Genomic DNA, 57,671 nt, shown 5'->3' on the forward strand with positions numbered 1-57,671 from the left:
ACGGAGCCATCAAAAGCAAGGGTCTCTTGAGGGAGCCATTCTAAGATGGCACCATCAGCAACTTTTAAGTTGGTACTCTGACTCCATGCAACACCATTACTGTCAGCTTTATAGAGTTTATTGGCCGCAGGCGTAGTGAGCAAGGTATGAGCATTTTCAGTCACATTGACGTCTATATTAAGCGCATCACCACTGACTAAACCACCAGGTGGGTGCAGAATATAAACATGGCAGCAACCCTCGGGGCCTTCAGGGTAAAATGGTCGTTGCACACGTAAAGGCCCATAGTGTCGAGCGATGTTCATGCGAGTAATGCTTGTATTACTGTTACTATTAGAGTGGGCGCCGAAACCTAACGTTAAAGAAGCTACCCATTGGCGGTTGGCATCAAAGCGATGTCCAGATTCCGCAACAACCTGTTGAAAGACAGGTAAAGAAGAAAAAGTTGTCATGCAAGATAAACACCTATTTTTAAGCCCTGTATGTGGTAGTTAAATCTAAATGCAATATCTAGTTTGAACTGTGGGCTATGGACACGAATATAGCTGTTCAGTCTAGAAAATTCAACTAAAAAAAAATAAAAATTAAGCCACGGCTAAAACTTGTCCATAAAAACTACAACTCGTCAATAAATCATCATTAATAACGAGAATAAACGTTTATTTAGTAAACATTTAAAGGGTTTTTACCTAGTATAGTTAAGTCCTAATGTTTAGCCAGTATGTTGATGAAATTACAAACGATAGTGATGGTGTGAATCTGTTTGATGAGTGTTTAAGGGCATTTTGTTATAGGTTTTATAAATAAATAATTAGCCATAAAAAAACCGCATTAATGCGGTTTTGTAAAGTTTAATAATAGCACCAATGGCCAGTCAATTAATGATCACGGGTGTGATCGTAAGCTCAATGTGGATGTTGTTGTATCATAAATTAATACGCGTTGAAATTCAGGCATTAGGTAACTTTCAGCAGAACTACTAGCAATTACCTCAGACCAAAGCTCAACTTGCGCAGCATTGTATTTACTGTAAGTAAAGCCTAAGGTTGGATCAAAACGATAAAAGTAACTGTTGTCATTGGTATCTGTGGTGGTGTTAAAGGTTTGTACATTGTTATTACCCTGAAGTACGCCATTGTCAGTGTAAGTCGTGCCGTCAAAACTTGCCCATTCACTGTTGCTGTTAGCACTATAAATAGTATTGCCATTATGACTCATGGCAAAGTTTGCCATGCTAGTAAAGGCTGCATTGGCATAGGCAGGTTCATTCATTACTGAAACCGCTTCACTAGTATAAGCGTTATAGCTTATCGTATAGCGCTCAAGAGAGCTTGTTGCTTGTTTGTAGGCCATGAATATATCAGCACTATTTGCTTGAGCAATGCTTGGGGCAAAGTAGACATTTTCTTGGTCCCAATATTGACGGACTAGATCTAAATTTGCCATTTCTAATGCTTGAGTAATGACGACTGCTACCCCAGCAACCATTTTTATCATTACAGGACGAGATATTATAGTGATGTTATCAGCATTAACCTGGCTAAATTGATAGCTGTTTAAGTCAAACTGATAATGGTTAATACGGGTTTGTTCAGCCTCATCATCATCTAAATAAGTCTCGCTATTCGATGCTAGCAACATTGAACCATCAGGGTGAACAACTAAATTTGTTAAGTCGATTTCTGCTAATGGCGATGTTGCTGTATTAATCAATGCGCCAGAAATAACGTGGTAAGTGCTAAGTTTATCGCCTGCTGCGATGTAAACATAAGGACGCATAGGGTCTAGTACTACACCTGAGGTATTAATACTTATATTGGCAATATCTACATCAGCACCGTCACTTGCTGCTTTATTGAAGGTGACATTAATGCTGCCAGATAACGCAGAGCCTTCGACAGCAGGTGATAAGGTGATGACCGCACTATGTAAGCCATCGGTGGCAATGTTAGCCGGTAATCCGGTAATAGTTAATGTGTTGTTGGTGCTATCAGATGACAACGATAACCAGTCAACATCCGTCGTTGCTTGCCAAGCGATATTAGCTTCACTGTTGGTCAAAATGTCCACGGTATGCACTAACGTTTGTTCGGTGACTAAACTATTGAAAGCCAATGATGGGTAGTTACTGCTTAATCTTAAAGCGTCAACAGCAAGTTCAACCGTGATCACTTTTGTCGTACCACTCGTCGGGTCGACAATCGAAATACTTGCAGACATTAAGCCCCAACCAGAAATTAAGCTGCGATCGATATCGACTAATATAGCATCGCTACTTTCATCACTTTGCTGGGTTAATACCAGCCAAGGAGCGCTCCCCGTAGCTTGCCAGGCTTCGCCTATGCTTGATAGTGTCAGTGTTTGTTGTGTTATGGCGCTGTCACCAAAATTTGTTGTAAATACTAATGTTTCTGCTGAACTAGAAAATTGACTTAAATTGATAACACTTATGTTATCAGCATTTGAAGATGTTATTACGGCTCGGCTGTCGCCATTAGCGATTAACATTTTATTTGGTAGATTTGAGGCTAAATTAATACTGCTAACGATGGCTTGTTGCTCATTGTATACATCAACTTTAAAGCCAACCTCAGGGTCAAACCTAACGAAGTGAGGACGATCATTAGTTGTATGAGTAAGCGCTAAGTTAGTTATAGTTTCATCGCTATTTAACACACCATTATCAGTAAATGTTGTACCGTTAAAGCTGATCCATTCACTCGTTGGGCTTATAGCATAAATACTTTGTTCATCTGCGGTTACATAAAAATCACTAATTTGGTCATTTTCACCTAATAGTTCAGGACGGTAACTGTGGCTGATTTTAGTACTAATTGGATTGCGACCAAAATCATTGACTTTAACTTCTATGCGCTTTATCGACATTAAGTCATTGCTAGTACTTATGTCTAATGCGAATAAAGTTTGATTCTTTTCAGCAACATTAAAAGCTCTGGCTAAAAAGGCATTAGGCGCGTCAAAGCCAACAAGCGTTAAATTTTCGTCGGTAAACTCTAAAATTCTTGTTGCCACGAAATAGCGACTATCAATGCGGATAAATTTAACCGGCTCGCTGGTGATATTAATATCGGTTAATTCAACAAAACTCATGTCAGTGAGGTCAATTTTATATCTATGTGTAATAGTTTCGCTGGTGTTTTCATCAATAACTATAGTTTCAACCGCTTTCGCTAACATAATGCTGGCTTCAGGGTGAATAATTAGCTGCTCTAGCTTGGTATCTTCCGGCGCTATAACTGTTGTTGATACTAACTCATTAGTATAAAGGTGGTAGCTTCGAAGCTCATTGCTTGTTGCGACATAATATTGTGGTAGTAAAGGGTTAGTTACGACACCATCAGTGTTAGCGACAATATCGAGCGTATTGTTTTCACTGGCTAAGTCAGACTTATAAAAGCTCACGTGTATAGTTTCTGCCATAGCGGTGGTTTGCTCATCGCCACTTAGGGTTATTTCTGCGATTGTAGTCGTGTTATTAGCCAAAGCGCTACTATCAGCTGTAATGGTTAATTGATTGTTTTCAGCGTTAGGTGTCAGTGTTAACCAAGTTGCTTCAGTGGTAGCCTGCCAGTTCCAAGGTAAAATACTATTCGAATTGATATTAAGGGTCGTTTGACTGTTGTTGATATTACCAGTTTGTGCCAAGGCTACGGTTGCTCTATCAGCAAATAAATGCGTATTGTCTAAGCTTAACTCTACTGGATATTCAGTTGTACCTAGCGGACTCGTAATACTAATTTCTGCCGGATGAAAACCTGGTTCGGTAAAGTCGCTTACATTGGGTGTTGCCGTAATTGTTGTAATGCCATCAAGAAAGACTTTTTCGACGTTGAGCCAAGGTACTGAACTTGTTACAGTTATATCATCTGCACTTGAACTGATATCAATTGTTTTTGCTGCTATCGAGTCAACACCGAAGGTGTCATCAAAGGTAAGAGCCTGCCATAACAATAACGAAACGTTAATATCGGCGTGTGCAAAGTTTGTGGTCGTAGTGTCGCCACTGGATAACCTTAATGTTGTACCGTAAAGGTTAGTATTTAATAAATGAGCATTAACCACATCAATATGAATAGTCGCAGAGGTATCTGTTAGGTTTTCAATGCGATAATTTAACCAGCTTACTGGCTGTGCAGTAGGTGCAAAACCGAGTAATAGCCCATTACCATCGAACGTAACATCAACCGCAATAGTGTGGTTTTCTTGTTGCAGAAACTCATTGGTAAAGGCTACCGATGAAACTGATGAACTGACCGTGAATGTTGGTAATTTTTCACTTGAACCACCACATGCTTGTAAAAATAGTGAGCTAAATAAAATAACCAATATTAAACGCATGTTTTTAATTTGTCCCTTCATACAGGTCCCTGTTTTTATTAATCGCTAGAAAGTAGCTTTTATTGATGACTGAATGTCGCGCTAAATTTGCTAATTCATTATTTCAATTGGTATAAGTTTATTTTGCGCGATTATGCTCATAATGTAAAACTTATCATCATATATAAAAAAACATTTCTCAATGGGTAACTTATTACGTCTCAACGATTATATTTTTTAAGCTGATGAACTCAAATGTATAAAGCTATAAAGCTTGTTTTTAGTTATCTTCTAAATAAAATTATTTGAATTAAGATTACGAAGGTAATTCTGTTCATAGCTACTGAGTAATAAAAATTTTAGCGAGTGTTATATAAAAAATGAGAAAATTGAAAAGGGTATAAAGATAATTTGTACAGAAAATATCAATAAATTCCTAAATAGATTGGTATCTTCAAGCAGAGGTTGCGTATAATAAGCGCTATGGTGCGTCCCTAATAAAGATCAAAAAGATAAAGCCAAAAGAGTGCGCTTTATGCAATAAGGTGGTTTATCAACAGATGAAATCATGACACTATTAAACGCTTAAACAGAATTAATTTTTCGAAAAAGTTGGAAATTCAAATGATTAAAACTAGTGCCCAATTGCGTCAGGCATTTTTAGATTTTTATGCCTCTAAGCAGCACCAAATTGTTCCGAGTAGCTCGCTTATTCCTGGTAACGATGCGACATTATTATTCACCAATGCTGGTATGGTGCCTTTTAAAGATGTTTTTCTTGGCGACGATGTTCGCAGCTATACCCGTGCAACTTCTGCGCAACGCTGTGTCCGCGCGGGCGGTAAGCACAATGATTTAGAAAATGTTGGTTATACAGCCCGTCACCATACTTTTTTCGAAATGCTAGGTAATTTTAGTTTTGGTGATTATTTCAAAGAAGAAGCGATTAATTATGCTTGGGAATTTTTAACCACGGTATTAGCGTTACCAAAAGAAAAGTTACTGGTAACTGTTTATGATAGCGATGATGAAGCTTATAACTATTGGTTAAATGAAATTGGCGTACCAGCAGATAAAATAATACGCATTGGTGATAAGTCAGCCGATAAAAAGTTTGAGTCTGATAACTTTTGGTCGATGGGTGATACCGGCCCATGTGGTCCATGCTCTGAAATCTTTTATGATCACGGAGAAAATATTTTCGGTGGTCCTCCTGGTTCTCCTGATGAAGATGGCGATCGCTTCATCGAAATTTGGAATATAGTTTTCATGCAATATAACCGTCATGCAGACGGTACTATGGAAAACTTACCTAAACCTTCAGTTGATACTGGTATGGGTTTAGAGCGTATTGCCGCTATAACACAAGGCGTTCATAGTAATTACGAAATTGATATTTTCCAAAGCTTAATTCGAGATACCGCTAAGTTACTTGAATGCGACGATTTAGAGCACAAATCTTTACGTGTTATCGCTGATCATATTCGTTCATGTAGCTTCTTAATTACTGATGGTGTTATACCGTCGAATGAAGGGCGTGGATACGTATTACGTCGTATTATTCGTCGCGCTATTCGTCATGGTCATAAACTTGAAGCCCAATCATTTTTCTTTCATAAGTTAGTCGCCTCGCTTGCTGAGCAAATGGGTGATGCATACCCTGAGTTAGTTCAGCAACAAGCGATTATTGAGAAAATTTTACGTATAGAAGAAGAACAGTTTGGTCGAACGTTAGATCGAGGTATGGCGCTATTAGAAGATATTTTAGCTGAGCTTAAAGGCGACACTATCGCTGGCGATGATGTATTTAAGTTATATGACACCTTCGGTTTTCCCGCTGATTTAACCGCTGATATTGCACGCGAGCGTGAGCTAAATATTGACCTTGTAGGTTTTGACGCAGCAATGGCTCAACAACGTACTCGCGCACAAAAAGCGAGTCAGTTCGGCACTGACTATAACGACACTCTTAAATCAGAAAACCGTACATCCTTTAAAGGCTACACACGTGATGAAATGTCTTCTACTGTAGTAGAGCTTTTTAACAGCGAGTCGTCAGTTAATACTTTAGAAGCAGGTGAGGCAGGTGTTGTGATCCTTGATCAAACGCCATTTTATGCTGAATCCGGTGGGCAAGTTGGTGACACGGGTACGCTAAGTTTTGATAACGGTACTTTTGAAGTAACCGATACCATTAAACTAGGACATGCGTTTGCACATAAAGGTATTGCTCATCAAACCATAGCTTTAAACAGTCTTGTAAAAGCGCAAATTAACAGCGAGCGTCGTTCAGCAATTGTTAAAAACCATACGGCTACGCATATTTTGCATGCCACACTTCGTAAAGTGTTGGGCGAGCATGTTACACAAAAAGGTTCATTGTGCGATGCAGATAAACTTCGCTTTGATTTTTCTAACTTTGAAGCGGTAACGCCTGAAGAGTTGAACACAATTGAACGTATGGTTAATGAACAAATTCGCAGTAACTTAGCTCGTGAAACTAATTTGATGCAAATTGATGCAGCAAAAGAAAAAGGCGCCATGGCCTTGTTTGGCGAAAAGTACGATGACGAGGTACGCGTAGTTACTTTAGGTGACTTTTCAACAGAGCTTTGTGGTGGCGTACATGTTAACCGTACTGGTGATATTGGCCTATTCAAAATCACTTCTGAATCAGGCATAGCCGCAGGTGTTCGACGTATTGAGGCGGTAACAGGCCAAGCCGCATTAAATTACTTTGCTGCACAAGAGCATACGCTAAATTCCATTGCAGCATTAGTAAAAACTGAGCCGGCTAATGTAGCAAGTAAAATTGAACAAGTGATATTGCGTAACAAAGAGTTAGAAAAAGAGCTTGCCCAATTTAAACAAAAACTTGCAAGTGCTGCCGGTGCTGACCTAGTAAGCCAAGCTAAAGACTATAATGGTGTCAAAGCACTTATTGCTAATTTAGAAGGTGTAGAGGCTAAATCACTGCGTGGTATGGTTGATGACCTGAAAAATAAAATGGGTTCAGGTATTATTTTGTTAGCTACTGCTAGCGATAATAAAGTGAGCTTAATTGCCGGTGTAACAAAAGATTTAGTTGGCCGAGTTAAATCTGGCGAGTTAGTTAATGTTGCAGCCCAAGAAGTGGGTGGTAAAGGTGGTGGCCGTCCTGATATGGCACAAGCGGGAGGAAGCCAACCAGAAAACATTGAAGCAGCGTTAAACGCAGCGCAAAGTTGGCTGAGTGATAAATTGAGCTAGTTCATATAACAGCAAAAAATTAATGTCATATGTACTAAGGCTAATGCCAGTCAGTTAAGCTGACTGGCATTTTCTTTTTGTGGGGGGACTTAGATAATTTGGAACTCACCCATCGAAGATGTTTTATCTCTTCTCGTCTAGTCGGAAAGTTTAAATAGGAATAGGGTATCGAGTATGTGTTCACAATGGATTGGGATATTTCTTGGTCTCATTATTGATATCGATGTGTAATACCGAACCACACAGCCATGAACTACTAGGAAAACTCAGCTAATTTGGCTAAATACCAGTTGTTTTCACTGCCATCATCATCATTTTTATTAAGTTATAGGCCAGTAATACGCTCAATAGCTTCTGACGAGCCATGTCTGGTCGTTTACTTATACCAATTTGATTAATTAACTTGGTATTATCAAGTGCTATTAAGCATCGTCTGTTTTATCTCTCTAAAGCCAAATTCTAACTCACAACGATGACAGTATAAATCAACCCGTTCATGACCTGGAAAGCACAATATATTTGTCAATGAGTTAATAAACGATAGTTTTCCCTTTATTGCTTTATTGCTTTATTGCTTTATTGATTAAGCTAGCTTTAATTGTTTCAGGAACATCTGGATAATTTTTGTATATGCTTTGTTAATTTTTATTTAATTTTATGGGAATTATTTTGTGGAAACCGGGTCTTATTTTAGGATACTAGCCGTTTGCTGCTAATAAAGCGTGAAATTGGACCAGTTTGAAAAGTATTTTTAAAAAAGTTTGCTATAAATGCAAATAATTATGCATAAAGTGTTTATTGTTTCATTAAGGTTGTTAAAATGAACAGTAATTGCTGCAATTGCATTCTACTATTGTTTTGTAAGTTTTCTATTAAATATAGGAAACTCGATACTGTCGAAGGAATCGTCAATGTTTGATAAGTATTTTAGTTACTTATTGCAATCTTTAGTGCACTTTTGCAAAAATTAGACTAAATTTAATTTGTTACTAGCTTATATATATTTAGTGGATCTCGTTTTTAAACATAAAGGAAATTAAGATGTTAATATTAACTCGCCGAGTTGGTGAAACGTTGATGATCGGAGACGACGTCACAGTGACAGTGTTGGGTGTAAAAGGCAATCAGGTACGAATTGGTGTTAACGCCCCAAAAGAAGTGTCGGTTCATCGAGAAGAAATCTATATGAGAATACAATCTGAAAAAGGTGAGGGTGAAGCCTCAGGGAACGAAAGTTAAATATTTTCTCATAATTAAAGCCGACACTAGTCGGCTTTTTTGATCTAGCAATAAAATTTTCAAGGCGAATTAGGGTTGTTTTTTGTGAGTTAATGTAGGAAAAATGACCGTGTTGTTTGAAATCTCGGCAAACAGTCAAAAAATAAGAATAAAAGCTGAAAAAAGTTTGACTTATTTTTATAATCCCTTATTATTCGCACCCATTGGAGAGGTGGCCGAGTGGCCGAAGGCGCTCCCCTGCTAAGGGAGTATCTGGTTTATCCCGGATCGAGGGTTCGAATCCCTCCCTCTCCGCCATTCTTTTAGATTGGCATCGTAGGAACAACGATATTGAAATAGTTCACTACGAATGTATATAATATTGACTAGGTCGTTTACCTAAGTAAATATTGTCTAGTTCGTTATCTCTTAAACTAGAGATATAAATAACAGGTTTGAATAAGGACGCGTAGCTCAGCTGGATAGAGTACCTGGCTACGAACCAGGCGGTCGCAGGTTCGACTCCTGCCGCGTCCGCCACTTTTTCTTTGAGTGGCTAAATAATAAAGAGTAGCTAATATTAAAGCTAATTAAAAAATAAATATATGACTTATGTTAAGTGGTATTTTATCTAAGTTTATCTTGAATCAAGATATAAAATAACGATTGACCGCGGACGCGTAGCTCAGCTGGATAGAGTACCTGGCTACGAACCAGGCGGTCGCAGGTTCGACTCCTGCCGCGTCCGCCACATTGAAAAAACCAGTCTAACGACTGGTTTTTTTTTCGCTTCAATATTTTGCCATTATTGAAGCGAAGCATTGAAAGAGCGCTGTGAATGCTCATTATGAGCAACATTCACTATCTCCTAAGCATGAGATATAAAAAAACAGTTTATTGCGGACGCGTAGCTCAGCTGGATAGAGTACCTGGCTACGAACCAGGCGGTCGCAGGTTCGACTCCTGCCGCGTCCGCCACATTGAAAAAACCAGTCTAACGACTGGTTTTTTTTCGCTTCAATATTTTGCCATTATTGAAGCGAAGCATTGAAAGAGCGCTGTGAATGCTCATTATGAGCAACATTCACTATCTCCTAAGCATGAGATATAAAAAAACAGTTTATTGCGGACGCGTAGCTCAGCTGGATAGAGTACCTGGCTACGAACCAGGCGGTCGCAGGTTCGACTCCTGCCGCGTCCGCCACATTGAAAAAACCAGTCTAACGACTGGTTTTTTTTTCGCTTCAATATTTTGCCATTATTGAAGCGAAGCATTGAAAGAGCGCTGTGAATGCTCATTATGAGCAACATTCACTATCTCCTAAGCATGAGATATAAAAAAACAGTTTATTGCGGACGCGTAGCTCAGCTGGATAGAGTACCTGGCTACGAACCAGGCGGTCGCAGGTTCGACTCCTGCCGCGTCCGCCACATTGAAAAAACCAGTCTAACGACTGGTTTTTTTTCGCCTAAAATACCTTCACAATACTTTCAACTTCAACTTCAACTTCAACTTCAACTTCAACTTCAACTTCAACTCATAGCCCAAATACATACCTTATCAAAATTTCATCCATTAGATGGTCTACTTCATACGTAGGGAAAATGGCCCAATGTATAGCGTTTATTTTAGTCACTAATAGTTAAAATTATTAAAATAAAAAAAGAGAAAATTTTTATGCTTTGACCCGTAAAAAAAACAAATAATTGATCTTAATACAACGGGTGACTATTCTTTTGGAATCATTCAATTTTCCGATGGTATATATTGACTGTTTTATTGATGTTGTCATTGAGAAAAAACACCATTAGCGTATTAAGGATGAAATTTAATCGAACACTTGCGTAATTCAATGGGTTCAATTATTAAATTACGTATTAGATTTATAAACTAAGCTTCGCAAAAAATTCTTTAGTCCAATTGGTATATGTTGCTTTATAGATTTCTCTATAAAGTGAAGGTGTTTATTACCTATTAAATGTGGTTTTATTGAACAGCGTGAGTTGAATTATTAGTTTTATTTTATATATTGCATATTGTATATTATCTTTGTTTTTTTATTTCTAATGGCCGTTATTCATGAGGTTGATATTGTATACAATCTTGTTTTTATATCACATTGTATAAAATAATAATGAAATGTTATTAAATTTAGCTTGTTTTTTGAACTATTATGGCTTGACATCGTTTTTTTTTATCAATTTGTAAGAATTTGTTTGCTTTTTACACATTGGAGTGATTATTCTAATTATATAAAAATTTCTTGAGAGTAAAATAATGGAAAATCTTCAGCAGTTATTTATTGAAGCAGGCACTTTAATGCTAGCCGGAATGGTCTTTGTTTTTTCCTTTTTAGGTTTGTTGATTGTTTTTATCAACATTGTGCTGGTTAAGTTAGCAAAAAAATATCCTGACGCCATTGTAGAGAGTAGAGCCTCAAGTAAAAAAAATAATAAAACACAAAACGGCAAAGGTGTTTCACCTGCAGTCGTCGCAGCAATATCTTCTGCTGTTACTCAATATCGTAAACAACATTCTGCACAGAAATAGGAAATGACCATGACCAAGCCCCTAGGAATTACTGAAGTCGTATTACGCGACGGCCATCAATCATTGCTCGCTACACGTTTGCGATTGGAAGATATGCTGCCCATTGCGGCTAAAATGGATGAAATTGGATATTGGTCAATAGAGTCCTGGGGTGGTGCCACCTTTGACTCTTGTATTCGTTATTTAGGCGAAGATCCTTGGGAGCGTATTCGTGCGCTGAAAAAGGCTATGCCGAAAACAAAACAGCAAATGTTATTTCGTGGTCAAAATATTTTAGGCTACCGCCATTACGCTGATGATGTAGTAGAAAAATTTGTCGAGCGCGCACATGTAAATGGTATTGACGTTTTTAGAATTTTTGATGCGATGAACGATGTACGTAATTTACAAACATCGATTAAAGCGGCAGTAAAGGTTGGCGCACATGCGCAAGGCACATTAAGTTATACCGAAAGCCCAGTTCACAACCTTGAAGGTTGGTTAACTATGGCTAAGCAACTCGAAGATATGGGCGCGCACTCGTTGTGTATCAAAGATATGGCAGGTTTATTAAAGCCTTACGATGCAGCTGAGCTGATTGGCCGTTTAAAAGAAACCGTATCTTTGCCTATCGCATTACATTGTCATGCAACAACGGGATTAAGTGTTGCGACACACATGAAAGCGATTGATGCAGATATTGACGTCATTGATACCGCTATTTCATCAATGAGTATGACTTACGGGCATTCACCAACAGAAACGATTGTCTCTATTGTTGAAGGCACACAGCGCGATACTGGTTTAGATATGGTTAAGTTAGCCGAAGTCGCGACTTACTTTCGTGATGTGCGTGAAAAATATGCTCAGTTTGAAGGCAGTTTGCGTGGTATCGATGCTCGTATCTTACTAGCTCAAGTACCTGGTGGCATGCTAACTAACATGGAAAGCCAATTAAAAGAACAAGGTGCTGCTGATAAACTTGATGAAGTACTGACTGAAATTCCAAAAGTACGTAAAGATCTTGGCTATATTCCTTTAGTAACACCTACCTCGCAAATTGTTGGTACTCAGTCGGTATTAAATGTATTAACTGGTGAGCGCTACAAGTCAATTACCAAAGAAACAGCAGGTGTATTAAAAGGTGAATATGGTAAAACTGCAGCACCAGTTAATGCCGAATTACAAGCAAGAGTACTTGACGGTAAAGAAGCGATAACTTGTCGTCCTGCAGATTTACTTGATCCAGAAATGGATAAATTATCGGTTGAATTACAACAAATTGCCGGTGAGAAAAACATTACTTTAGCTGAAGATACTATCGATGATGTTTTAACTTATGCTCTATTTCCACAAATTGGTTTAAAGTTTTTAGAAAACCGTAATAACCCAGATGCTTTTGAGCCAGCACCAACCAAAGCCAATGCTAAAAGTGCTTCTGCATCTGCTACGAGCTCTGCAAGCACCGATCCTGAAAGTTACGCTGTCAGTGTAGACGGTAAAGTTTATGACGTTGTAGTAGCCCCTGGTGGTTCTATAGATACTATTCAAGCAGCTAGTAAAGCACCTGCTGCAAGTTTAACAGGCGGAGAAGCTTTAAAAGCACCTTTAGCAGGTAATATATTTAAAGTATTAGTGAATGAAGGTGACGAAGTCGAAGAAGGCGAAGTGGTTATCATTATGGAAGCAATGAAAATGGAAACTGAAATCAGGGCGACAAAAGCCGGAGAAATTTCGGTTGTTCACACCAGAGAAGGTGATTCAGTCGCCGTTGGTGATATCTTGTTAAGCTTGGTGTAGGAAAGTCCATGGAATCTTTAAAATTATTGTGGATGTCCACAGGCTTAGCAAACTTTGAGCTAGGCCAAGTGATCATGATGCTAGTAGGTTGTGGCTTACTTTACCTTGCGATTGCCCGAAATTTTGAGCCACTATTATTAGTGCCTATGGGGTTTGGTGCTATTTTAACTAATATCCCAGTCGCTGGCTTTTCTGAAGTGGGTGGTTTGTTACATTTCATTTACTACGCAGGAATCGATACCGGCATATTCCCATTACTCATTTTTATGGGGGTTGGTGCCATGACTGATTTTGGTGCGTTAATTGCGAACCCTAAAACATTACTTTTAGGTGCAGCCGCTCAGTTTGGTATTTTCGCTACGCTGTTTGGTGCTATTGCGTTAAATTTTGTCGGTCTAGATTTCTCTATGAAAGATGCGTCTGCAATCGCCATCATTGGTGGGGCAGATGGACCAACAGCAATATTCTTAGCATCAAAACTTGCCCCTGATTTACTTGGTGCGATTGCTGTTGCAGCCTACTCTTATATGGCGTTAGTACCGATTATTCAGCCACCAATAATGCGTGCACTAACTACAGAAGATGAACGTAAAATTGAGATGGCACAATTACGTCATGTTACTAAGGTTGAGAAAATTATTTTCCCGCTTGGTGTCTTAATGATGACGATATTCTTTTTACCTGCGGCCACGCCATTGGTAGGGATGTTTTGTTTAGGTAATTTGATGCGCGAGTGTGGCGTTGTAGACCGCTTAAGCTCTACAGCACAGAATGAGCTAATCAATATTGTTACGATCTTCCTAGGTTTAGGTGTAGGGTCAAAGTTAAGCGCAGACCAATTTTTGAACGCGAAAACCTTAGGCATATTAGCATTAGGTGCGGTAGCATTTTCAATCGGTACAGCTGCTGGCGTACTTATGGCGAAGTTAATGAACAAACTGTCAAAAGAAAAAGTTAACCCACTTATTGGTGCTGCAGGTGTATCGGCGGTGCCAATGGCAGCTCGAGTCGCCAACAAGGTCGGCTTAGAGTCCAATCCGCATAACTTTTTACTTATGCATGCTATGGGGCCAAATGTTGCGGGTGTGCTTGGTTCAGCTGTTGCTGCCGGTATATTATTAGCGTTAGTTGGTTAATATACTTGATTATCACCATGCGCTAGATAAGTCTTTATTTTGAGCTAGGCTCAACACATTAAAAAAGGGAAGCATTGCTTCCCTTTTTTTATAATCAAACGATAACAATTAATCAATATTCTATGGTTGCAGTTTAAAGTTATCCCAACCTGTAGCATTTCTTTCAAAACAAACACGGTCATGTAAGCGGCTTGTACGACCTTGCCAAAATTCAATATAGTTAGGTTTAATTCGCCAGCCCCCCCAAAACTCTGGTAATGGGACTTCTTTTCCCGCAAATTTCTTCGTGTAGAAAGCAACACTGTCAGCAAGCTCAGTCTCAGTTTGAATTTTACTACTTTGTTTGGATGCCCAAGCGCCAATTTGGCTACCGCGATCTCGGCTATGAAAATATTTTGCTGATTGCTCAGCGCTAACTTTTTCAACACAACCTTCAATGCGAATTTGACGTTGCAACACATTCCAATGAAATAACAAGGCTATCTTGTCATTATCACTGAGTTCTTGGCTCTTTCGGCTCGCGTAATTGGTATAAAAGATAAAGCCATCTTGGCTAAATTCTTTCAGTAGTACCATTCGACAACTTGGTTGCCCGTCTTGGTTTACACTACTCACGGACATGGCTTCAGGTAGCAAAATACCTGACTTATTAGCCTCATCAAACCAAATTTCAAAAAGTGAGAAGGGGTCAGCGTTTATGTCAATTGCAGGTAAAGGCAAAGCAACGCCTTGACCAAAGGTCAATAGGCAGCGAATTTTTTCAAATAAAGTCATAATTAGGTAATTAAGTCGCGTAAATATTAGGTTAATAATAGCAGTTTTAGATAAGAAACAAATCGTTACCGATAAAATATTAATGTTAATATTTTATCGTTGGCAGTAGGTGTTTAAGTGTTAGCAGCGTCAGTGATTAGAAATCCCAGTCGTCAGCGTCGTCTAGTAACGCTTTTAGACGTTTTTTTTCTAGCAAATCGTCAATGCGTTTTCTAACGTCGACATTATGAGAAGTCTTATTGCCTTTAGGTAAGTCTTTGTCATAACTGTCTTGTTCTACGTCTGGGGTAGAGTCATCTGTTAAATCGTCATTCATTTTTTATACCTACGGCTTTTACAATATTTGCTGCAATTACAATAAATATCGGCATCAATATAAAAATTATAGCCGAGTCTTTAATTTAATAAATATTCACTACCATCATGCAAAATATTTTTAATTTGCGATATCTTAAAAATGACTAGTTTATAATCATAGTGAATATGACGAAAATTTATAGCTGTTCTACTTTTCGAAGCCAGACTGTGACTTAAAGAAAAGCGAGTATAATTTGAACTTAGGCAACTAATGACGGATTTTCAACTAATTATTTTTTTCATTTCAATATAATATAGCGGTTACAGTGCAAATGACTGATATTCCAAGCTGATTTACTCGTTCGCCGTTATTTAGCTTTGATTAGTGCTCTGATAGACTTATACCTCTTGGTGTTAGCCAAGATAATTTTAAGGTTGAAGTTGATGTTGAAAGATAAATTTGGACGCTGGTGTTTACAGTTACAGCAATTAACGAAAGCTAAGCGTTGGCGTAGTTTAGTTGTTTTGGTTGGTGATGAACCTTGGACAGTTCAACAGCTCGACACAAGTTTAGCCTTGTTTTTATCAGCCGAAATATCTAATGATACATCTAAAAAGCAAGGGCTTGCTTATGCTGATATTGCCAATATTAGTGATCCACATCAGCTTATTTCAGTAAATAAAAAAAACTATAGCCAATATTTAGGTACTGAACAAAACGTAATTGTATTTTCCGCAGATAATATGCCTGAGAATAATTCAGGTGATTTTACCAGTGATTTTGATATTGATGCTTTCGCTGCACTTTCAGGTGCTTTGGTCGCGGGTGGGGTTTTCTTACTTTTACTAAAACCATGGCAGGTTGAGCAGCTAAAGCAGTCGCAATCGCAAGACTATTTTCTCCAACGTTTTATTCGGCAATTAGTCGCTGAACAATGCTATTTAATTAATGAAGAAACCATTGAGTTTCCTTCCTTATTGCCTTTGAATGAAAGTGTAATAACGCCGGTAAATACTAATCATCATGTGCAATTAACGACCAATAGTCAGGTAATGAAATTACCATACGGTTGTGTGACTCAAGAACAAGTTTTGGCGGTCGAGGCTATGCTGAAAGTATTGTCGGGTCATAGAGACAGGCCTTTGGTACTCACGGCAGATCGAGGTCGTGGTAAATCGACAGCACTAGCACTTGCGGCGTGTCAGATGCTGGAAAATGCTAAACAACCAATCAAAATTATTATTACCGCGGCAAGTAAACAGGCCCTAATAATATTTTTTCAGCAGGTTGAACAACACTTATCTAGTGCTAAGGTACTAACAACTCATGTTGAACACCCTAATGGTCTAATTGTTTACTATCCTATTGATGTGCTGTTAAAAGAGCAACCCGAAGCTAGTATTGTGATGGTGGATGAAGCGGCCGCGATTCCGGTTTACCTTTTACAGCAGTTACTCGCTCATTATCATCGCTTAATATTTGCCAGCACCATTCATGGTTATGAAGGTGCAGGGCGCGGCTTTAGTATTAAGTTTCGCCAAGTTTTACAGCGATTGATGCCGCATTGGCGCAACATGCACATTAATGAACCTATTCGCTGGGCTAGTAATGACCCACTCGAGAAATTTGTTTTCGCGAGTTGTTTATTGAACGCTAAATTGCCAAGTTATGACAACAATACTCAGGCAATAACTCAGGCAATAACTCAGGCAATAACTCAGACAATAAATCAAACTGATACAACGACAGTAGAGCTTGTTAGCGCCGAACAACTTCTTGAAAACGAAATGCTTTTACAACAAACCTTTGCTGTGTTGGTAACTGCTCACTATCAAACTTCACCAAGCGATTTGAAAATACTGTTGAATAATAAAGCAGTGTCATTGTTTGTGCTCAGAATAGGGGCTAATGTTTTAGGTGTTGCCATGCTCATGCGTGAGGGCCATGTAGATGAAAAGCTTGTCGAGTTGGTTAATGGTAATCAGCGCCGATTGCGTGATCAATTTTTGCCACAATCTTTACTGGTGCATTGTGGTATCAAAGACAGTTTTAATTATAGTTACCAAAGAGTGATGCGTATTGCCATTCACCCTCAATACCAAGGGCAAGGGCTAGGACGTGATTTTTTATATCAAATTGAACAGTCTATTGCTAAGCAAGGTATCGACTTTATTGGCGCTAGTTTTGCTGGCAACGCAACATTAGTTAATTTTTGGCAGTGTTCTGGCTTTAGCGTAGCCCGAGTTGGGTTTAGTAAAGATAAAGCGAGTGGCGAACATTCCTGTTTGGTAACTAAAGCATTAACTCCTAAAGCCGGCGCTTTACAGCCTGTTATTACTCAACAGTTCTATCGGCAATTTGACTATTGGTTAACCGATGAGTTTAAGCATATGTCAGCCACCTTAATTTGGCAGTTGCTTCATGGAAATATTGCCTTGAAAACGTTAACACTCGATAGTGAAATTATGCAAAGTGTTAATGACTTTTCTACTGGCCAGCGACAATTTAGTAGCTGTGTTTATGCTTTACACCAATGGCTATTAAAGCATTGTACTGACCCGTTTAACGTTGGAGTATTACCCTTGCTTGCAAGGATTTTACAAAAACACAGCATAGAGCAAGTTTGTCAACAATATGGTTTTACCGGTAAAAAAGCATTAAACCAGCACTTGATAAATTACATCAAACTTCAGCAAAGTTAATTAATAATAAATCATTGATGACTTTTTATTAATTAACACATAATTTCAATAAAGACTGCCATAAAGTTTTCCGCGCATTGTTGTCAAGGCATCTGCAATCGTTGCCCGTTATCACACCAGAGGAAATTAACTGAGCTAATAAAACTGTTGATATTTCAACTTGAGCTTTCCCTGCACACCCTTCATTGACTTGTTTGAATCCCATTATTATTCCTTGCGCTGCTTACTAACATAACATTGTTAAAACAATAGTAGAAAACCACAATCAATGCAAATGATAATTATTATCATTTGTGGGTAGGTATTCTGGTATTAATATTTTGAATCAGCCGTTAGAATACAGCATGGGTATTATTGAGGTGTGTCATGCAAGAAGTTATTCGTGTTGAAAATTTAACCAAGCGTTATAAAGATGTTATTGCAGTAGACAATGTTAACTTTGCTATTCAAAAAGGTCATTGCTTTGGGCTGCTAGGGCCCAATGGTGCTGGAAAAACTACCACGATAGAAATAATGGAAGGCATTATTAAAGCAACCAAAGGCCAAGTGTTTTATTACGGTAAGCCTATTGATGAGTCGATGTCACAACAAATAGGTATTCAATTTCAGCACACAGCTTTGCAAGATTTTCTCACCGTTAAAGAAACCTTAAATCTTTTTACTTCGTTTTATCAACATACAGTGTCACATGAAAAATTAATTGAATTATGTGATTTACGTGAGTTTTTAAACCGAGACAATCGCCTTTTGTCTGGTGGGCAACGTCAGCGATTATTACTGGCGTTAGCATTAATTAATGACCCTGACATTGTTTTTCTTGACGAACCAACTACTGGATTAGATCCTCAAGCGAGACGAAATTTTTGGCAGTTGATAAAAAATATTAAAGCACAAAATAAAACCGTAGTGTTAACTACGCATTATATGGACGAAGCCCAACAATTATGTGATGACGTGTTAATTATGGATCATGGGCAGGTGATCGCTCGTGGCACACCAAGACAGTTGTTGAACCAGCATTTTAATGAAGTGTTTATATATCTACCGGTAGAACAGGTGCCAGATGAACTTTGTCAGCAATCAAATTGGCAAGTTAACGAACAACAGGTAGAAATTACTACCTCCGATGTGGAAGCAACTATCGCCTTATTATTAGCAAAAAATGTTTCACTTTCAGGGTTGCATGTTAAATCTCCTAATTTGGATGATTTATTTTTGAAATTGACTGGCCACTCACTAAGGGATTAATAACATGAATTTTTCACGTTTCTTTGCCGTGTTCAAGGCGCGCAACATTGAATTTTTTCGAGATCGGTCGTCACTGGGCTGGAATTTGATTTTCCCTGTATTAATGTTGGTGGGATTGTCATTTGTGTTTTCCGGGGACGGTCGCGCAGTCTATAAAGTTGGCGTATTGAATTTAGCGCAAAGTCAGTCAAATTTTCTAGCAACTAAATATATTGGTTTTATTGATTATCAAGAAATCGCATTAGCGAAAGTTAAACTAGAGCAGCATAGTATTGATTTGCTAGTTGACTTTAATGCTCAGCAATATTGGGTTAATCAAGGGGCACCTAACAGTTACTTAGTTGAAAAAATATTCTTAAATGAACACGAAAACTATCAGCGTTTTGAAACTCAAGGCAAACAAATTCGTTATATTGATTGGGTGCTACCTGGTATTTTAGGGATGAATATAATGTTTAGCTGCTTATTCGGGGTTGGCTATGTCATTGTGCGTTATCGTAAAAATGCGGTGTTAAAACGATTAAAAGCCACACCATTGTCAGCGTTAGAGTTTGTCTCTGCGCAGCTGTTTTCGCGACTATTTATTGTCATGTTCTTATCGTCAGTGGTTTATATTGGCTGTAACCTATTTTTTGATTTCTATATGTTAGGTAGTTATTTTGACTTAATCATTATCGCCATATTAGGTGCATTTAGCTTGATCACCTTAGGTTTGTTAGTTGCAAGCCGCAGTAAAAGTGAAGAATTAATTGGTGGTTTGCTAAATTTAAGTTCATGGCCGATGATGCTGTTATCAGGGGTTTGGTTTAGCTTGGAAGGTGCGCCCAATGCGGTGAAAATATTTGCTGAATTATTACCTTTAACGCACTTGGTTGCCGGCGCCCGTAAAATAATTACGGAAGGGGCAACGTTAGCAGATATCAGTTATCACGTCTCAATTTTAGTGGCAATGAGTACACTGTTTTTAAGCTTAGGTGCATATTTATTCAGTTGGAATACTGAGCGGTAGATTTATATATTGGATTATCGTTTAGCCAACGTACACCGATAATTGAATACGCTAAATAATGCATGCAATAGTCACGATAAATTCAGTTTTTAATTTTGACCATTGAAAATGAACAGATAATTAATTAACTTGGTAAAAGTAAGAGGGCACAAAGCGATAAAATACATTATGCTTAGGTATCAACCGTAAAAGATAGTTATTTACGATGAAAAGTAATCGTTTATTAGCAGTCAGCATTATATTAAATTTACTCATCTTCTTTAACTTCCATGTTTTTGCAGAGTCGTTAAGGGTGAGTATTCCTCGAATGCCTGTTCATGCAGAAAGTGACGGCAAAGGTATTCTAGTGGACTTTGCTAAAGTGCTGGCGAAAAAGCTAAAACGCGATATTGATATTCAAATTGTACCGTTTTCACGCTCTATTTATTACGTCAATAACAATAAGGTCGATTTTCATTTACCTTTCATCAAAGCCAATATTAAAGCTCAAGCAAATAAAAAACCTCTCGGCCATCTAAAGTCAGCCGTACGCCATCAATATAAAAAACAACAGAATAGTAACTTTATATATTCAGACGAAACTATTTTTCATGTCAATTTTGTTCTTTTTTCGCATAAAGGTGTGACTATAGATATTAATAATCTCCAAGATTATAAAATTGAAACTGATACCTCACATATACCCTATTTGGAAGGTGTAGAAATGGGCTCTGATTGTATTTTGTGTAGTTTAAAGAAAATACAATATAAAATGACCGACGGATATATTTTTGCAGACTCATCCACAGACCCGCTATTACGATATAATAGCAAGTTGCTACCTTCAATTAAGCGAGAACTTTACCAAAGGTTTGAAGTAAAAGTGCTATTTCCCAATACTGAAAAAGGGCGTCATCTGAATAAAGAGGTAAGTGCTATTATTACTGAAATGCGAACAACAGGGGAGTTAACGAAATTATTATCTTCGGTTGATTTACCTTATGACGATTGGCAACTGCCAGCTAATAATTAACTAGCATCTATTGGCACAAGAACAAAAGCTAGATCATCAATAAGTAGATCATCAATAATTTGAGAGTGCATAGGCTGTTATATGTTGTTAAAAATAACCGGGATTTTTTTTGTTGTCTTAGCATTTATAGGGGCTTTTTTACCTTTATTGCCAACCACGCCATTTTTATTAGTGGCCGCAACATGTTTTGCTAAGTCTTCGCCGCGCTTGCATAAAATGTTATTAGCTAATAAAGTTTTTGGGCCGATGATTTATCATTGGCAGCAAACGCGCAGTATTCCAAAGCGGGCGAAAATTATTGCTTTAGTTTCCATGGTGCTTGCCGTTGCGTGGTCTAGTTATATTTTACCTTCAGTTTGGTTGAAGGCTTTAGTTGTTGGCTTAGTTGCGTGGCCCTTTGTTTTTCTTTGGCGTTTACCACTTGCTGAAGACAATGTTGCGGTTTTATCGACCAATAAAGCGACTAAAGATAGTGCCTAAGATACAATCTAAAACTAAAAAACCGAAAGCTATATAAGCTATATAAGAAGGTTTCGGTTCACTTTAAGCGTAAAGCACCGAAAGCTATATAAGAAGGTTTCGGTTCACTTTAAGCGTAAAGCACTAAGCTAATGCTTTACCGACAAGTTTAGCTAAGTGTGGCGGTAACGTTAAGCTCAAGGCTATCTCATGGCCCTGGTCTGACATTTTTCGCCACGTTAATTGCACTATACGAATAATTTTTTCTTCTTTATGCTTAGCCGCAAAATCATCAAAGTAATATTGCAAAAATACTAAACAGGCCACGTCTTCTAATGTTTGGCTTTCACTGTTTGATTTTAAGTCTTCTTTGCGAATAATAGCCGCGGTTGTTTCTGCAGCTACTTCACTGTATCCATGGTCTAACATTAAAGACTTAGCCGTAGCAGCATGGAAAATACCTAATTCTTTACGCCAAGTTAAATACCCTTTTTTACCGTCAGCGAAGTCTGCACGTTTCAAGTGCCAGCGTTTTACGTGTTGTGCGCGTACGGCAATTTGTAAATGCTCGCTGGCATTCGGCCAATACTTTTCCAAACAAGCTGACATATATTGACCGTACAATAACTCTTTCGGGTGGCTTATTCCGTCAACAAGGGTGGTGTTGATATCTGCCGTATTAATGGTGTCGATAGCGAGTAATACGTTTTGTAATTGAGTCATAGGGAATAATTTTTCTTTATTATGAAAAAGTAAAACATTAGTTTACCCCGTTTTTCGAGAGTTACAATAACGCTTTAGAGTAAATATTCACAATTTTAGTGAAAATTTGTGCAACTAGATGCATTGATCATATTGTCGTACACATGGCTTTTCAGTATAATGCTTTCCCGTCCTACTAAATTCATTTGTTTGCCAAAAACCAAATCAATTTAGTGCAAAATTTCTGTTTTTCCTGACTCTGGGTATCGCATGACAACTAGATATATTTTTGTTACTGGCGGCGTTGTATCGTCTCTTGGTAAAGGTATTGCTGCAGCATCATTAGCGGCAATTCTCGAAGCACGTGGTTTAAAAGTTACCATGCTTAAGCTTGACCCTTATATTAATGTTGATCCGGGCACGATGAGCCCCATTCAGCATGGTGAAGTATTTGTTACTGAAGATGGTGCAGAGACAGATCTAGATTTAGGTCACTACGAACGTTTCATTCGTACCAAAATGACCAAACGTAATAACTTCACTACGGGTCGTATCTATCAAGATATTCTAGCGCGCGAGCGTAAAGGTGAGTTTTTAGGTGCTACCATTCAAGTTATTCCTCATATTACTAACGATATTAAACGTCGTGTAATTGAAGGTGCTGAAGGCTACGATATTGCTATGGTTGAAATTGGCGGCACGGTGGGTGATATTGAATCACAACCGTTCTTAGAAGCTATTCGCCAGTTAGGCGTTGAGCTAGGCCGTGAACGTGCAATGTTTATGCACTTAACCTTAGTACCTTATATTGCCGCCGCGGGTGAAATTAAAACTAAGCCAACGCAACATTCTGTTAAAGAATTACGCTCAATTGGTATTTTCCCTGATATTTTAGTTTGTCGAAGTGAACGTGCTATTCCGGCCAATGAACGCGCGAAAATATCACTGTTTACTAACGTTGAAGCAAAAGCGGTTATTTCACTACGTGATGTTGACTCTATTTATAAAGTACCGGCTTTACTTAAAGCGCAAGGCGCTGACGAGTTAGTCGTTAAGCGTTTTGGACTTGATGTACCAGAAGCTGATTTATCTGACTGGGAACAAGTACTGTATAAAGAAGCTAACCCATCGGGTGAAGTCGTGATTGGTATGGTGGGTAAATACACCGAATTACCAGATGCTTATAAATCAGTAAACGAAGCGTTAAAGCACGCCGGTATTAAAAACCAAGTAAAAGTAAAAATTCAATATATAGATTCACAAGATGTTGAATCTAAAGGTGTTGAAGTTTTTAAAGACTTAGATGCTATTTTGGTGCCTGGTGGTTTTGGCGAACGTGGTGTGGAAGGTAAAATTTTAACAGCACAATACGCTCGTGAAAACAAAATCCCATATTTGGGTATATGTTTAGGTATGCAAGTCGCATTAATTGACTACGCCCGCAACGTTGCTGGTTTAACTGACGCACACAGTACTGAATTTTATGCCGAAACACCTCACCCAGTGGTTGGTTTAATCAACGAATGGTTAGATGAAGAAGGCCGAGTAGAATACCGTAATGCTGAATCAGACTTAGGCGGAACTATGCGCTTAGGCTCACAATTGTGTCACATTGTGAAAGGTACCAAGGCATATGACGTATATGGTAGTGAAACAATTTATGAGAGACACCGTCATCGTTTTGAGGTAAATAATAACTACCGAGAACAATTAAGCAAAGCTGGTTTAGTGTTCTCGGGTTTATCTACGGATAAAACCTTAGTTGAGGTGATTGAGAATCCTAATCACCCTTGGTTTATTGCTGGGCAGTTCCATCCTGAGTTTACGTCAACTCCACGCGATGGGCACCCACTATTTACCGGCTTTATTGCTGCCGCTTATCAACATCAAAAGCAGCAATCAAGTTAAACCGAACTAATGAAAACCGTAGCTTATTGTTGCGGTTTTTTTTTAATATAATTATGTATTAACGTACTAAAAATTTAAAATTTCATTTAACGTTTATAACCTGCCATGCGCAGCTAGTAAGGAATAGGGAAAATAATGTCGAATATTAGCAAAATCATCGCCCGCGAAATCATGGATTCTCGTGGTAACCCAACTGTTGAAGCAGACGTTTATCTAGAATCTGGTGCATGGGGTCGAGCTGCAGCTCCTTCTGGCGCATCAACAGGCTCTCGTGAAGCACTTGAGTTACGTGACGGAGACAAAGCACGTTACTTAGGCAAAGGTGTTTTAAAAGCCGTTGCTGCTGTCAACAATGACATTGCTAACGCGCTTAAAGGCAAAAGTGCTTTAGATCAAGCAAACATCGATCAAATCATGATTGATTTAGACGGTACAGAAAACAAAGAAGTTTTCGGTGCAAATGCCATTCTTGCTGTTTCATTAGCGAACGCGAAAGCCGCCGCAATGGAAAAGAAAGTCCAATTATTCGAGCATATTGCTGATCTTAACGGCACACCGGGCCAATATTCACTTCCATTACCGATGATGAACATCATCAATGGTGGAGAACATGCCGATAACAACGTTGATATTCAAGAATTCATGGTGCAACCTGTTGGCGCGAAAAGCTTTAAAGAAGCACTACGCATGGGCGCTGAAATTTTCCACGCGCTAAAAAAAGTATTGTCGGCAAAAGGTTTGAATACTGCCGTTGGCGATGAAGGTGGATTTGCACCTGATTTAGCTTCAAATGCTGATGCTTTAGCGGTAATCAAAGAAGCTGTTGCGGCGGCGGGTTACGAATTAGGTAAAGACGTAACATTAGCAATGGATTGTGCTGCTTCTGAGTTTTATGATGCAGATAAAGGTATTTACGATCTTAAAGGCGAAGGTAAGCAATTCACTGCTAACGAATTCTCTGATTTCTTAGCAACACTTTGTGAAGAGTACCCAATAATTTCAATTGAAGACGGCTTAGACGAGTCAGATTGGGACGGATTTGCCTACCAAACTAAATTACTCGGCGATAAAGTTCAAATCGTTGGAGATGATTTATTCGTCACCAACACTAAAATTCTAGCGCGTGGTATTGAAAACGGTATTGGTAACTCTATCTTAATCAAGTTCAACCAAATCGGAACATTAACTGAAACGTTAGCGGCGATTAAAATGGCGAAAGATGCTGGTTTTACGGCAGTAATTTCTCATCGCTCAGGTGAAACTGAAGATGCGACTATCGCTGATTTAGCGGTAGGAACAGCGGCAGGTCAAATTAAAACCGGTTCTTTATGTCGTTCTGACCGTGTTGCTAAGTACAACCAATTGTTACGTATTGAAGAATTCCTAGGCGATAAAGCTATATTTAATGGTTTATCTGAAGTTAAAGGCCAATAACGTTAAATTTATTGCGTGTTGTCACTATGACGGCGTCAGCTGTACTTAACGACACTTGTCAGCTCCGTGCAGCTTCCTTGTCGTAGCACCTCACGCTGCTAATTTAAGCGTTATTATTCGCGAGTTAAAACCACTCATTTGAGTGGTTTTTTTATCTTGAGTTACTCCGTCAACCAAGCAACTTATCTGGTTAATCGAAAAATTATAACGTCGCGTGTGGGCCAAACACTTCGTAGTGAATATTGCTTTCTCCCACCCCTAGCTTTAATAGTTGCTGTTTAGCAAATTGCATAAAAGCGATTGGGCCACATAAGTAGAAGTTGCCTTTTTCAGTCGGTAAATCAACAGATGTTAAGTCCATCATACCTTTGCTGACATGGCTTTGTTGGACATCTTCATTTCTATACCAAATATTTTGTTGCCAGTTATTATTGCTGACTAACTCATGAGTACGCTGTGAAAATGAATGTTGTGTACTGTCTTCACAAGCATGCAGAAAATGAACTGATTGGTTATGTTTACGCTCAGCTAATGTTTCTAACATGCCTTGCATTGGCGTAATGCCGACACCGGCAGAAATAAGTACTGTTGGTGTTTCACGATCAATGAAGAAAAAGTCTCCCGCTGGCGCATAAAGCTTTACTTCGTCACCGACCTTAATCGCATCGTGTAAATAGTTAGACACTTTACCCGGCACACCTTGCTGTTCACGTTTTACGGAAATACGGTAACTTTTGCCATTGGGCTTGTCTGACAATGAATATTGGCGAATTTCTTTGTAATCATTACCTGTCGGTTGAACTTCAAGGCCTAAATATTGGCCTGGTGTAAAATCGATAACCGCTTGTTGGTCAACAGGGGCAAAAATAAAGCTTTTAACAAGAGCCGACTCGATCACAGTGTCAATAACTTTAAAGGCTCTGGCGCCTTGCCAACCGCCAAGCTCTGCTGAACGTTGCTGGTATAACTCTGCTTCTCGATTAATAAATATTCCCGCTAAAAATTGATATGCATTTGTCCAAGCAGCTTCTACATCTGGGGTAAATGCTTCTGTGGCCAATTCGCGTAGCGTTTCAATTAAGTGGTGCCCGACAATAGCGTAATGATCTGCTTGTATATTAAAGCTGGTATGCTTTTGTGCGATACGTTCAACTGCTGTAGTTAATGCGCTTAAGTTTTCAATATTTTTTGCATAAGCCGCTATTGCTTCAAACAAGGCAACTTGCTGTCTACCCGTTTTTTGATTTGACATATTAAAAATATCTTGTAACTCCGGATTATGAGTGAACAAGCGTTGGTAAAAATGTGACGTTAATGCCGAACCGGCATTCTCTAATAATGGGATCGTACTTTTAATTATTTCGATGTGTTGATCAGTTAGCATTATTGCTCCTAAATTAACTGAATATAATAGATGTTAATGAGATTTTTATAAAACCTCATAAGGCGATTCAATGTTGCTTTCGTTGTTTAAACTCGATATTTCATATTTACTAGGCTAAAAATTTTTGTTACCAAAACCGTGTAAGGCGACGCAGCGCAATACATAACCAAGCTTTAACGCACCAGCAAAAACAATGGTGGCGATATGGGCAAAAATTTGCACCGACATAGCGACGTAATTATCAAATACAAAAGTAACGGTAATACTGAGCGTAATTACAATGAAAGAGAGCAGCATCATACTGTTACCTAAAATTAAGCATTTTTGATAATTTAGCGCGTCTTTAACTTCGGGTAATTGCTCGGCGATGGAAAATTGTGCGTACATCATTAACTCCTATAAATATCACTATGTAGCAATATAAATTTGTCCTGACGAAAGAGCTTAACTTTTATTACTATGCGAATACCTAGAGATATAGCAAGGTAAGTGCCAATGTATATAGTTGTTTATTATTAGAAGCTTATGAAGTTACTGTGTTTTATGTTGTCATAATGACTATCCTTATTTGTGGTCTAAAAGACTCTTACGTGTTATTTTTATTTGTGTTTTAAGTGGGAGCTTATTTATGAGTCAAATATCATCTACAGCGATTATCGAATTAGCGTTAGATTTAGCCAGTAGCCTTAACAGCAAAGATAGGTTTGATCGCTTGCTAGATACCGTGCGTAAAACCATCAATTGTGATGCTGTTGCTTTATTATCGTTTCATGGCGATATTCTCACGCCTATCGCGCTGCAAGGATTAAGCAGAGACACCATTGGCCGGCGTTTTATTGTCACAGAACACCCTAGGTTCAATGTACTTTGTCAATCTAAACAACCGATTCGTTTTGCTGCAGACTCACCATTACCAGACCCTTACGACGGTTTACTTATCGATCGTGAAGATGACTTACCTGTGCATTCATGCATGGGGTTGCCTTTATACTATGAAGACAAGTTGTTAGGCTTATTAACCATAGATAGCCTAACACCACATCAATTTGAAGATATTTCTGAGCGCACGTTAATCGTGATCTCTGCTATAGCTGCGGCAACATTAAATACGGCATTTTTGATCGAACAATTAGAATCTCGTGCAGATCACTCGCAGCGTGTGGTAGCAGAATTAACGGAAGAAGCTTGGCGGCGTGATGGTGGCGAGCTCATCGGTGAAAGCCAAATTATGCAACAACTTAAAGAAGAATTAACGATTGTCGCTAATTCAGACTTTAACATTTTAATTTATGGTGAAACTGGCGTAGGGAAAGAGTTGGTCGCTAGAACTCTGCACCATAAATCACCTCGTCAACATGGCCCATTAGTCTATGTTAATTGTGCTGCGTTACCGGAAAACTTAATTGAAAGTGAATTGTTTGGTCATGTTAAAGGTGCCTTCACCGGTGCGGATAAAGATCGCGCGGGTAAGTTTGTATTAGCTAATGGCGGTACTTTATTTTTAGATGAAATTGGTGAGCTACCATTGGCGGCGCAAAGTAAAATATTACGTGCTATTCAAAGCAATGAAATTCAGCCAGTAGGGCAAGATAAAGTAGAGCAAGTTGATGTTCGGATTATTGCTGCCACTAACAGAGATTTAAAAGCTGAAGCTGAAAGCGGGCGCTTTCGTGCCGACTTGTATCATAGATTAAGTGTCTACCCTATTCGAGTGCCAAAACTACAAGAGCGGGTCGGTGATGTGCAAATATTAAGTGGTTATTTTGTCGAAAAAACCAAACGAAAACTCGGTGTAGTACAACTAAAAATAACGGCTGAAGCGATCAAACACCTTGAACAATATAATTGGCCAGGCAATGTTCGAGAGTTAGAGCATGTGGTTAGTCGAGCAGCATTAAAAGCTCGCGCAAGGCAAAAAGGCAAAGCTATTATAGCGATAGAAAAACAAGATTGTGGGGCGTTAATAAATCTCCAATCAGCGCAGCAAGAAGAGGGAAAAACAACAGTCAAAGCCGTTACTAATATTAGCTCAGTGCAAGCTGATATTAATCTGCGTGCTGAAACTGAGCAATTTCAGCGTCAGTTGATTAAGCACGTGCTCTTGCAAGAAAATGGCAATTGGGCGGCAACCGCAAGAAGGTTATCAATTGATCGAGCTAATTTAAATCGTATTGCTAAAAGGTTAAATATTAAAGTGATTAAAAGTATTATTTAGCTCAACAAATAAGCCATAAATAGACTGAAAAATGCACAGGTTCAAACGAGAGTTAGACTTTTTAATTGATACTTTTAGTTTTAACGCTAAGGCCCTTATCTTACTTTGTGTCTCGGTAGACTTTTAAGTCAAAGTTTCATCGATGACCATAATGTTAAATCACAGGCTTTTTTCTGCGTTTGTTATTCACTAATATTATGACTATATTGTTGTTAAGTCTAAAATTTGTATTGATGTTAACTTTGTTACAAATTTAACAAAAAATAGTGTAAGTTGACGTATAAAAGTTATTATTAATTTAATTATAAAGTCAGTTGGAATGATGATATCACTCAGTTCCAGTTAATATCGAAGTCCATATAAACAGTACTTTGACGAGTGTAAACAAAACACAAAGAACAAAGAACAAGTTTTATAATTTTATAAACATGTATTGTGATAAAGCGAATAAAAAGTTGTCCACAGTAGCTTCCGTATTGAAGGCGACTTTAAATCAATACTAGGTTATTAATGAAATAGACTTTTACAGAGAGACGAATGAATAAAATAATTAAAAATTTTGTATTACTCATATCAACCGCAATGTTTTCTCTGCACGCTGAAGATAAGGTTTTATTTGTCTACCAAGATGCCGATCTCTCTAATCATATAGAGTCTTCACTGGCTATACAAAAGGGTATTGAGGTTGCTTTTAGCGAAATTAATAATGAAATAGCGGGTTATAAAATTGCTTTTAAATATTTAGATCATCGCGGCAATGTCATTAGAAGTAAGCGCAATTATCAGAAGTTTTTGGCCGACCCTAAAGCGCTAGTTATCTACTCGGGTATTCATTCACCACCTTTAATTAAAAACCGCACATTTATCAATGAAAATAAAGCCCTTACGCTTATTCCGTGGGCCGCAGCTGGCTACATAACGCGCTATCCATCAAAAGAAAACTGGCTGTTCAGATTGTCGGTTGACGATAGCCGAGCTGGCGCAGTAATTATTGATTACGCCATGGAGCAACAGCAGTGTAAAAATCCACATTTATTACTTGAAAAAACGCCTTGGGGCGATGCAAATTTAACAACCATGTCTAATGCACTAAAAAGTCATGGTATTAATAGGCATAAAACAACGCGTTTTAGCTGGAGTATAAAAGCGAAAGGTGCGGCTATAGTACTCGATGAAATTGTCAGTGCGGGTAGTGATTGTATTGTGTTGGTCAGTAATGCCGTTGAAGGTGCGGTGATAGTCAATGAAATGCTTAAACTTCCCAAAGAACAACGTTTACCCATTGTTAGTCACTGGGGACTTACCAGTGGTAATTTTCATGAAATAATTCCTTATGAAAACCGAAAAGAACTGGCATTAAATTTTATCCAGTCTTGTTTTTCCTTTACTGATGCGCAACAAAGCCAATTTTCTGAAAAGGTATTTGCCCAATTAGTGGCTCAATCGAAAGGTACGATAACTAAGCCAGCTGATTTAAAATCAGCCGTTGGTTTTATCCATGCTTACGACCTCACTAAGTTATTGATTCAAGCAATAAAGCAAATCGTACTTACTGGCGATATTGGTAAGGACAGAAATGCCATACGCTTAGCGTTAGAGAATATAGATGTTCCTATTCAAGGGCTCGTTAAGACTTATAGAAAGCCATTTTCTGAATTTAATCCACTAACTAATATTAATGCTCATGAAGCGTTGAACCCTGAGAATTATTGTATGGCTAAATTTGGTGAAAATGACGAAATTTTAATTTTGAATGAATAAATAATGAAACTAATTAGTCAATTTACTCAAAAGAATTCAGCACTTAAAAATTTTACGATCTTTGCGGTCAGTTTGTTTTTATTAATCATGTTTATTAGTGCCTTTTTTATTGTGCCTAAATTCAATTACTTATTGGATAATCAACATCAACAAGATGTTCAAAATGAGCTGGCACTAGAAGCTGCATTGTTTACCCGATTTGTCGTTAGTCAGCAAACGACTGTGCAAGATTTAGCTGCGTATCCGATATTAGCAGCTGCTGTTATGTTAGGAGAGGTAAACGATCTTGCCATAATTGATTTATTTGAGAACTCTGTTATTAGCGGTGAAAAAAGTCGACTTGTATTGCAAGATATTGCTGGCGATATTGTTATTAAAACAGATAATAAACTCTATGGTGATTACTCAAATAATCAGCAGTGGTTAGAGCAATTGTTGCAGGGTGCAACTGCTTATCACTTTCAGTTATTGCGACAAAATAACGCAGCGTTAACTTTTAGAATATCCGTTCCTGTACTTTATAACAGTTATATTGAAGGGGTATTGAGCAGTGAAATTACTGTGCCGTTAAAAGACATATTTGTTACGCAAAATTTTAAGGAAAACGTAGCATTTAGACTAACTCAAGACTCAGTAAGGATTAATACTAGCACTGAGAATATTGAAATTTATCGTGAAAACTCATTAACATTACCAGATACAAATATTCTTTTTACTTATATTACCGATGATAGCTTAATTTACAATGGTAAACGTGAGCTACAAAATACCATATTATTAGTTTTATTGATTAGTTTTACGCTTTCGTTTTTATTGTTTGCTGGACTAAATTACAGAGGTTTAACTCGAAGTGAAGGGAATGCTAAAGTTAAATTAGCTGGCTGGAAAGTCTACAGTATTCCAATTTTTGTTGGTGTTATTGGTGTCGCAGCTAGCATCTCTGCTTTTATGATCGAATCAAACCTCAACAGATCTGCTATTGAAAAAGATCTCATTTTCAAAAGCAAAGAAAAAGTTAAAACCATTAGTAAAAGTATTGATTTAAATTTACAAATATTAGATGCCGTTAAAGCATTCTATAACGCCTCTGATTATGTCAGTCGTCAAGAGTTTAATGCATTTGTGACGCCATTAATGAGTAACTATAAGAATATAAAAGCAATAGAATGGGTGCCTTATATTACGCATGAGCAACGCCAAGCGTATGAACAACAAGCCAGAACTGACGGGATAATTGATTTTACGCTTACAGAAATAAACGCTACAGGTAATATGGTATTAGCTAACGAACGCGACAGTTATTTACCGGTATATTACGTTGAGCCTCTTGAGGGTAATGAAAGAGCTATGGGATTAGATAATGGAGCAAATATAGAACGATTAAATACCATTAACAAGGCCAAAAATAGTACTGACAAAATTGCTACCGGAAGAATAAACTTGGTACAAACCACTGGTGAGGCAGCTGATATACTTGTTTTTAATGCTGTTTTTGACCAAAAATCAGTAGGTGGTGAGGACGATTCAACATCAAGTTTTCTTGGCCTTGCCGTACTGGTTTTAAATGTCGGCGATATTGTTGCAGATACGGCGATGGAAGATAAAGGCAGTTTATTTTTGTATGTCGAAGATATCACAGAAGCTGATAATATCGAGCCCCTTTATGGCAATTTGGCAGGTGATAGCTGGTTTTCTCATAGTGAAATTATAACGGTTGCTGGCAGAAGTTGGCATATTAAAACACATACTAATACGACAAAAACGCCGCTGATGCTTTCAGCTTGGCTATTGCTGATTGCCAGTTTAGCTGTAACTGCTTTGATAACATTTAGTATCGCGCATCTTATTCGTCGACGTGAAGTGGTTGAACAGCTTGTTGTTAGCAGAACCGTTAGTTTAATAGAAAGCGAAGAGCAACATCGCGCGGTAGTTGAAAATGCAGTCGATGGTTTGTTAACGATTAACGAAATCGGCGTTATTGAAAAGTATAATCGTGCGGCAGAACGCATTTTTGGTTATACAGCCGATGAAATTATTGGTCAGAATCTTAAAGTACTGATGCCTGAAGGCGATCATGAATATCAAGATTCTTACATGGAAGATTATCGTGATACTGGTGTTAAAAAAAATATAGGTACAGATCGCAAGGTAAAAGGTCGACGAAAAGATGGTTCTATCTTTCCGATAGATCTTTCTGTTAGTGAGATGGCCATTGGTAATACTAGAAAACTGAGTGGTATAGTTAGAGATGTAACTGAACGAGTGAAACTCGAAAAGGAGCGCGAAAAATTTATTGATAAACTAACCGACTCTAATGAAGAGTTAGCGCGATTTGCTTATGTTTGTTCACATGACTTACAAGAGCCTTTAAGAATGGTACGCAGTTTTTCTGAACTGTTACAAGAGCATCTAGCTGATAGCTTAAAAGATGATGCTAAAGGTCAAAAATATTTTAGCTTTGTTATTGATGGGGCTGCCCGCGCACAATTATTGATCACAGACATACTCTCTTACTCAAGTATAAGTAGTGACACACAAATGTTTGAAAATGTAGATATTGAAGGGATTGTGACTATGATTAAAAAAGACCTGCTTGATCCGTCAACAGGCAAAAAAGGCGAGATAACTTTTGATCCGCTACCTATACTACAAGGTAATAAAACGCAGTTATTTCAATTATTTCAAAATTTATTAAGTAATGGTTTAAAATATCAAAAATTAGACGCCACGCCTCATGTGCATATCGGTGTTGAAGAAAGTGATACACATTGGCTGTTTATATTTAAAGATAATGGCATTGGTATGGAAGAACGACATTTAAGGAAAATATTTGAAGTTTTCAAACGCTTACATGGAAAAAAGCAGTATGCCGGTACGGGTGTTGGCCTTTCTATATGTAAAAAAGTGGTAGAGCGTCATGATGGCGTTATTTGGGTTGAGTCTGAGGTAAACGTAGGGTCAACTTTTTATGTGAAATTATTAAAACTAACAGAATTAGAGGAAATATAATGACACAGGGTGTTCGAATAGCGGAAATATTATTGGTTGAAGATAATGAAGGTGACATAGAGCTAACACGAGTAGCTTTTGAAGACGCCATATTTCGCAACAATCTGCATATTGCTGAGGATGGCGATATCGCATTAGACTATTTGTTTAAACGCAATGGCTATGAAGGTGCTGTTGCGCCTGATATTATTTTGTTAGATTTAAACTTGCCAAGCACTGACGGGAAAGAAGTGTTGGAAATAATTAAAACAGATCCATTACTTAGAAGAATTCCCGTTATCGTTTTAACTAGTTCAGAAGCTGATAAAGATGTTTTTGAAAGTTACGATTTACATGCTAATTGTTATATTGTTAAACCGGTAAGTGCTAGTAAGTTTATGAAAGTTGTTAAGGATGTCGAAATTTTTTGGGGTGATATTGTATGTTTGCCAACCAGTAATGGCTAGGCAAAACAAGGACGAATAATGAGTGCTAAGTTAGAGAATGAACTAGAAAATCAACTTGCATGTGAACTAGATAAAGTGAAGCAAGAGTTAGCCGAGCTCAAAGCAGAGTACGAAGAGTTTGTTTATATTGTTTCACATGACATTAGTGCGCCTTTACGGCAAATAGAAAGTTTTTCTGAAATTATTGTCAGTAAACATGGTGACAGTTTTGATGAGAAAACTAAACGTCACTTTGACTTGATAAAAAATGGCTCAACTCAAGCAACACAAATTATGAATGCTATTAAAAGCTATTCTCGATTAAATACTAGGGCTAAGCCATTCACTTCATTTAATAGTAATAAAATAGTAGCAAAAGCTTTAGATAACTTATCATCATTGATAACTAAAACAGGTGCATCAATTACCTGTGCAGATTTACCCACAATGATTGGTGATGAGGAACAAGTTACTTTGCTGTTTAAATGTCTTATTGAGAATGCGCTAACTTATCAGCTTCCAGACAATAAGCCTGTTATTTCAGTCAGTACCAGTGATGATAAGCATTATTGGCATTTTAGGATAACTGATAATGGTATCGGCGTCCCTGAAAACTTGACGGTAAAAATATTTAAAGTTTTAAGAAGAGGCGTTTCCAGCAAAAAATATCCTGGTTTAGGCATGGGATTGGCAATAGTAAAAAAAATATTACAAAAGCATCATGGCGATATCAGTGTAGCCTTAAATAATGACCAAGGCGCAGCTTTCTCCTTTAAAATTGCCAAGGACTTACCTAATGAGTGAATTTATAAATATTCTGTACGTTGAAGACAATGAAGGTGATGTTGAATTAATGAGAATGTCGATAGACAGATATTGTGCTTCGTTGAACATTGTTTTGGATGTAGCAGAAACGGTTGCAGAGGCAAAAGTAATATTTCAGCACGGCAAGCATGTTATTGCGCTTATTGATTGGAATTTACCGGATGGTGAAGGTATTGATGTGTTGAAATTTATCCGTGAAATGCACGAAGAATTACCTGTTTTTCTATTAAGTGGAGTGATTACTGCAGATCATATAAAAGCCACAGAAAAATATAAGCCAACAGCATGCCTTGAAAAAGATTATGGAAAACCATTTTTTGCCGCATTAGAAAAGAGCATTTTATCAATTAATTAAAGCACTTTAGTTAGTAAGCTTCTCACTAAAGTTAGCTATCAACCCAATTAGCTTTTACAAAAATCATCTTAAAAGACCTGTGCAAGATGGTGTTCAGGTCTTTTAATTTACAGCTGCTCTAACACTAAGCTTTTGTCTCTTCTTTAGGTAAAAGTAAGTTCAAACCTATAGCGACTATCGCACATAAGCTAATACCTTGAATGCTAAATCCACCTAAGTTTAATGCCATTCCACCAATACCAAAAACTAATACCACGGCAAAAATAATGAAGTTTCGCGGTTGGTCAAAATCAACTTTCGCTTTCACTAAACTACCTAAACCGACACTGGCAATTAAACCAAATAATAGCATCATAATACCGCCCATTACGGCACCGGGAATGGTATGTAATAAAGCACCGAGTTTACCAACAAAGGCCATAATAATAGCCGTGCAAGCAGCCCAGGTCATAATTCTAGGGTTAAACGCTTTAGTGAGCATCACCGCGCCGGTAACTTCAGAGTAAGTAGTATTTGGCGGGCCACCTAACATTGAAGCGGCAGTTGTCGCGATGCCATCGCCAAATAAGGTGCGGTGCAAGCCAGGCTTTTTAATATAATCTTTACCGGTTGCTGAACCAATCGCTAAAATATCACCGATGTGTTCAATGGCAGGAGCAATGGCAATGGGCAACATGTATATAATGGCCTGCCAATGAAATTCAGGTGCGGTAAATTTAGGGACGGCAAACCATGCGGCATTTTGTACCGGCGTAAAATCGATAATACCGTGATAAAGCGATAATACATATCCAACTACAATGCCTGATAAAATTGGCATTAAGCGCATAAAACCTTTACTGAACGCAGATACTAAAAGGGTAGTTAGTAGAGCCGGTAATGAAATACTTAAGGCAAGTGAATGGTCAATTAATTGTACTGCGCCATCACCGGTGCGACCTAAAGCCATATGAACGGCAACGGGCGCAAGTGATAAACCAATAACCATTATAATGGGGCCAGTAACAATAGGCGGTAGGTACTTACTAATAAAGCCAACACCACGGGCTTTAATCAAGCCACTAAAGCAAACATACACAGCCCCAACAACGGCGAGAGCACCCATAGTTGCCGGAATGCCCCAGGTTTGTGTGCTGTACATAATAGGGGCAATAAAAACAAATGAAGACGCTAAAAATACTGGTACTTGGCGCTTTGTTACCAGTTGGAATAACAAAGTACCTATACCTGCGGTACACAAAGCCACGTTTGGGTCTAAGCCAGTGAGCAAAGGCATTAAAACCAAAGCACCAAAAGCGACAAATAGCATTTGGGTACCGGTAAGCACTTCTTGAAAGAGTGACTGATTATTATGAACTACACTTTCTACTAGGTTATCTTCTTTATTCATATTTTACTCAATAAAACTGCCAGCAAGCTGGCAGTATAGTGGTGCTTTTAAGACATTTATTACTGTGTTTATCGCGACAGAAATATTTCCAAACTACTGCAAAATGCAGGCGTAGATATATTTACTATTTAGTGCCGAAAATTTTATCTCCAGCATCCCCCAAACCTGGCAATATATAACCAGCGTCATCTAAGCGGTCATCGACAGAGGCGGTATAAAGATCAACATCAGGATGTGCTTTCTGTAATGCTGCAATACCTTCTGGCGCAGCCACTAAAACTAGCGCTTTGATATTTGTTGAACCGCGTTCTTTTAATAAGTCGATAGTTGCTACCATTGAGCCACCAGTGGCAAGCATTGGGTCAATCACAAGCGCTAGACGCTCTTCAATTTGTCCGGCTAACTTTTCAAAGTAAAACACAGGTTCGAGTGTTTCTTCATTACGGTACATGCCAACAACTGAAATACGAGCGCTAGGAATAAGCTCTAAAACACCGTCCATCATGCCCAAACCCGCACGTAAAATAGGCACAACGGTAACTTTTTTACCTTTAATTTGCTCGACTTGAATTTCGCCATTCCAGCTATCTATGGTTTTAGTTTCTAATTCGAGGTTTTTAGTTGCTTCATAAGTTAATAAGCAACCCACTTCAGAGGCAAGTTCGCGAAAGCGCTTGGTACTTATATCGGCTTCACGCATTATGCCGAGTTTGTGTTTAATTAGGGGATGTTTTACTTCAATTACGCTCATTTTTACTCCAAAACTTGCTGAAAACTATTTTTTATATTATACCGAAAACACTTGAAAATGCTTGCTTGAGTTATAAAAAAATAATGATTTAAACACATTTTTTAGCGGCTAGAAAAAACTTAGAGTTTACGACTATCTAACTGAGCTAGTTGTTTCAACTATCGTTACTCACTATTTAATCGTATTAACGCAATGTGAATTACCTTTACGAGGCATTTGCTTGTGACATAAATTAGCCGATCTGTTCGGCTGATTTAGGGAATGATCAATTCAACGCTAGGAGTCATTTAATACCAACTTAATAAATTTTAAAGCTCTACTTTCTTATGATTAAAAATGGTCAATACAAGAGGTAAAGTTAAGTCAGAGGTGATTTTGTTATAAATTATATAACGCTGTAACTTTAATTTTAACTTTAATTTAAATTGCTATAGCCAGTAAAATGAACAGATAATTGGCTTACTTAGTATTATCTTCACGTAATTCCAATAGCTTAGATAATGTCGCTCAACTGATTAATAAATATTGTTAGATTTAAAATTGGTAGACAGAATATTGTTGAGCTATTTTATCTTTACACAACAATCGAGTATGCTTAAATTATCGGCATTGATTAAAGCAGTTGTTAAATTCATGGTCACTCAATCATTATTATGGCAATCGGAGCAGCAGTCATCAGACTTTGCTGAACTGTGTAATGCCCTTTATGAGCGAGAGTTAATGACCTTAGCCCGCAATGAATATTCATCACTAGCAGGATTACAAAGCCGGATTAAAAGTTTACCGCATTATGTTAAACGTACAGCGTTTGCGCTTCTTAATGCACAAACACCGCTTGAATTAGATATTCAAAATGCCAGTTGGTCAGCGAAGCAGGTTAATACGCAGCCTTCAATAAGCCAATTATCGGCGTACGATGACAATGTTATTTCATGGTATAGAAGCCAAGCATTGGTTCATGGCTTAGTGGTGCCTATAGCGTTAAATAGTCATATTGTGCTTGATAGTATCGATCGGATAGATATAGAGAAACAACGTTTTCGAACTAACGTTCATGGCTGGTTTTCCTTAACGGATAACAATACGCTTGATGGCACAAGTAAGTTGGCTAAGCGTGAGGTAATGAGTGAAGTTAATCGCCATAGTGTCAACTTGCTCAAGCCGACTAAAAAAATAATGACTGCAGCGTGTGCTGGCCATTGCTGGAAAAATAGCCGAAAATCTCAACCAGTCATGCCATCGTTACGCGAATTGCTGCTATCTTGCACAATTAACTGGCGTAATTTCAAACAACCAAGGGTAAATTTGCCTGACAATTGATTTTAAATCTTGTTGGGTGTTTACAGCAGGCGGTACGCATTTATAATAGCGTATCAATTTACGTCTTCGATAACGACTTTAGTTACTTTATGCGGCTGATCACGGCAGTTTTAATACTTTTTCTTGTACTTTTACAATACCGACTTTGGTTTGGTAAAAACAGTGTGCCTGATTATCTAGCTCTAGAAGAAGAGGTGACAAGGCAACTAGCCAATAATAATAAGCTTAAGCAACGTAATAAACTACTCTATGCCGATACGGATGATTTAAAATCGGGTACTGAAGCTATTGAAGAACGTGCAAGGCATGAGTTAGGAATGATCAAAGAGGGCGAAACATTTTTCCGTGTTATTCCTAATGATGACGATGCCGACAAAAAGGAACGATTGCGATAATGAACAATACAATTGGGCATTTTACCGTGGTCGTGCCTGCAGCAGGTGTTGGTAAACGCATGCGTTCAGCTTGTCCCAAGCAATATTTAACCATTGATAATATAACAATCTTAGAACACACCGTTCAGCGTTTACTTAGCCACTGTGCAATTTCTCATGTCATTATTGCCATAGGTGAAAACGATGAATACTACCCTAGCACTGGGTTAGCCGATAATAAAAATGTAACCTGTGTCGTCGGCGGTAAAGAGCGTGTTGATTCTGTACTTGCGGGATTAAAAAACTTGCATTTGAGTAAAGAGCAATGGGTGTTGGTGCATGATGCAGCAAGGCCTTGTGTTCAACACAAGGATTTAACACGACTAATAACCTATTGTATTGAACACGATCATGGCGGCTTATTAGCATCTCCTGTTCGCGATACTATGAAACAAGCCAATACAGAACAACGGGTAGAAACAACGTTAGAACGCAGTCAAATGTGGCATGCACTGACTCCGCAAATGTTTAAAACGCAAGAACTAATCTCCGCTATTTCATCCGCTTTATCCCGCGATATAAGCATTACTGATGAGTCATCAGCGATGGAAGCTTTAGGGTACCCGAGTGGATTGGTGAAAGGCAGTAGTGACAACATAAAAATTACTCAGCCAGAAGATTTATGCTTAGCCGAGTTTATTCTAAATCAACAAAAAAATAATTTATCACCAGAGGCAATATGCGAATAGGTCACGGTTTTGACGTTCATCAGTTTGGCGGCGCAGGGCCATTAATTTTAGGCGGTGTTGCTATTCCTTATGAGTTTGGCTTTGTGGCGCATTCTGACGGTGATGTTGCCATTCATGCTCTGTGTGACGCAATTTTAGGCGCGTTATGTTTAGCGGATATTGGTAATCATTTTCCCGATACTGATGGTGAATATGAAAATATTTCAAGCCGAATCTTGTTACGCCATGTGGTTGGATTAATGCAAGACCGAGGTTTTTGTTTAGGTAATGCTGATATTACTGTTTGTGCGCAAGCCCCTAAAATAGCACCGCACCTTTTAGCTATGCGTGAATGTTTGGCTGAAGATTTACACGCCGATATTGAACAGGTTAATGTCAAAGCAACCACGACTGAAAAATTAGGTTACATTGGCCGCAAAGAAGGTGTGTCGGTACATGCCGTCGTGTTATTAATGAAAACCGAAAATAACAGCAACTTAACATTAACCGCTGAACCGATAAATCCAATTAAAGAAAAAGAAAAAGTCACAGAAAAAGACCAAGACAAAAAGCCTGAGCAAAGCCCGTCACCCTTACCAGCGTTCTCTTATTTATATGGTAAACCAAAATCTACCGGTTTGTTGCGTCGTCACCGTTCAGACTTTAAAGTCTGTGAACAAATACCCTTTGAACCCTGTGGTGAAGGTGAGCATCTGTTCATTCATATTCGAAAAACCGGTGCTAATACCGCTTTTGTTGCCAAGCAACTCGCGCAATACTTTTCTGTTAAAGAGTCTTTAGTTTCTTATGCGGGTTTGAAAGATCGCTTCGCCGTGACTGAACAATGGTTTGGTGTGCATGTTCCCGGCAAACAAAGTTATGACTTAAGTGACCTAAATATCGAAGGTGTAGAGGTGCTATCGTCTAAACGCCATAACAAAAAGCTGCGCATTGGTGGTTTAGACGGTAATCGTTTTGAAATTACCTTACGTGATGTCACTGATATTGACGAACTCGTTAGGCGTTGGCACGTGATCAGTAATTTTGGCGTACCGAACTACTTTGGTGAACAGCGTTTTGGCATTAATGGTGGTAACATCGAAAAAGCCTTAGGTTTGTTCTCAGGCCAAAAAGTTAAAGACAAGAAAAAGCGCGGTATGTATTTATCTGCCGCACGGTCATTAATTTTCAATGAAATGATCAGCCAACGTATCGAACAACAAACATTCGACAACTTAGTCAGTGGTGATGTGTTGATGTTGGCGGGTACCCAGTCTGTATTTCTCGCTGATGTTATTGATGAAAGTTTAACAAGTCGCTTAGCCGAACACGACTTGGATATTACTGCGCCAATGTGGGGCGCGGGCGAATTAATGACCACTGGCGATGCACGCGTTTTTGAGCAAAGTATTGCCGATGAACAACAAGCATTTTGCGAAGGTTTGCCCCGCTTTGGTTTAAAACAAGAACGCCGCCGTATTCGGTTAACTATTAAAGACACTGACATTAAAGTAGATAACAATGTTGTGACCTTGTCATTTTTCTTACCGGCTGGCGCCTATGCCACCACCATTATGCGTGAGTTAATCGATTATACAGATATGACAGAGCGCGTTGCTGTTGGCTCAAGCCCGGATTCAAATAATACAGTGGAAGTTGGTACTGAAACAAAAAACATCAATGCGGAGCTAAAAAACTGAACATGAGAATATTACTGAGTAACGATGACGGTGTTCATGCTGATGGCATTAAAGTACTTTTTGATGAGTTAGCAAAAGTCTTTGACGTAACCGTAGTCGCCCCAGATAGAAATTGCAGCGGCGCAAGTAACTCGTTAACGTTGTTAAATCCATTACGAGCGCATACCTTAGAAAATGGCTTTATTTCTGTTAATGGCACGCCCACTGATGCAGTTCACTTAGGCGCTGCACAGTTAATGAAGCCGCAACCTGATTTGGTGGTTGCTGGTATAAATCACGGGGCGAATTTAGGCGACGATACTATATATTCTGGCACGGTTGCCGCAGCTACAGAAGGTCGTCATTTAGGCATGCCAGCCATAGCTGTTTCGTTAGTGTCTTCAGACCCGAAACATTTTCAAACAGCCGCTGTTGTTACCGCTAAATTTATTGAGCGCTTAAAGTTGCACCCATTGCCCAGCGATCAAATTATTAATATCAACGTACCTGATTTACCACTTAATGAATTAAAAGGCATTCAAGTCACGCGTTTAGGTAACCGTCACAAAGCCGAAACGATGAAAAAGGTGAAAGATCCTTGGCAACGTGATATTTATTGGTATGGCCCATTAGGACAAGAACTTGATGCTGGCGTAGGTACTGATTTTCATGCAATAGCCAATGGTTTTGCATCAATTACCCCATTAACGATAGACATGACCGCTTATAAAAGCTTGGCAAAAATGACAGAATGGATTAATGAACTTTCAATATGAAACAAAGTAATATCAATGCCAGAGTAGGCAGTAATATCGGCGGAAAGTCGAGTCGTAGTGGGGAATTACTGGCACAAAAATTACTGGTTGAAGGCATCAAAAATCAACAAGTATTAAGAGCTATTGCACGCTCTCCTCGCCATATATTTGTGCCCGAAATATTAGCACATAAAGCCTATGACAATACGGCACTGCCGATTGGCCAAGGACAAACTATTTCACAACCCTATATTGTCGCAAAAATGTCTGAGTTATTACTGGCTGATGGTGTGCCTGATAGTATTCTTGAAATAGGCACGGGCTCAGGTTATCAAACCTCCATTTTGGCGCAGTTAACAGCTAAAGTGTTCTCAGTTGAGCGGATAAAATCGTTGCAATGGCAAGCAAAGCGTAGGTTGAGAACGATGGATCTACATAATGTGGCAATGAAGCACGGCGATGGCTGGCAAGGCTGGCAAAGTAAAGCGCCATTTCAAGCCATTATTGTAACGGCAGCGCCTACAGAGGTGCCGCCGGCATTACTCGAACAGCTTGCTGATGGTGGACGTTTGATCATTCCTGTTGGCGAACAAAGCCAAGTATTGAAGTTAATTACCCGTCATGGTGATGAATTTAAAGAACAGCAAATTGAAGCTGTTCGATTTGTTCCACTGGTACCTGGCGCTTTAGGATAGTTTGTGAAAATATTTTCTGCATTATATGAATGGACCCTTAAATGGGCAGAGCATAAGTTTGCGCCCAGAATTTTGGCGGTATTAACGTTTGCGGAATCGGTTTTTTTCCCTATTCCTCCCGACGTTTTATTAGCGCCTATGGTGATGGCACAACGCGATAAAGCATGGCGTTTCGCGACGATCACGACGATTGCTTCTGTGCTGGGCGGTATTGTAGGTTATGGCTTAGGTTATCTGATGTTCGAACCTTGGATTCAACCTTTAATTACCGAATTTGGTTATCAGGCACGCTTTGATAAAGCCATGTTGTGGTTTAGTGAATGGGGTGTTTGGGTGGTATTTATTGCTGGTTTCTCACCAATACCTTATAAGTTATTTACCGTTAGTGCTGGCTTTTTAAGTATGGCATTTTTGCCGTTTTTATTAGCGTCAGCCATAGGTCGTGGAATGCGATTTTTCATGGTTGCCGGTATTATTCGTTGGGGTGGAGCGGCAATGGAGAAAAAGCTTAAACAGTGGGTGGATGTTTTAGGTTGGCTTGTTGTTGGCGCTATTGTTATTGCATATATTGCGACACGATAAAGGGTGTTTTGTTAGATATGACGAAATGGATGCAGGGTCAACTATTTAACACTAATAATTTATTAGTGTTAATAATGATAGTCGCTATTAATGGCTGCTCTAGTCGTAGTAAACCTGCTCCTGTTGTCGACGTTCAAGGCTCACTTCCTCTAAGCCAAAGGCTTAAAAACAGCGTTAGTGGAAGTGAGTATATCGTCAAAAAAGGTGAAACATTATATTCAATAGCCTGGCGTGCAGATGTCGATGTACGTACCTTAGCCAGCATTAATAATATCAAAGCGCCCTACAATATTTTTCCGCAGCAAAAATTATTTTTAACCAAAAATACGAGCAAGCCTAGTACTAATACTACTAAGCGTAAAAGCTTTAACTCGTCAAAACAAAAAGTTATAACAAAACCTATTGCACAGAAGAAAAAGCAGGAGTATGGTGTAAATGTAGTTGAGCGAAAATCAACCAACAAAGCTCAGCAACAAAGCACTGCTTTTTCACAGAAAATAAGAGAATGGCAGTGGCCTGCGAGAGGTAAAATTATTCGTAATTTTTCCTCCGCAAAGCAAGGAAATAAAGGAATCGACATTGCGGGGCGTCGCGGCGATTCGGTCAAAGCAACTGCAGACGGCAAAGTAGTTTATGCCGGTGATGCGTTACAGGGATACGGCCAGTTAGTCATAGTTAAACATAATGACGACTACCTTAGTGCTTATGCCCACAACGATCGCATTCTTGTCAAAGAGCAGCAAGTTGTTAAAGCCGGTCAAGTGATTGCTAGAATGGGTAATACTGACGCTGAAAGAGTCATGCTTCATTTTGAAGTTCGCTTTCGCGGGAAATCAGTTAATCCTATGAAGTATTTGCCGAAATAATAATAAAAATTCATCAAAAATATATTGAGGTCAATCTGAAAAATTAGTCAGTAAATTTAGCAGAAGCTAAAGCGGGAGATATAACATGGGCATAAAAAAACAAATAGCATGTTCTGATGTTGCAGTAAAAGAAAAGCCAAAAAGCACCAAGGCAGAAATGCCTGAAGAGGGGCCTTCTAGCTTAGATGCAACACAAATATATTTAAGTGAAATCGGATTTTCACCATTATTAACCGCAGAAGAAGAAGTCTACTTTTCTCGCCTTGCCCTAAAAGGTGACGAACGCTCTCGAAAACGCATGATTGAAAGTAATCTTCGTTTAGTGGTAAAAATTGCTCGCCGTTACAATAATCGTGGTTTACCGTTATTAGATTTAATCGAAGAAGGTAACCTAGGCCTCATTCGCGCCGTTGAAAAATTCGATCCTGAGCGTGGTTTTAGATTCTCTACTTACGCAACTTGGTGGATTCGTCAAACAATTGAACGTGCCATTATGAATCAAACCCGCACTATTCGATTACCTATTCATGTTGTTAAAGAACTTAATATTTACCTACGCACAGCCCGTGAGCTAGTGCAAAAGCTTGATCATGAACCTACCGCAGAAGATATTGCTCTAGAACTTGATGTACCCGTAGAAAGTGTCAGTAAAATGCTGCGTTTAAACGAACGTATTGCTTCAGTAGATTCACCCTTTGGCGGTGAAGGTGAAAAAGTTTTATTAGATGTTATTCCTGATGAGAAAGGCGGTGGTCCGGAAACCAAGTTACAAACCCATGATATTAAGCACAGTATTGTAGATTGGCTGAATGAACTTAACTCTAAACAACGAGAAGTGTTGGCAAGACGTTTTGGCTTACTAGGTTATGAAGCGGCAACATTAGAAGATGTAGGTGTCGAAATTGGCTTAACACGCGAACGTGTTCGTCAAATTCAAGTGGAAGCGCTGAAACGATTACGTGATATTTTAAGTCAACAAAACTTATCTATTGAAGCGTTATTTCAGGTTTGAAGTGATAAATTGAGTTAGTTACACCATTAAATAAAAACCAGCGCTTGCTGGTTTTTTTAGGGCTATTGTTAAATGCTAATAATACCAAGTTGATTAATTAACTACTGATTTTTAATGGTTAAAATTAATAATGACAGCGACATAAACTTAATAAGTAGAAAACCGGGTAATAGACAAGGTAGGGTCTCTTGAATGTCGTCTAGCGTGGATTTCTGCGACTTGGACAATAAGCTGCTGATATCGCCAACCTTAGGCCAGTAACATACAGCTCAAGGTGTGTGGACTAAATGAAGCATCAATAAACGACATACCGGTTTTATTCAACAAGTGCTGATTTTGCCAAATTGACTGGTGATAAACGGACTAAAAGCTTAACTAACGATAAAGCAGTTGAAAACGTTGGCTCATGATTAGCTTTTTGGTGTACTTATGTTCAGGCTTTTGCAAGATATCTGAAGTTTTCCCAAACTCTAATACTTTACCATTACTTAACACCATCATTTCATCACTGAAATGCCTAACAATCCCAAGGTTATGAGAAATTAATATGAATGCCAGTCCCATTTGTTGCTGTAAATCGAGTAATAGATTTATCATTTGAGAGCGTAAAGATGGGTCGAGTGATGCTAAAGCTTCGTCTAAAATAATCACTTGTGGTTTTAATATTATTGCGCGCGCCAATGAAATACGTTGTTTTTGACCACCAGAAAACATATGGGGGTAAAAGCTCATATGGTCAGCCAATAAACCGACCTTTTGTAAGGTTTCTCGGATCAATTGATGACGCTCTATTTCATCTAGCTTAGTGTTGAGTCTTAAAGGCTCATCTAATAACTGTTCTATCGTGAGGCTAGGGTTTAATGTAGTGCCAGAGTCTTGAAAAATCATGCGAACATGTTGGCAACGCTGCTTGAAATTTCCTGGCTCTAAAGTTTGTCCATTTAAACGAATATTGCCGGTAGTTGGCATTTCAGCACCAACCAATAATTTGGCTACAGTCGATTTACCAGAGCCTGTTTCGCCGACTATAGCGAGGGTTTTATGCGCCATAATATCAAAAGATAGTGGCTCTAGTGCCGTAACGCATTTACGATTAAACCAGAAATTTTTATCTTTGTAAGTTTTACTTAGCTCGGATACTTGTAATAAAACATTACTCACGAGTAGCTATCCTTCAGTGGGAAATGGCAACTGACTTGATGGCCATGATAGTTTTTAATTTTAGGTGCGTCTACGCAGTTTTTTTGTGCGCGAGGACACCTTGGACCTAGCCGACAACCAATAGGGAGATGTTGCAAAATAGGGATGCTACCAGGCAAAGTCATCAGTCGAGATTTATTAGGGATCATTCTATTAGCTTTTGGGCTACTATCGACAAGTGCACGCGTATATGGATGATAAGGTTGATTAAATATTTGCTCTGTGGTGCCAGCCTCGACAAATTGGCCACTGTACATAACCGTAATAGTGTTCGTCCAATGGGTAACATTCTCTAGATCATGGCTGATCAGTAATATCGACATGTTTTTAAGTTGGTTTAAGCTCGCTAACAGACGAAATATTTGCCCTTGGTTAGTACTTTCCATCGCTGCTGTAGGTTCATCAGCTATTAGCAACATAGGGCGTCTTGCAAGGGCCATGGCAATCATCACACGTTGACATAGCGCATCGGTTAATTGATGTGGAAAGCTTTTTACACAGACTTCATGTTGTTTAATACCCACTTTATGTAATAAATTGATGGCTGCTTGTTTTCGTTGTTGTCGTTTCTGCCAAAAAAATCCAGTTAACTGCTCAACATCAACGGCTTCTTCTAATTGCTCACCTATGGTGGTGGTGGGATCTAAGCAAGCCATCGGCTCTTGGAATATCATCGCCACGTCTTTAGATATAATCGCTTTTCGCTCTGCTGGTGATAAGCGCATTAGATCATTGCCTCGCCAATGAAATCGGTCGGCGTCAACTCGCCATTTTTCGTCAAGTACGCCAACAATAGCTTGTGCTAGCAACGACTTGCCTGAACCAGACTCTCCCACTAAACCGCGAACTTCCCCTTCCTTCATAGTGAGGTTGACACGGTCAACGGCAAATATTGGTTTTGCCCCTGTTTTTAATTCAATAGAAAGGTTACGAATATCAATTAAGTTCATTAGTTTTCCTTGCGCACTTTTAGCGCATGGCGCATGCCTTCACCGACTAAATTAGTCGCGACAACCGAAAATAAAATAGCTAAACCCGGCAAATAAACGGTCCAAGGCGCGATATAAAATAAATCAATACCATTGGCTAACATAGCACCCCATTCAGGCATAGGAATAGGAGCGCCTAAGCCCAAAAAACCTAGCGCAGCTATGTCTAGAATAGCGGCTGATTGCGCAAGAGTGGCTTGGCTGATCAATTTTTCGATTATATTAGGAAAAATAGAATAACGTAAAATTCTAATAGAGCTCGCACCATCAAGGCGTGATGCTAACACATAATCTTTAGCAAACTCTTCTCTAACTGCATTACGTGTAATATGCACAAATTGTGGGATTAGCACCATAATAATAGCCCATAAGGTATTTTCTAGACCTGGGCCGAGAATCGCGACAATGATTATGGCTAAAAGTAAGGAAGGTATTGACAATATAACGTCGAGAAAATGATTAAGAAAACTCGATTTAATACCGGTAGTTAAGGCCGATAATGACCCGATAACAACACCAATAGCTAAAGAGGCAATAACGACAATAATACTTAAACCAAAAGTCAGAGAAGTACCATGAATTAAGCGTGATAGCATATCGCGGCCAAGGTTATCAGTACCGAGTAAAAAACTGACATCACCTTCATCGCTCCATGCTGGCGGCAGTAGCAAGTGATTTAAGTGATTTTCCACTGAAGAATAAGGTGTAATAATATTGGCTAAAACCGCTAATACAATAAGGAACAGGAAACAGCCAAACCCGATCAAAACCACAGGAGGTTGCTTGAAGTTATGCCACAATTGCATCAGTGGCGTTGGAAATTCTTCTTCTTGGTATATTTTATCTCTTGCCATGACGAGGCTCCCGAGCTAAAGGGTTAAGCGCAGCATAAACAAAATCAATAATTATATGTACGATAAATATAAAGGTGGATAGTACAATAAGTCCGCCTTGAATTGCGGTATAGTCTCGTTGATATATACTTTCGATTAACCAGCGTCCAATGCCTGGCCAACTAAAAATAACCTCAGTCACCATCGCAATAGTAATCAGGTTGGCAAACTGCAAACCTACATCTCTAATAACCTTAATAACGGCATTACGCATTGCATGTCGATAAATAATTTGGCTAAAAGTTAAGCCTTTTGCATTTGCCGCTTTAATGTAATGGGTGTCTAAAACCTCTAACATTGCCGTGCGCGCTAAACGCATAAAAATGGTAGCTGGGGCAAGTGCCACAACAATGACTGGTAATATAAGGTGTCGAGTAGCATCTTGGAAAGCTTGCCATTTATAAGGACTATCACTGAGTAAAATATCAATTAACTGTAATCCCGTAACATGTGGAATTTCAAATAGCAGGCTTATTTGACCAGCAGAAGGAAACCAGCCTAATTGAATAGAGAACACTAATATAGCGAGAATTCCTAACCAAAAAACAGGGATTGAATAGCCAATCATCGCAATGGCCAGTATTAAATTATCAGGTAGTTTTCGATGATATATCGCGGCACAAAAACCTATGGGGATGCCAAAAAACATTGCGACGAGTAAAGCCACAGAGGTCAATTCAATGGTTGCGGGTAAACGATTCAGTACTTCAGTGGCAATCGGCAATTGACTGGCCATTGAATAGCCCATTTCACCATGAAATAGATGGTTGAGATAACTGAAATATTGGCTTAGTAATCCTGATTGCTGTTGATACTCATCAGCTAAAATAGCGAGTTGTTCAGGCGAGGCATTTATTTGGCCGGTGAGGTTAATGAGTTGGTCACCAGGAAATAAAAAACTTAAGCTAAAAGACAATATAGTCAATAACAGCATAGTAAAAATGAATAAATTAAAACGACGCAGGGTAAATATAAGCATATTAGTTTTTTGTAACCCCGTTAAAATCAATACCACCAATTGCGCGTAGCAGACTACCGTTTACATTATTTGCCCGTGCTTGATATCTTTTAGAGTGCGCTATAGGAATCAAAGGGAATTCTTCATTAATTAATTTTATAGCCTTAGAATAGTATACCTTACGTTTATTAATGTTATTTGTTTGTAGCGCACGTTGAATGAGTTGATCAAATTTTTCATTACACCAGAACGTTATATTACTGCCGGTAATGGCAGAAGAGCAACTCAGTAATGTTGAAAAAAAGTTGTCTGGATCAGGGTGATCAGCTGACCAACCTAAGAGCACACTTTGATGTTCACCTTCAGAAATTTTGCGTAAAAAAGTTGTCCATTCATAATGGGATACTATATCAACCTTAACCCCTATCTTTTGTAAATCGGCCTGAATGAGTTTTGCCATTGTTACGGCATCAGGGTTATAGGCTCGCTGAACGGGCATTGCCCATAAATCCATGGAAAAGCCATTGCTATATCCCGCTTGCACTAACAACTCCTTCGCTTTAGTTATTGAATAGACTTGACTAGGAATGGTTGCATCGTAAGCCCATGAAGAATTAGGGATCAGGCCATTTGCAATTTCCGCTTGCCCGGTATAAACAGCTTCTAGAATCGCTGGTTTATTGATGGCGTAAGATAAAGCTTTACGTACTAAAGGATTATTAAATGGTTCCTTACTGGTATTAAAGCCGAAATAGCCGACATTAAAAGCAGTAACAGACTCTAAGGTGAGGTTTGGATGCTGTGCTATTTTTTTATGTGCAATGGGGTAGGCGATAACATCACATTCACCGGCTAATAACTTGGTTAAACGACCTGTGTCGCGAGGGGTTATATCAAAAACGAGTTGTTTAAGCTCTGACATGCCTCGCCAATAGTCTGGATGAGGCTCATAACGAATGAAAGAACCGGCACTATACTGTTTAAATTTAAAAGGGCCCGTGCCAATAGGAAGCATATCTATTTCTTGCATCGCGTTAAGTGCAATTAGCTGTTCAGCATATTCCTTTGATAAAATAACAGCTGAATCGCCACCAATAGTTGCAAGAAATGAGCTGTCAGAATGAGAGAGTTGAAAGCGTACGGTATGTTCATTAATTTTTTCAACGCTATTAATTAGATTAACTAACTGAGAATTTTGAAAAAATGGATACTTACCACCAGATATTGGATGGTATTCATGGTTTTCATCTAGCATACGATTGAAGCTAAACAGCACATCGTCAGCATTAAGAGCTCGTGTTGGCATAAAGTAGCTTGTGTGATGGAACTGAACATCTTTGCGGAGATAAAAAGTTATCATTTTACCATCGCGCGTAACATGCCAAGACTTCGCAATAGCTGGAATGATCGAATTATCGGTCGGGTTAAACTCGATTAAACGATTATATAACTGATTTGACGTTGCATCGATAGTTGTTCCCGAAGATACCGTCTGCGGGTTAAAGCTTTCAGGAGGACCTTCGCTACAGTAGATAATGCTTTTTTTGCTTAATGAAAGTGATTCGTTTGAGTCGCAACCAGATAACACCATGATTAACAGCGCAAAATATTTATAATATGTTAGTTTAGGGTAAGCCATAGCGAATCTTTATTCTTCGTCTGCACTACTTGAATCGAGTAGATTATATTTTTTTAAGTAGCCTCTTAATTGATGATAGGTTAATTCTAAGGCGTCAGCGGTTTTCTTTTGATTATATTGGCAATTAGCTAAAGCAGATTTGATCAAATCAACTTCGTAGTTTTGTGATAAATCTTTCAAAGACAGCGGAAATTGCAAGGTTTTAGTCAGCGGCTTAAGTTTTTGTTCTACTTTAACCTCTGTTTCAGCCGTACTTTCACTTGAAACTACAGCAGGTTTTATGATGCGATCTTGAGTTTTTATACGTTTTGAGGGGCGGTAGGGTGACTCAAATGGGTCGATCACTAACTCATGCACAGGTAAATGAGGGTTGTTGCAGCGATAAACACTGCGTTCAACAACATTTTTTAATTCACGAATATTACCCGGCCAATGATATTCCAGCAAATCACGCTTCGCTTTTGTAGTAAAACCACTGAAAAGTTCAAATTCAAGCTCACGGGCCATATTAATAGCAAAATGCTCAGCTAATACCAGTATATCGTCTAAACGCTCGCGTAATGGGGGCAGGGTGATCACATCAAACGCCAATCTATCGAGTAAGTCAGCGCGAAACTCGCCTGCAGCGGCCATTGAGGGGAGGTCTTCGTTAGTAGCTGCGACTAGACGCGCGTTGGTTTTAAGTGTTCTTGAGCCACCAACGCGTTCAAATTCACCGTACTCTACAACTCGCAGTAACTTTTCCTGGATTAACCCGGTTGTATTTGCTATTTCATCTAAAAATAATGTACCGTTATCTGCGCGTTCAAAGCGACCTTCATGACGCTTACTTGCCCCAGTAAAGGCTCCGCTGTCGTAACCAAATAATTCAGTTTCTAATAAGTTCTCATTCAACGCTGCACAATTTAGCTTAAGATAATTCTGATCCCAGCGTTTAGATAAATAATGTAAACGTGCAGCAACAAGCTCTTTACCCGTACCACGTTCACCAATGATGAGAACAGGTTTACTTAAAGGCGCTATCTGTGAAATTTGCTCAAGCACCTCTAAAAAGTTGTTTGATTGACCAATGAGATTATCTTGTTGTTTGAAACGTGTCATTTACAGACCTAATAATTGGTTTTTTTCACTAACAAATAGTGTATTTTATTAACTGCTTAGAGAGAAGCCTTTTTTCAATTAATAATAAAGCGTTATTAATTATATGCTTACCGTGTTATAAAAACTTGGCGCAGAACGTGAATAGTAAAACCTAAGACAATTAAAGTAATTTTTTGAATGAGGAAGTAATTATGGGTGTTTTTTCGAGATTCACAGATATCATTAATTCTAATATTAACAACTTATTAGACAAAGCAGAAGACCCTGCAAAAATGGTGCGCTTAATCATACAAGAAATGGAAGACACGTTGGTTGAAGTGCGTTCTTCATCAGCGAAAACATTAGCGGATAAAAAAGAATTAGCGCGCCAAGCTAATCGATTTGAATCTGATGCAGCACAATGGCAAGAAAAAGCTGAGCTAGCGTTAAGCAAAGATCGTGAAGATTTAGCGCGTGCAGCATTGATGGAAAAGAAAAAATGTGTTGAAAGTGCCGGAGCTTTGCGTGAAGAGTTAAGCCATGTAGATGAACACATTGCTAAACTGCAAAGTGAAATTTCGCAGCTACAAGATAAGTTAGCAGATGCGAAGACACGTCAAAAAGCAATCATTATGCGCGAAAAGACGGCAAACTCACGTTTAAAAGTGAAAAAGAACATTGACAGTGATCGTGTGAATGACGCCTTAAGTCGCTTCGATCGCTACGAACGTAAAATTGATGATATTGAAGCACAGGTCGAATCATATGATATGGGCAGTAAATCTTTAGCAGATGAAATTGCAGATTTAGCATCAGATGAGAAAGTTGATGATGAATTAGCAAAATTAAAAGCTAAAATGAAAACAGAAACCCAAAACAAATAATCATACGTTTCGCATACCTTGAATTAGGTGCAATTAAAGGAGAAAGATTGTGGATGAGATTATCGTCGCCCCAGTAATTATATTTATGGTAGTCGTGGCCCCGATTTGGTTGATATTACATTACCGTAGTAAACGTCAAATTAGTCAGGGTTTCAGTGAAGAAGAGTATATTCAACTGACTGAGTTGTCTGAATTAGCCGATAAAATGGCAGATAGAATTAAGACATTAGAAGCTATTTTGGATGCTGAAACACCGGAGTGGAGAAATAAATTATGACCAGCAAATCCCGAGGTGAGTTATATAGAAATACGAGCCAAGGAAAGTTAGCTGGTGTCTGTGCAGGCATTGCCGATTACTTTGGTTGGGAATCATGGTTGGTGCGTATACTTGTTGTTTCTGGTGTGCTGTTAGGTATGGGTTGGTTTATTGTTATCTATATCGCCGCTTGGTTTATATTAGATAAAAAACCTGCCAATATTGGTCATGTTAACCGCAATGCCCCAAAGGGAAGTTTTGCACATGACAGCCAATATCATGCTAAAAAAAACGCAGGCTCACAACAACATGATTCTGATGAAGATATCACTAATGAATCGATTAAAGTGAAGTCGCGTATTTGGCAAGCAGGCGAACCACCTAAACAAGCATTTCATGATATTAGGCGTAAATTCAAAACTTTAGAGCTAGAGCTACAAGTTATTGAGCGTTACGTTACCTCGCCGGAATTTACCGTGTCACGAGAAATTAATAAACTATAAATAAAGCGGCTCAGCCGCTTTTTTTTATCGCCGTAAAGTTAATAATAAATCAAGACAAGTACTGTTATCAAAACCTAAAAACCGCTAGTATCAAAGTCATGATAGTTTTGCTTAAATAAGCATTACGGCCTTCAACGTATTGAAAAACCAAAAGATAGCACTTAAGTATGGCATTTATTAGTAAAGCTCAGATAAAAAAGTTAAAGCAAAAAGCCAGTGACATTGTTAATCGTTCTATCGATCAACATATAACCCTGGCCGTAACAGGACTTAGCCGCAGTGGTAAAACCGCATTTATTACGTCTTTAGTTAATCAGTTACTCAACGAAGGCAGTAATTCTCAGCTCAGTTTTTTTAATGTTGTCCATCAAGGTCGTTACATCGCCGCTAAACGCGTTCCACAAAAGCACCTGCACATACCAAGATTTGAATATGATGGCGCACTATCTGCCTTGTGTCAGTCGCCGCCCAAATGGCCAAAACCGACTAATGGTATAAGCGAATTACGCCTAGCAGTGCGTTATCAACCCAAAGACTCGATATTAAAATACGCTACAGAGTCAGCGACACTCTATATTGATATAACCGATTATCCTGGTGAATGGCTACTTGATCTTCCTATGTTATCGCTAACATTTGAAGAATGGTCGATGCAAACTACTATGCTACTCAAACAAGCACCAAGAAACGAACATGCACAGGGCTTTCTGGATAAACTGGCTGAATTTGATCCTTTCGCTAGTGTTGATGAAGCCGTTCTAGCGCAGTTATCACAAGAATATACTGACTTATTGCTTCTGTTCCGTCATCAGCTCGGTTTATCAGTGATTCAGCCTGGACGTTTTATTCTTCCAGGTGAGTTAGAAGATGCACCAATATTACAGTTTTTTCCATATAGTGAGTTTGACAACATTGACAGTAATAACTATCAAAATGCCAAAGACGACTGTTATATCGGTATGCTACGAGCGCGATTTATTGAATATAAAGAACGTGTCGTACGGCGCTTTTACAAAGAACACTTTGTTAATTTTGATCGACAAATTGTGCTTGCTGACTGCTTAACACCACTAAACAATGGTCCAGAAAGCTTCGCAGATTTACAAAATGCCATGGCGATGATTATGGAAAGCTTCCAATATGGAAAATCGAGTTTATTGTCGCGGTTATTTTCTCCAAAAATAGATCGTTTACTTTTTGCTGCGACAAAGGCTGACCATATCACACCTGAACAACATGAGAACTTAGTGTCGTTGCTCAACAAACTTGTTTTTCAAACCAAGCAAACACTGAGTTTTGATGCTATTAAAATGAAAACAATCGCTATTGCCTCGGTCAAAGCCACCAAAGTGGGAAAAAGCCAATATCAAGGTCAAAATATTCCTGTTATAAAGGGTCGACAGTTGAGCAATGATCAAATGATCACACTATTTCCTGGAGCTGTTCCAGCGAGCATTCCAACGTTAGAGTATTGGCAAAAGCAGCCATTTAATTATATTGCTTTCGCACCCATTGAGTCGGTGAGTAGTGATGAATGCTTACCGCACCTTCGTATGGATCAAATGTTGCAGTTTTTGCTTGGGGACAAATTAAAATGATAGAAAATAAAGAAAAATTTCAACAACAAATATTGTTTGATGCGGTTGATATTGACGAAAGCCCAATCAAAGAAAATACCCCACAAATTATTGTTGATGAGCAAGACTGGGTTTGTGATGAGCAAGTAGAACAAGTAGACGATAACATTATTATTGAACCTGAAAAACCCAGCTGGCTTTGGCGCACTATAGGCTTAGTATTTGTTACATTAGTTGGAGTTGAAGCTGTACAATTTTTTATTAACGGCTTTAGTCAATCGCCGATTATTGCCAGTTTATATGCTATTTTACTGGCTGGTTTGTCACTGGTTTGTGGCCGTACAGTTTGGCGTGAGTTTTCAGGACTCAGGCAGTTTAAGTACCAACAAAACCTAAAACAAAAAGCTCAAGATGTTTTCAATAAAGAAGGTAACGTTGATGCAGCAAGCCTTTGCGATAAAATTTCTAAGCGTTTACCGGGTGACTTAGCGGAATTCGATCACAGCTCTTGGCAAAAGCTAAATCTTGAAGAGTATAGTGATGTTGAAATACTACAGTTATATGAGCGCAATATATTGTCTCAGGTCGATCAAAAAGCATTGAAAGAAATTGCAAAGTTTTCTTCTGAGTCAGTTGTATTAGTAGCATTAAGTCCAATTGCAATTATTGATATGCTGCTGATGCTTTGGCGAAATTTGCGACTGATTAATAAAATCGCGGCTTTATATGGCATAAAATTGGGCTATTGGAGCCGAGTAAAGCTAATTAAACAAGTTATTATAAATATGGCCTATGCTGGTGCAAGTGAATTAGTCGCTGATTTAGGCGCTGATCTGCTAGGTGTAGAGCTATTAGGGAAGTTATCAGCGCGTATGGCACAAGGCTTAGGTGCGGGAATGTTAACTGCCCGATTAGGCCTAAAAGCCATGCACTTATGTCGACCTATTCCTTTTACTGATGACGCGCCTAAGCTTGGTCATATTCGTCAACAAGTTGTTAGCCAAGTACAAGCGCTAGTGAAAAGAAAATAACTTACAGTATTGAAATTAATAGATAATTTTATAATTGTACACTTAGATGTAACACATATTTTACACATTCATTGTTCTGATTGAAAAATAGCCACATTCAAAGTCGTGCTTTTTCTATCAATGTTGCCTTACTATTGTGACAACTAAAGCAGTTTACATATCAAAATAAAATTAATAATAATTTGATATTAACAAAGTAAGGTTACACGAATGGCGAAGGCGACTAAGTACGTATCGAAGGTTGCTGATGAACATGGCAATATTGCATGGACAGCAGAAGAAAACCAAATATGGCAAGCCTTGATAACTCGGCAACTTTCAACGGTAAAAAACACAGCATGTGATGAGTTTAATGAAGGCTTAGAAAAGCTAAACCTTCCTATTGATCGTATACCACAGTTAGAAGAAGTGAGTGAGGTATTAAGAGCGACAACCGGTTGGAGTTGTGAACCGGTACCCGCACTTATCGGTTTTGGTGAATTTTTCAGATTACTCTCAGAAAAGAAATTTCCTGTTGCGACTTTTATTCGCTCACAAGAAGAATTTGACTATCTACAAGAGCCAGATATTTTTCATGAAATATACGGCCACTGTGCTTTACTCACCAACGAGTCTTTTGCTAATTATACTCAAGCTTATGGCATGATGGGGCTAAATGCTTCGAAAGAAGACCGGGTGTTTTTAGCTCGACTTTATTGGTTTACTGTTGAATTTGGCT

General features: G+C 38.6%; 48 protein-coding genes, 6 tRNA genes and 1 pseudogene (2 of these 55 running past the window's edge). 40 read left to right on the forward strand and 15 right to left on the reverse strand.

Going from position 1 to position 57,671, the window contains the following annotated elements:
* On the reverse strand, window positions 1-452 hold the start of the coding sequence (locus B5D82_RS02875; protein ID WP_081149100.1) for an urease accessory protein UreD. The gene continues 463 nt to the left of window position 1, outside the view; the window shows 452 of its 915 coding nt (coding positions 1-452); the start codon lies at window positions 450-452; its stop codon lies beyond the left edge, outside the window.
* A 433-nt stretch (window positions 453-885) separates the two neighbouring features.
* Complete coding sequence (locus B5D82_RS02880; RefSeq protein ID WP_081149103.1) at window positions 886-4,380, reverse strand: BACON domain-containing protein; 3,495 nt, start codon at window positions 4,378-4,380, stop codon at window positions 886-888.
* 582 nt (window positions 4,381-4,962) lie between these two features.
* On the opposite strand from B5D82_RS02880, the gene alaS reads away from it, so the two are divergent.
* From alaS to B5D82_RS02935, 11 genes are all read left to right on the forward strand, one after another.
* The gene (alaS, locus tag B5D82_RS02885; RefSeq protein WP_081149105.1) at window positions 4,963-7,587 is read left to right on the forward strand and encodes an alanine--tRNA ligase; all 2,625 of its coding nucleotides are present in this window, start codon (window positions 4,963-4,965) and stop codon (window positions 7,585-7,587) included.
* Window positions 7,588-8,628: 1,041 nt separating this feature from the next.
* Window positions 8,629-8,826 (forward strand): carbon storage regulator CsrA, encoded by a 198-nt coding sequence (gene csrA / locus B5D82_RS02890; RefSeq protein WP_081149108.1) that lies wholly within the window; start codon window positions 8,629-8,631, stop codon window positions 8,824-8,826.
* A 205-nt stretch (window positions 8,827-9,031) separates the two neighbouring features.
* A tRNA-Ser gene (locus tag B5D82_RS02895) sits at window positions 9,032-9,123 on the forward strand.
* A 145-nt stretch (window positions 9,124-9,268) separates the two neighbouring features.
* Window positions 9,269-9,345: transfer RNA gene (locus tag B5D82_RS02900), tRNA-Arg, on the forward strand.
* A 134-nt stretch (window positions 9,346-9,479) separates the two neighbouring features.
* A tRNA-Arg gene (locus B5D82_RS02905) sits at window positions 9,480-9,556 on the forward strand.
* A 150-nt stretch (window positions 9,557-9,706) separates the two neighbouring features.
* Window positions 9,707-9,783: transfer RNA gene (locus B5D82_RS02910), tRNA-Arg, on the forward strand.
* A 149-nt stretch (window positions 9,784-9,932) separates the two neighbouring features.
* Window positions 9,933-10,009: transfer RNA gene (locus tag B5D82_RS02915), tRNA-Arg, on the forward strand.
* 150 nt (window positions 10,010-10,159) lie between these two features.
* Window positions 10,160-10,236 (forward strand) — tRNA-Arg (locus tag B5D82_RS02920).
* 847 nt (window positions 10,237-11,083) lie between these two features.
* Window positions 11,084-11,356 (forward strand): OadG family protein, encoded by a 273-nt coding sequence (locus B5D82_RS02925; RefSeq protein ID WP_081149110.1) that lies wholly within the window; start codon window positions 11,084-11,086, stop codon window positions 11,354-11,356.
* 9 nt (window positions 11,357-11,365) lie between these two features.
* The gene (gene oadA / locus B5D82_RS02930) at window positions 11,366-13,135 is read left to right on the forward strand and encodes a sodium-extruding oxaloacetate decarboxylase subunit alpha (RefSeq protein ID WP_081149113.1); all 1,770 of its coding nucleotides are present in this window, start codon (window positions 11,366-11,368) and stop codon (window positions 13,133-13,135) included.
* An 8-nt stretch (window positions 13,136-13,143) separates the two neighbouring features.
* A complete protein-coding gene (locus B5D82_RS02935; protein WP_081149116.1) occupies window positions 13,144-14,271 on the forward strand; it encodes a sodium ion-translocating decarboxylase subunit beta in 1,128 nt (375 codons plus the stop codon).
* A 120-nt stretch (window positions 14,272-14,391) separates the two neighbouring features.
* Here B5D82_RS02935 and pdxH read toward each other — a convergent pair whose 3' ends face one another.
* Complete coding sequence (pdxH, locus tag B5D82_RS02940; protein ID WP_081149118.1) at window positions 14,392-15,045, reverse strand: pyridoxamine 5'-phosphate oxidase; 654 nt, start codon at window positions 15,043-15,045, stop codon at window positions 14,392-14,394.
* A 136-nt stretch (window positions 15,046-15,181) separates the two neighbouring features.
* Complete coding sequence (locus B5D82_RS02945) at window positions 15,182-15,361, reverse strand: PA3496 family putative envelope integrity protein (protein ID WP_081149120.1); 180 nt, start codon at window positions 15,359-15,361, stop codon at window positions 15,182-15,184.
* Between the two features lie 425 nt (window positions 15,362-15,786).
* Here B5D82_RS02945 and B5D82_RS02950 point away from each other — a divergent pair, with 425 nt between their 5' ends.
* The 5 genes from B5D82_RS02950 to B5D82_RS02970 all read left to right on the forward strand — a co-directional run bounded on the left by B5D82_RS02950 (window position 15,787) and on the right by B5D82_RS02970 (window position 21,794).
* Window positions 15,787-18,045, forward strand: a complete 2,259-nt coding sequence (locus tag B5D82_RS02950; RefSeq protein ID WP_081149122.1) for a tRNA(Met) cytidine acetyltransferase TmcA — start codon at window positions 15,787-15,789, stop codon at window positions 18,043-18,045.
* A gap of 366 nt (window positions 18,046-18,411) precedes the next feature.
* Complete coding sequence (locus B5D82_RS02955) at window positions 18,412-19,293, forward strand: ABC transporter ATP-binding protein (protein WP_081149123.1); 882 nt, start codon at window positions 18,412-18,414, stop codon at window positions 19,291-19,293.
* A 4-nt stretch (window positions 19,294-19,297) separates the two neighbouring features.
* Complete coding sequence (locus B5D82_RS02960; RefSeq protein ID WP_081149124.1) at window positions 19,298-20,302, forward strand: ABC transporter permease; 1,005 nt, start codon at window positions 19,298-19,300, stop codon at window positions 20,300-20,302.
* A 205-nt stretch (window positions 20,303-20,507) separates the two neighbouring features.
* Window positions 20,508-21,314: a transporter substrate-binding domain-containing protein gene (locus B5D82_RS02965; RefSeq protein WP_081149127.1), complete on the forward strand. Its 807-nt coding sequence runs from the start codon at window positions 20,508-20,510 to the stop codon at window positions 21,312-21,314.
* A gap of 81 nt (window positions 21,315-21,395) precedes the next feature.
* Window positions 21,396-21,794, forward strand: coding sequence for a YbaN family protein (locus tag B5D82_RS02970; protein WP_081149130.1), 399 nt, complete (start codon window positions 21,396-21,398; stop codon window positions 21,792-21,794).
* 123 nt (window positions 21,795-21,917) lie between these two features.
* On the opposite strand, the gene B5D82_RS02975 is transcribed toward B5D82_RS02970, so the two are convergent.
* A complete protein-coding gene (locus B5D82_RS02975) occupies window positions 21,918-22,496 on the reverse strand; it encodes a DUF4202 domain-containing protein (RefSeq protein WP_081149132.1) in 579 nt (192 codons plus the stop codon).
* A 249-nt stretch (window positions 22,497-22,745) separates the two neighbouring features.
* Between B5D82_RS02975 and B5D82_RS02980 the strand changes: the two genes are divergently transcribed.
* On the forward strand, window positions 22,746-24,383 hold the full coding sequence (locus tag B5D82_RS02980; protein WP_081149135.1) for a CTP synthase: 1,638 nt from the start codon (window positions 22,746-22,748) through the stop codon (window positions 24,381-24,383).
* 135 nt (window positions 24,384-24,518) lie between these two features.
* Window positions 24,519-25,817, forward strand: coding sequence for a phosphopyruvate hydratase (gene eno, locus B5D82_RS02985; RefSeq protein WP_081149137.1), 1,299 nt, complete (start codon window positions 24,519-24,521; stop codon window positions 25,815-25,817).
* A gap of 202 nt (window positions 25,818-26,019) precedes the next feature.
* Here eno and hmpA read toward each other — a convergent pair whose 3' ends face one another.
* Window positions 26,020-27,201, reverse strand: a complete 1,182-nt coding sequence (gene hmpA, locus B5D82_RS02990) for an NO-inducible flavohemoprotein (protein WP_081149138.1) — start codon at window positions 27,199-27,201, stop codon at window positions 26,020-26,022.
* A gap of 114 nt (window positions 27,202-27,315) precedes the next feature.
* Window positions 27,316-27,591, reverse strand: coding sequence for a hypothetical protein (locus B5D82_RS02995; RefSeq protein ID WP_245807544.1), 276 nt, complete (start codon window positions 27,589-27,591; stop codon window positions 27,316-27,318).
* Window positions 27,592-27,829: 238 nt separating this feature from the next.
* On the opposite strand from B5D82_RS02995, the gene norR reads away from it, so the two are divergent.
* The 6 genes from norR to B5D82_RS03025 all read left to right on the forward strand — a co-directional run bounded on the left by norR (window position 27,830) and on the right by B5D82_RS03025 (window position 35,791).
* Entirely contained in the window at window positions 27,830-29,416 is a 1,587-nt protein-coding gene (norR, locus tag B5D82_RS03000; RefSeq protein ID WP_081149141.1) for a nitric oxide reductase transcriptional regulator NorR, read from the forward strand.
* Between the two features lie 537 nt (window positions 29,417-29,953).
* Window positions 29,954-31,177: an ABC transporter substrate-binding protein gene (locus tag B5D82_RS03005; protein WP_081149143.1), complete on the forward strand. Its 1,224-nt coding sequence runs from the start codon at window positions 29,954-29,956 to the stop codon at window positions 31,175-31,177.
* 3 nt (window positions 31,178-31,180) lie between these two features.
* Window positions 31,181-34,186 carry a CHASE domain-containing protein gene (locus tag B5D82_RS03010; RefSeq protein WP_081149144.1) on the forward strand — a complete coding sequence of 1,002 codons (3,006 nt, stop codon included), beginning with the start codon at window positions 31,181-31,183 and terminating at the stop codon, window positions 34,184-34,186.
* A complete protein-coding gene (locus B5D82_RS03015) occupies window positions 34,186-34,632 on the forward strand; it encodes a response regulator (protein ID WP_094122756.1) in 447 nt (148 codons plus the stop codon). The genes B5D82_RS03010 and B5D82_RS03015 overlap by 1 nt, the downstream gene beginning before the upstream one ends.
* An 18-nt stretch (window positions 34,633-34,650) precedes the next feature.
* Window positions 34,651-35,415, forward strand: a complete 765-nt coding sequence (locus tag B5D82_RS03020; protein ID WP_081149148.1) for a sensor histidine kinase — start codon at window positions 34,651-34,653, stop codon at window positions 35,413-35,415.
* Window positions 35,408-35,791: a response regulator gene (locus B5D82_RS03025; RefSeq protein WP_157673830.1), complete on the forward strand. Its 384-nt coding sequence runs from the start codon at window positions 35,408-35,410 to the stop codon at window positions 35,789-35,791. The genes B5D82_RS03020 and B5D82_RS03025 overlap by 8 nt, the downstream gene beginning before the upstream one ends.
* Window positions 35,792-35,915: 124 nt before the next feature.
* On the opposite strand, the gene B5D82_RS03030 is transcribed toward B5D82_RS03025, so the two are convergent.
* Window positions 35,916-37,181: a uracil-xanthine permease family protein gene (locus B5D82_RS03030; RefSeq protein WP_081149151.1), complete on the reverse strand. Its 1,266-nt coding sequence runs from the start codon at window positions 37,179-37,181 to the stop codon at window positions 35,916-35,918.
* 124 nt (window positions 37,182-37,305) lie between these two features.
* Window positions 37,306-37,932, reverse strand: coding sequence for a uracil phosphoribosyltransferase (gene upp, locus B5D82_RS03035; RefSeq protein ID WP_081149152.1), 627 nt, complete (start codon window positions 37,930-37,932; stop codon window positions 37,306-37,308).
* A gap of 591 nt (window positions 37,933-38,523) precedes the next feature.
* Between upp and B5D82_RS03040 the strand changes: the two genes are divergently transcribed.
* The 10 genes and pseudogenes from B5D82_RS03040 (at window position 38,524) to rpoS (ending at window position 45,943) form a co-directional block, all read left to right on the forward strand.
* A complete protein-coding gene (locus B5D82_RS03040; protein ID WP_245807545.1) occupies window positions 38,524-39,252 on the forward strand; it encodes a hypothetical protein in 729 nt (242 codons plus the stop codon).
* A gap of 89 nt (window positions 39,253-39,341) precedes the next feature.
* Window positions 39,342-39,647, forward strand: coding sequence for a cell division protein FtsB (gene ftsB / locus B5D82_RS03045; protein WP_081154264.1), 306 nt, complete (start codon window positions 39,342-39,344; stop codon window positions 39,645-39,647).
* Window positions 39,647-40,375, forward strand: a complete 729-nt coding sequence (gene ispD, locus B5D82_RS03050; RefSeq protein ID WP_081149154.1) for a 2-C-methyl-D-erythritol 4-phosphate cytidylyltransferase — start codon at window positions 39,647-39,649, stop codon at window positions 40,373-40,375. Before ftsB ends, ispD begins: the two co-directional genes overlap by 1 nt.
* A pseudogene (gene ispF / locus B5D82_RS20045) lies at window positions 40,366-40,842 on the forward strand (2-C-methyl-D-erythritol 2,4-cyclodiphosphate synthase); the annotation flags it as partial. The gene ispD and the pseudogene ispF, both read left to right, overlap by 10 nt.
* Complete coding sequence (gene truD, locus B5D82_RS03055) at window positions 40,828-42,054, forward strand: tRNA pseudouridine(13) synthase TruD (protein WP_081154266.1); 1,227 nt, start codon at window positions 40,828-40,830, stop codon at window positions 42,052-42,054. The pseudogene ispF and the gene truD, both read left to right, overlap by 15 nt.
* 2 nt (window positions 42,055-42,056) lie before the next feature.
* A complete protein-coding gene (gene surE, locus B5D82_RS03060) occupies window positions 42,057-42,809 on the forward strand; it encodes a 5'/3'-nucleotidase SurE (RefSeq protein WP_081149155.1) in 753 nt (250 codons plus the stop codon).
* The gene (locus B5D82_RS03065) at window positions 42,806-43,483 is read left to right on the forward strand and encodes a protein-L-isoaspartate(D-aspartate) O-methyltransferase (protein WP_081149157.1); all 678 of its coding nucleotides are present in this window, start codon (window positions 42,806-42,808) and stop codon (window positions 43,481-43,483) included. Before surE ends, B5D82_RS03065 begins: the two co-directional genes overlap by 4 nt.
* Window positions 43,484-43,486: 3 nt before the next feature.
* Complete coding sequence (locus B5D82_RS03070; RefSeq protein ID WP_081149158.1) at window positions 43,487-44,065, forward strand: YqaA family protein; 579 nt, start codon at window positions 43,487-43,489, stop codon at window positions 44,063-44,065.
* Between the two features lie 17 nt (window positions 44,066-44,082).
* Complete coding sequence (locus B5D82_RS03075; RefSeq protein WP_081149160.1) at window positions 44,083-44,931, forward strand: peptidoglycan DD-metalloendopeptidase family protein; 849 nt, start codon at window positions 44,083-44,085, stop codon at window positions 44,929-44,931.
* Between the two features lie 85 nt (window positions 44,932-45,016).
* The gene (gene rpoS, locus B5D82_RS03080; protein WP_081149161.1) at window positions 45,017-45,943 is read left to right on the forward strand and encodes an RNA polymerase sigma factor RpoS; all 927 of its coding nucleotides are present in this window, start codon (window positions 45,017-45,019) and stop codon (window positions 45,941-45,943) included.
* 375 nt (window positions 45,944-46,318) lie between these two features.
* On the opposite strand, the gene B5D82_RS03085 is transcribed toward rpoS, so the two are convergent.
* Genes B5D82_RS03085 through pspF form a run of 6 tightly spaced genes read right to left on the reverse strand, consistent with a single transcriptional unit; the run spans window position 46,319 to window position 52,723 of the window.
* Window positions 46,319-47,104 (reverse strand): peptide ABC transporter ATP-binding protein, encoded by a 786-nt coding sequence (locus tag B5D82_RS03085; RefSeq protein ID WP_081149163.1) that lies wholly within the window; start codon window positions 47,102-47,104, stop codon window positions 46,319-46,321.
* A complete protein-coding gene (locus B5D82_RS03090) occupies window positions 47,101-48,093 on the reverse strand; it encodes a peptide ABC transporter ATP-binding protein (RefSeq protein ID WP_081149164.1) in 993 nt (330 codons plus the stop codon). Before B5D82_RS03090 ends, B5D82_RS03085 begins: the two co-directional genes overlap by 4 nt.
* Window positions 48,093-48,986 carry an ABC transporter permease subunit gene (locus B5D82_RS03095; protein WP_081149166.1) on the reverse strand — a complete coding sequence of 298 codons (894 nt, stop codon included), beginning with the start codon at window positions 48,984-48,986 and terminating at the stop codon, window positions 48,093-48,095. Before B5D82_RS03095 ends, B5D82_RS03090 begins: the two co-directional genes overlap by 1 nt.
* Window positions 48,973-50,004, reverse strand: a complete 1,032-nt coding sequence (locus tag B5D82_RS03100; RefSeq protein ID WP_081154267.1) for an ABC transporter permease — start codon at window positions 50,002-50,004, stop codon at window positions 48,973-48,975. Before B5D82_RS03100 ends, B5D82_RS03095 begins: the two co-directional genes overlap by 14 nt.
* A gap of 1 nt (window position 50,005) precedes the next feature.
* Window positions 50,006-51,622 (reverse strand): ABC transporter substrate-binding protein, encoded by a 1,617-nt coding sequence (locus B5D82_RS03105; protein ID WP_081149168.1) that lies wholly within the window; start codon window positions 51,620-51,622, stop codon window positions 50,006-50,008.
* A 9-nt stretch (window positions 51,623-51,631) separates the two neighbouring features.
* Window positions 51,632-52,723 (reverse strand): phage shock protein operon transcriptional activator, encoded by a 1,092-nt coding sequence (pspF, locus tag B5D82_RS03110; protein WP_081149170.1) that lies wholly within the window; start codon window positions 52,721-52,723, stop codon window positions 51,632-51,634.
* A gap of 191 nt (window positions 52,724-52,914) precedes the next feature.
* On the opposite strand from pspF, the gene pspA reads away from it, so the two are divergent.
* The 6 genes from pspA to phhA form a co-directional block, all read left to right on the forward strand.
* Complete coding sequence (gene pspA / locus B5D82_RS03115; RefSeq protein ID WP_081149172.1) at window positions 52,915-53,586, forward strand: phage shock protein PspA; 672 nt, start codon at window positions 52,915-52,917, stop codon at window positions 53,584-53,586.
* 49 nt (window positions 53,587-53,635) lie between these two features.
* The gene (pspB, locus tag B5D82_RS03120; RefSeq protein WP_081149173.1) at window positions 53,636-53,863 is read left to right on the forward strand and encodes an envelope stress response membrane protein PspB; all 228 of its coding nucleotides are present in this window, start codon (window positions 53,636-53,638) and stop codon (window positions 53,861-53,863) included.
* Entirely contained in the window at window positions 53,860-54,345 is a 486-nt protein-coding gene (gene pspC, locus B5D82_RS03125) for an envelope stress response membrane protein PspC (protein WP_081149175.1), read from the forward strand. Before pspB ends, pspC begins: the two co-directional genes overlap by 4 nt.
* A 167-nt stretch (window positions 54,346-54,512) precedes the next feature.
* A complete protein-coding gene (locus B5D82_RS03130) occupies window positions 54,513-55,943 on the forward strand; it encodes a YcjX family GTP-binding protein (protein WP_216629016.1) in 1,431 nt (476 codons plus the stop codon).
* Window positions 55,940-56,953, forward strand: a complete 1,014-nt coding sequence (locus B5D82_RS03135) for a YcjF family protein (RefSeq protein WP_081149176.1) — start codon at window positions 55,940-55,942, stop codon at window positions 56,951-56,953. The genes B5D82_RS03130 and B5D82_RS03135 overlap by 4 nt, the downstream gene beginning before the upstream one ends.
* Before the next feature lie 210 nt (window positions 56,954-57,163).
* Window positions 57,164-57,671 carry the 5' portion of a phenylalanine 4-monooxygenase gene (gene phhA / locus B5D82_RS03140; protein WP_081149178.1) on the forward strand. 293 nt of this gene lie beyond the right edge of the window, so only the first 508 of its 801 coding nucleotides appear in the window; the start codon lies at window positions 57,164-57,166; the stop codon falls past the right edge of the window.

The sequence above is a fragment of the Cognaticolwellia beringensis genome (assembly GCF_002076895.1).
Taxonomy (GTDB): Bacteria; Pseudomonadota; Gammaproteobacteria; order Enterobacterales; family Alteromonadaceae; genus Cognaticolwellia; species Cognaticolwellia beringensis.

Coding starts and splice junctions, on each gene's coding strand:
- hmpA (WP_081149138.1), bottom strand. CDS start 27,201: ATGCTAACTGATCAACACATCGAAATAATTAAAAGTACGATCCCATTA.
- alaS (WP_081149105.1), top strand. CDS start 4,963: ATGATTAAAACTAGTGCCCAATTGCGTCAGGCATTTTTAGATTTTTAT.
- B5D82_RS02960 (WP_081149124.1), top strand. CDS start 19,298: ATGAATTTTTCACGTTTCTTTGCCGTGTTCAAGGCGCGCAACATTGAA.
- B5D82_RS03010 (WP_081149144.1), top strand. CDS start 31,181: ATGAAACTAATTAGTCAATTTACTCAAAAGAATTCAGCACTTAAAAAT.
- B5D82_RS03100 (WP_081154267.1), bottom strand. CDS start 50,004: ATGCTTATATTTACCCTGCGTCGTTTTAATTTATTCATTTTTACTATG.
- pspA (WP_081149172.1), top strand. CDS start 52,915: ATGGGTGTTTTTTCGAGATTCACAGATATCATTAATTCTAATATTAAC.
- B5D82_RS03005 (WP_081149143.1), top strand. CDS start 29,954: ATGAATAAAATAATTAAAAATTTTGTATTACTCATATCAACCGCAATG.
- B5D82_RS03020 (WP_081149148.1), top strand. CDS start 34,651: ATGAGTGCTAAGTTAGAGAATGAACTAGAAAATCAACTTGCATGTGAA.
- B5D82_RS02975 (WP_081149132.1), bottom strand. CDS start 22,496: ATGACTCAATTACAAAACGTATTACTCGCTATCGACACCATTAATACG.
- B5D82_RS02950 (WP_081149122.1), top strand. CDS start 15,787: ATGTTGAAAGATAAATTTGGACGCTGGTGTTTACAGTTACAGCAATTA.
- B5D82_RS02970 (WP_081149130.1), top strand. CDS start 21,396: ATGTTGTTAAAAATAACCGGGATTTTTTTTGTTGTCTTAGCATTTATA.
- oadA (WP_081149113.1), top strand. CDS start 11,366: ATGACCAAGCCCCTAGGAATTACTGAAGTCGTATTACGCGACGGCCAT.
- norR (WP_081149141.1), top strand. CDS start 27,830: ATGAGTCAAATATCATCTACAGCGATTATCGAATTAGCGTTAGATTTA.
- B5D82_RS03030 (WP_081149151.1), bottom strand. CDS start 37,181: ATGAATAAAGAAGATAACCTAGTAGAAAGTGTAGTTCATAATAATCAG.
- B5D82_RS02965 (WP_081149127.1), top strand. CDS start 20,508: ATGAAAAGTAATCGTTTATTAGCAGTCAGCATTATATTAAATTTACTC.
- eno (WP_081149137.1), top strand. CDS start 24,519: ATGTCGAATATTAGCAAAATCATCGCCCGCGAAATCATGGATTCTCGT.
- surE (WP_081149155.1), top strand. CDS start 42,057: ATGAGAATATTACTGAGTAACGATGACGGTGTTCATGCTGATGGCATT.
- csrA (WP_081149108.1), top strand. CDS start 8,629: ATGTTAATATTAACTCGCCGAGTTGGTGAAACGTTGATGATCGGAGAC.
- B5D82_RS02980 (WP_081149135.1), top strand. CDS start 22,746: ATGACAACTAGATATATTTTTGTTACTGGCGGCGTTGTATCGTCTCTT.
- B5D82_RS02945 (WP_081149120.1), bottom strand. CDS start 15,361: ATGAATGACGATTTAACAGATGACTCTACCCCAGACGTAGAACAAGAC.
- pspC (WP_081149175.1), top strand. CDS start 53,860: ATGACCAGCAAATCCCGAGGTGAGTTATATAGAAATACGAGCCAAGGA.
- B5D82_RS02935 (WP_081149116.1), top strand. CDS start 13,144: ATGGAATCTTTAAAATTATTGTGGATGTCCACAGGCTTAGCAAACTTT.
- B5D82_RS03105 (WP_081149168.1), bottom strand. CDS start 51,622: ATGGCTTACCCTAAACTAACATATTATAAATATTTTGCGCTGTTAATC.
- B5D82_RS03075 (WP_081149160.1), top strand. CDS start 44,083: ATGACGAAATGGATGCAGGGTCAACTATTTAACACTAATAATTTATTA.
- B5D82_RS03065 (WP_081149157.1), top strand. CDS start 42,806: ATGAAACAAAGTAATATCAATGCCAGAGTAGGCAGTAATATCGGCGGA.
- ispD (WP_081149154.1), top strand. CDS start 39,647: ATGAACAATACAATTGGGCATTTTACCGTGGTCGTGCCTGCAGCAGGT.
- B5D82_RS02925 (WP_081149110.1), top strand. CDS start 11,084: ATGGAAAATCTTCAGCAGTTATTTATTGAAGCAGGCACTTTAATGCTA.
- B5D82_RS03015 (WP_094122756.1), top strand. CDS start 34,186: ATGACACAGGGTGTTCGAATAGCGGAAATATTATTGGTTGAAGATAAT.
- B5D82_RS02880 (WP_081149103.1), bottom strand. CDS start 4,380: ATGAAGGGACAAATTAAAAACATGCGTTTAATATTGGTTATTTTATTT.
- B5D82_RS02995 (WP_245807544.1), bottom strand. CDS start 27,591: ATGATGTACGCACAATTTTCCATCGCCGAGCAATTACCCGAAGTTAAA.
- upp (WP_081149152.1), bottom strand. CDS start 37,932: ATGAGCGTAATTGAAGTAAAACATCCCCTAATTAAACACAAACTCGGC.
- rpoS (WP_081149161.1), top strand. CDS start 45,017: ATGGGCATAAAAAAACAAATAGCATGTTCTGATGTTGCAGTAAAAGAA.
- B5D82_RS02955 (WP_081149123.1), top strand. CDS start 18,412: ATGCAAGAAGTTATTCGTGTTGAAAATTTAACCAAGCGTTATAAAGAT.
- ftsB (WP_081154264.1), top strand. CDS start 39,342: ATGCGGCTGATCACGGCAGTTTTAATACTTTTTCTTGTACTTTTACAA.
- B5D82_RS03135 (WP_081149176.1), top strand. CDS start 55,940: ATGATAGAAAATAAAGAAAAATTTCAACAACAAATATTGTTTGATGCG.
- B5D82_RS03130 (WP_216629016.1), top strand. CDS start 54,513: ATGGCATTTATTAGTAAAGCTCAGATAAAAAAGTTAAAGCAAAAAGCC.
- pdxH (WP_081149118.1), bottom strand. CDS start 15,045: ATGACTTTATTTGAAAAAATTCGCTGCCTATTGACCTTTGGTCAAGGC.
- B5D82_RS03090 (WP_081149164.1), bottom strand. CDS start 48,093: ATGAACTTAATTGATATTCGTAACCTTTCTATTGAATTAAAAACAGGG.
- truD (WP_081154266.1), top strand. CDS start 40,828: ATGAAAACCGAAAATAACAGCAACTTAACATTAACCGCTGAACCGATA.
- B5D82_RS03025 (WP_157673830.1), top strand. CDS start 35,408: ATGAGTGAATTTATAAATATTCTGTACGTTGAAGACAATGAAGGTGAT.
- B5D82_RS03095 (WP_081149166.1), bottom strand. CDS start 48,986: ATGGCAAGAGATAAAATATACCAAGAAGAAGAATTTCCAACGCCACTG.
- pspF (WP_081149170.1), bottom strand. CDS start 52,723: ATGACACGTTTCAAACAACAAGATAATCTCATTGGTCAATCAAACAAC.
- B5D82_RS03040 (WP_245807545.1), top strand. CDS start 38,524: ATGCTTAAATTATCGGCATTGATTAAAGCAGTTGTTAAATTCATGGTC.